Annotated in this window: 58 protein-coding genes; 26 read left to right on the forward strand and 32 right to left on the reverse strand. The window is 53.8% G+C overall.

Features of this window, described 5'->3' with window-relative positions:
- The first annotated feature begins 30 nt into the window (after positions 1-30).
- Positions 31-636 (forward strand): NAD(P)H-dependent oxidoreductase, encoded by a 606-nt coding sequence (locus tag L1D47_RS07920; RefSeq protein ID WP_239883864.1) that lies wholly within the window; start codon positions 31-33, stop codon positions 634-636.
- Between the two features lie 98 nt (positions 637-734).
- Positions 735-1,157, forward strand: coding sequence for a VOC family protein (locus tag L1D47_RS07925; protein WP_239883866.1), 423 nt, complete (start codon positions 735-737; stop codon positions 1,155-1,157).
- Between the two features lie 62 nt (positions 1,158-1,219).
- On the opposite strand, the gene L1D47_RS07930 is transcribed toward L1D47_RS07925, so the two are convergent.
- The 3 genes from L1D47_RS07930 to L1D47_RS07940 form a co-directional block, all read right to left on the reverse strand.
- Positions 1,220-1,468: a hypothetical protein gene (locus L1D47_RS07930; RefSeq protein ID WP_041510238.1), complete on the reverse strand. Its 249-nt coding sequence runs from the start codon at positions 1,466-1,468 to the stop codon at positions 1,220-1,222.
- A 5-nt stretch (positions 1,469-1,473) separates the two neighbouring features.
- The gene (locus tag L1D47_RS07935) at positions 1,474-1,842 is read right to left on the reverse strand and encodes a hypothetical protein (RefSeq protein WP_239883874.1); all 369 of its coding nucleotides are present in this window, start codon (positions 1,840-1,842) and stop codon (positions 1,474-1,476) included.
- A 164-nt stretch (positions 1,843-2,006) separates the two neighbouring features.
- The gene (locus L1D47_RS07940) at positions 2,007-2,324 is read right to left on the reverse strand and encodes a DUF1971 domain-containing protein (RefSeq protein ID WP_041510236.1); all 318 of its coding nucleotides are present in this window, start codon (positions 2,322-2,324) and stop codon (positions 2,007-2,009) included.
- A gap of 145 nt (positions 2,325-2,469) precedes the next feature.
- Between L1D47_RS07940 and L1D47_RS07945 the strand changes: the two genes are divergently transcribed.
- The 5 genes from L1D47_RS07945 (at position 2,470) to L1D47_RS07965 (ending at position 8,690) form a co-directional block, all read left to right on the forward strand.
- A complete protein-coding gene (locus L1D47_RS07945) occupies positions 2,470-2,970 on the forward strand; it encodes a YcxB family protein (RefSeq protein WP_345778760.1) in 501 nt (166 codons plus the stop codon).
- 639 nt (positions 2,971-3,609) lie between these two features.
- A complete protein-coding gene (locus tag L1D47_RS07950) occupies positions 3,610-4,284 on the forward strand; it encodes an OmpA family protein (protein ID WP_239883876.1) in 675 nt (224 codons plus the stop codon).
- A 149-nt stretch (positions 4,285-4,433) separates the two neighbouring features.
- On the forward strand, positions 4,434-7,181 hold the full coding sequence (locus tag L1D47_RS07955; RefSeq protein WP_239883878.1) for an ATP-binding protein: 2,748 nt from the start codon (positions 4,434-4,436) through the stop codon (positions 7,179-7,181).
- The gene (locus tag L1D47_RS07960) at positions 7,171-7,509 is read left to right on the forward strand and encodes an Hpt domain-containing protein (protein WP_041510233.1); all 339 of its coding nucleotides are present in this window, start codon (positions 7,171-7,173) and stop codon (positions 7,507-7,509) included. The genes L1D47_RS07955 and L1D47_RS07960 overlap by 11 nt, the downstream gene beginning before the upstream one ends.
- On the forward strand, positions 7,506-8,690 hold the full coding sequence (locus L1D47_RS07965; RefSeq protein WP_239883886.1) for a response regulator: 1,185 nt from the start codon (positions 7,506-7,508) through the stop codon (positions 8,688-8,690). Before L1D47_RS07960 ends, L1D47_RS07965 begins: the two co-directional genes overlap by 4 nt.
- Here the strand turns inward: L1D47_RS07965 and L1D47_RS07970 are convergent.
- The 5 genes from L1D47_RS07970 to L1D47_RS07990 all read right to left on the reverse strand — a co-directional run bounded on the left by L1D47_RS07970 (position 8,687) and on the right by L1D47_RS07990 (position 15,133).
- Entirely contained in the window at positions 8,687-9,253 is a 567-nt protein-coding gene (locus tag L1D47_RS07970) for an acetate uptake transporter (protein WP_239883888.1), read from the reverse strand. The genes L1D47_RS07965 and L1D47_RS07970 overlap by 4 nt on opposite strands.
- A 614-nt stretch (positions 9,254-9,867) precedes the next feature.
- Positions 9,868-10,302: a GNAT family N-acetyltransferase gene (locus L1D47_RS07975; protein WP_239883893.1), complete on the reverse strand. Its 435-nt coding sequence runs from the start codon at positions 10,300-10,302 to the stop codon at positions 9,868-9,870.
- Between the two features lie 152 nt (positions 10,303-10,454).
- Positions 10,455-11,525 carry an ACP S-malonyltransferase gene (locus L1D47_RS07980; RefSeq protein WP_239883895.1) on the reverse strand — a complete coding sequence of 357 codons (1,071 nt, stop codon included), beginning with the start codon at positions 11,523-11,525 and terminating at the stop codon, positions 10,455-10,457.
- A 14-nt stretch (positions 11,526-11,539) separates the two neighbouring features.
- Entirely contained in the window at positions 11,540-13,849 is a 2,310-nt protein-coding gene (locus L1D47_RS07985; protein ID WP_239883897.1) for an alpha-ketoacid dehydrogenase subunit alpha/beta, read from the reverse strand.
- Between the two features lie 108 nt (positions 13,850-13,957).
- Complete coding sequence (locus L1D47_RS07990) at positions 13,958-15,133, reverse strand: acyl-CoA dehydrogenase (RefSeq protein ID WP_041510229.1); 1,176 nt, start codon at positions 15,131-15,133, stop codon at positions 13,958-13,960.
- Positions 15,134-15,289: 156 nt separating this feature from the next.
- On the opposite strand from L1D47_RS07990, the gene L1D47_RS07995 reads away from it, so the two are divergent.
- From L1D47_RS07995 to L1D47_RS08015, 5 genes are all read left to right on the forward strand, one after another.
- Positions 15,290-16,126 carry a LysR family transcriptional regulator gene (locus tag L1D47_RS07995; RefSeq protein WP_041510228.1) on the forward strand — a complete coding sequence of 279 codons (837 nt, stop codon included), beginning with the start codon at positions 15,290-15,292 and terminating at the stop codon, positions 16,124-16,126.
- A 172-nt stretch (positions 16,127-16,298) separates the two neighbouring features.
- Complete coding sequence (locus tag L1D47_RS08000) at positions 16,299-17,177, forward strand: MipA/OmpV family protein (RefSeq protein WP_239883898.1); 879 nt, start codon at positions 16,299-16,301, stop codon at positions 17,175-17,177.
- 107 nt (positions 17,178-17,284) lie between these two features.
- Positions 17,285-17,593 carry a DUF3019 domain-containing protein gene (locus L1D47_RS08005; protein ID WP_239883899.1) on the forward strand — a complete coding sequence of 103 codons (309 nt, stop codon included), beginning with the start codon at positions 17,285-17,287 and terminating at the stop codon, positions 17,591-17,593.
- Positions 17,593-18,306, forward strand: a complete 714-nt coding sequence (locus L1D47_RS08010; RefSeq protein ID WP_239883900.1) for a response regulator — start codon at positions 17,593-17,595, stop codon at positions 18,304-18,306. Before L1D47_RS08005 ends, L1D47_RS08010 begins: the two co-directional genes overlap by 1 nt.
- A 10-nt stretch (positions 18,307-18,316) precedes the next feature.
- On the forward strand, positions 18,317-19,600 hold the full coding sequence (locus tag L1D47_RS08015) for an ATP-binding protein (RefSeq protein WP_239883901.1): 1,284 nt from the start codon (positions 18,317-18,319) through the stop codon (positions 19,598-19,600).
- A 26-nt stretch (positions 19,601-19,626) separates the two neighbouring features.
- Here the strand turns inward: L1D47_RS08015 and L1D47_RS08020 are convergent, their stop codons facing one another.
- Positions 19,627-19,905, reverse strand: a complete 279-nt coding sequence (locus tag L1D47_RS08020) for a DUF1289 domain-containing protein (protein WP_239883902.1) — start codon at positions 19,903-19,905, stop codon at positions 19,627-19,629.
- Positions 19,906-20,093: 188 nt separating this feature from the next.
- On the opposite strand from L1D47_RS08020, the gene L1D47_RS08025 reads away from it, so the two are divergent.
- Positions 20,094-20,633: a DUF4136 domain-containing protein gene (locus L1D47_RS08025; protein ID WP_239883903.1), complete on the forward strand. Its 540-nt coding sequence runs from the start codon at positions 20,094-20,096 to the stop codon at positions 20,631-20,633.
- 31 nt (positions 20,634-20,664) lie between these two features.
- Here the strand turns inward: L1D47_RS08025 and L1D47_RS08030 are convergent, their stop codons facing one another.
- The 3 genes from L1D47_RS08030 to L1D47_RS08040 form a co-directional block, all read right to left on the reverse strand.
- Entirely contained in the window at positions 20,665-22,134 is a 1,470-nt protein-coding gene (locus tag L1D47_RS08030; protein WP_239883911.1) for an AAA family ATPase, read from the reverse strand.
- Positions 22,135-22,401: 267 nt separating this feature from the next.
- Entirely contained in the window at positions 22,402-23,538 is a 1,137-nt protein-coding gene (locus tag L1D47_RS08035; RefSeq protein ID WP_239883913.1) for an HlyD family secretion protein, read from the reverse strand.
- A 1-nt stretch (position 23,539) separates the two neighbouring features.
- Positions 23,540-23,929 (reverse strand): DUF3302 domain-containing protein, encoded by a 390-nt coding sequence (locus L1D47_RS08040; RefSeq protein WP_041510221.1) that lies wholly within the window; start codon positions 23,927-23,929, stop codon positions 23,540-23,542.
- A gap of 267 nt (positions 23,930-24,196) precedes the next feature.
- Here L1D47_RS08040 and purT point away from each other — a divergent pair, with 267 nt between their 5' ends.
- On the forward strand, positions 24,197-25,375 hold the full coding sequence (gene purT, locus L1D47_RS08045; protein WP_239883915.1) for a formate-dependent phosphoribosylglycinamide formyltransferase: 1,179 nt from the start codon (positions 24,197-24,199) through the stop codon (positions 25,373-25,375).
- A 72-nt stretch (positions 25,376-25,447) separates the two neighbouring features.
- Here the strand turns inward: purT and L1D47_RS08050 are convergent, their stop codons facing one another.
- Genes L1D47_RS08050 through L1D47_RS08070 form a run of 5 tightly spaced genes read right to left on the reverse strand, consistent with a single transcriptional unit; the run spans position 25,448 to position 29,616 of the window.
- Entirely contained in the window at positions 25,448-26,401 is a 954-nt protein-coding gene (locus L1D47_RS08050; protein WP_239883917.1) for a D-2-hydroxyacid dehydrogenase, read from the reverse strand.
- Between the two features lie 20 nt (positions 26,402-26,421).
- Positions 26,422-27,051, reverse strand: a complete 630-nt coding sequence (locus L1D47_RS08055) for an outer membrane beta-barrel protein (protein ID WP_239883919.1) — start codon at positions 27,049-27,051, stop codon at positions 26,422-26,424.
- A gap of 25 nt (positions 27,052-27,076) precedes the next feature.
- Entirely contained in the window at positions 27,077-27,853 is a 777-nt protein-coding gene (gene djlA / locus L1D47_RS08060; RefSeq protein ID WP_041510217.1) for a co-chaperone DjlA, read from the reverse strand.
- Positions 27,854-28,579: an N-acetylmuramate alpha-1-phosphate uridylyltransferase MurU gene (gene murU / locus L1D47_RS08065; protein WP_239883920.1), complete on the reverse strand. Its 726-nt coding sequence runs from the start codon at positions 28,577-28,579 to the stop codon at positions 27,854-27,856. It abuts the gene before it with no gap.
- Positions 28,576-29,616 carry a phosphotransferase gene (locus tag L1D47_RS08070; protein WP_239883923.1) on the reverse strand — a complete coding sequence of 347 codons (1,041 nt, stop codon included), beginning with the start codon at positions 29,614-29,616 and terminating at the stop codon, positions 28,576-28,578. Before L1D47_RS08070 ends, murU begins: the two co-directional genes overlap by 4 nt.
- Before the next feature lie 156 nt (positions 29,617-29,772).
- Between L1D47_RS08070 and lptD the strand changes: the two genes are divergently transcribed.
- From lptD to L1D47_RS08105, 7 genes are all read left to right on the forward strand, one after another.
- Positions 29,773-32,094 (forward strand): LPS assembly protein LptD, encoded by a 2,322-nt coding sequence (lptD, locus tag L1D47_RS08075; protein ID WP_239883924.1) that lies wholly within the window; start codon positions 29,773-29,775, stop codon positions 32,092-32,094.
- Positions 32,095-32,220: 126 nt separating this feature from the next.
- On the forward strand, positions 32,221-33,525 hold the full coding sequence (gene surA, locus L1D47_RS08080; protein ID WP_041510214.1) for a peptidylprolyl isomerase SurA: 1,305 nt from the start codon (positions 32,221-32,223) through the stop codon (positions 33,523-33,525).
- Between the two features lie 5 nt (positions 33,526-33,530).
- Entirely contained in the window at positions 33,531-34,529 is a 999-nt protein-coding gene (gene pdxA / locus L1D47_RS08085) for a 4-hydroxythreonine-4-phosphate dehydrogenase PdxA (protein WP_239883926.1), read from the forward strand.
- Positions 34,530-34,531: 2 nt separating this feature from the next.
- Positions 34,532-35,341, forward strand: coding sequence for a 16S rRNA (adenine(1518)-N(6)/adenine(1519)-N(6))-dimethyltransferase RsmA (gene rsmA, locus L1D47_RS08090; RefSeq protein WP_239883933.1), 810 nt, complete (start codon positions 34,532-34,534; stop codon positions 35,339-35,341).
- Between the two features lie 52 nt (positions 35,342-35,393).
- On the forward strand, positions 35,394-35,774 hold the full coding sequence (apaG, locus tag L1D47_RS08095; RefSeq protein ID WP_239849728.1) for a Co2+/Mg2+ efflux protein ApaG: 381 nt from the start codon (positions 35,394-35,396) through the stop codon (positions 35,772-35,774).
- Positions 35,775-35,800: 26 nt separating this feature from the next.
- Positions 35,801-36,625: a symmetrical bis(5'-nucleosyl)-tetraphosphatase gene (locus tag L1D47_RS08100; protein ID WP_239883936.1), complete on the forward strand. Its 825-nt coding sequence runs from the start codon at positions 35,801-35,803 to the stop codon at positions 36,623-36,625.
- Between the two features lie 104 nt (positions 36,626-36,729).
- The gene (locus L1D47_RS08105; protein WP_239883938.1) at positions 36,730-38,754 is read left to right on the forward strand and encodes a methyl-accepting chemotaxis protein; all 2,025 of its coding nucleotides are present in this window, start codon (positions 36,730-36,732) and stop codon (positions 38,752-38,754) included.
- A 159-nt stretch (positions 38,755-38,913) separates the two neighbouring features.
- On the opposite strand, the gene L1D47_RS08110 is transcribed toward L1D47_RS08105, so the two are convergent.
- The 7 genes from L1D47_RS08110 to rplU all read right to left on the reverse strand — a co-directional run bounded on the left by L1D47_RS08110 (position 38,914) and on the right by rplU (position 43,141).
- Complete coding sequence (locus L1D47_RS08110; protein ID WP_041510208.1) at positions 38,914-39,306, reverse strand: DUF3718 domain-containing protein; 393 nt, start codon at positions 39,304-39,306, stop codon at positions 38,914-38,916.
- Between the two features lie 86 nt (positions 39,307-39,392).
- The gene (gene folA, locus L1D47_RS08115) at positions 39,393-39,875 is read right to left on the reverse strand and encodes a type 3 dihydrofolate reductase (RefSeq protein ID WP_239883940.1); all 483 of its coding nucleotides are present in this window, start codon (positions 39,873-39,875) and stop codon (positions 39,393-39,395) included.
- A 40-nt stretch (positions 39,876-39,915) separates the two neighbouring features.
- Positions 39,916-40,386, reverse strand: a complete 471-nt coding sequence (locus L1D47_RS08120; RefSeq protein ID WP_041510206.1) for a threonine/serine exporter family protein — start codon at positions 40,384-40,386, stop codon at positions 39,916-39,918.
- On the reverse strand, positions 40,383-41,144 hold the full coding sequence (locus L1D47_RS08125; RefSeq protein WP_041510205.1) for a threonine/serine exporter family protein: 762 nt from the start codon (positions 41,142-41,144) through the stop codon (positions 40,383-40,385). Before L1D47_RS08125 ends, L1D47_RS08120 begins: the two co-directional genes overlap by 4 nt.
- 35 nt (positions 41,145-41,179) lie before the next feature.
- A complete protein-coding gene (gene cgtA, locus L1D47_RS08130) occupies positions 41,180-42,343 on the reverse strand; it encodes an Obg family GTPase CgtA (protein ID WP_041510204.1) in 1,164 nt (387 codons plus the stop codon).
- A 216-nt stretch (positions 42,344-42,559) separates the two neighbouring features.
- Positions 42,560-42,814: a 50S ribosomal protein L27 gene (gene rpmA / locus L1D47_RS08135; protein ID WP_011864676.1), complete on the reverse strand. Its 255-nt coding sequence runs from the start codon at positions 42,812-42,814 to the stop codon at positions 42,560-42,562.
- Positions 42,815-42,829: 15 nt separating this feature from the next.
- The gene (gene rplU, locus L1D47_RS08140) at positions 42,830-43,141 is read right to left on the reverse strand and encodes a 50S ribosomal protein L21 (protein WP_011864675.1); all 312 of its coding nucleotides are present in this window, start codon (positions 43,139-43,141) and stop codon (positions 42,830-42,832) included.
- A 275-nt stretch (positions 43,142-43,416) separates the two neighbouring features.
- Here rplU and ispB point away from each other — a divergent pair, with 275 nt between their 5' ends.
- Positions 43,417-44,388 (forward strand): octaprenyl diphosphate synthase, encoded by a 972-nt coding sequence (gene ispB / locus L1D47_RS08145; RefSeq protein WP_239883941.1) that lies wholly within the window; start codon positions 43,417-43,419, stop codon positions 44,386-44,388.
- Positions 44,389-44,659: 271 nt separating this feature from the next.
- Here the strand turns inward: ispB and mdh are convergent, their stop codons facing one another.
- Positions 44,660-45,595 (reverse strand): malate dehydrogenase, encoded by a 936-nt coding sequence (mdh, locus tag L1D47_RS08150; RefSeq protein ID WP_011864673.1) that lies wholly within the window; start codon positions 45,593-45,595, stop codon positions 44,660-44,662.
- 318 nt (positions 45,596-45,913) lie between these two features.
- Here mdh and argR point away from each other — a divergent pair, with 318 nt between their 5' ends.
- Positions 45,914-46,384, forward strand: a complete 471-nt coding sequence (argR, locus tag L1D47_RS08155; RefSeq protein ID WP_041510202.1) for a transcriptional regulator ArgR — start codon at positions 45,914-45,916, stop codon at positions 46,382-46,384.
- Between the two features lie 231 nt (positions 46,385-46,615).
- On the forward strand, positions 46,616-47,074 hold the full coding sequence (locus L1D47_RS08160) for a cupin domain-containing protein (RefSeq protein ID WP_239883943.1): 459 nt from the start codon (positions 46,616-46,618) through the stop codon (positions 47,072-47,074).
- An 826-nt stretch (positions 47,075-47,900) separates the two neighbouring features.
- On the opposite strand, the gene L1D47_RS08165 is transcribed toward L1D47_RS08160, so the two are convergent.
- The 4 genes from L1D47_RS08165 to L1D47_RS08180 all read right to left on the reverse strand — a co-directional run bounded on the left by L1D47_RS08165 (position 47,901) and on the right by L1D47_RS08180 (position 52,860).
- Positions 47,901-48,845, reverse strand: coding sequence for a Dyp-type peroxidase (locus L1D47_RS08165; protein ID WP_239883945.1), 945 nt, complete (start codon positions 48,843-48,845; stop codon positions 47,901-47,903).
- Positions 48,846-49,032: 187 nt separating this feature from the next.
- Complete coding sequence (locus tag L1D47_RS08170) at positions 49,033-50,061, reverse strand: ABC transporter ATP-binding protein (RefSeq protein WP_239883948.1); 1,029 nt, start codon at positions 50,059-50,061, stop codon at positions 49,033-49,035.
- A gap of 1 nt (position 50,062) precedes the next feature.
- Positions 50,063-51,694: an iron ABC transporter permease gene (locus L1D47_RS08175; protein ID WP_239883950.1), complete on the reverse strand. Its 1,632-nt coding sequence runs from the start codon at positions 51,692-51,694 to the stop codon at positions 50,063-50,065.
- 158 nt (positions 51,695-51,852) lie between these two features.
- Positions 51,853-52,860 (reverse strand): Fe(3+) ABC transporter substrate-binding protein, encoded by a 1,008-nt coding sequence (locus L1D47_RS08180; protein ID WP_041510198.1) that lies wholly within the window; start codon positions 52,858-52,860, stop codon positions 51,853-51,855.
- Positions 52,861-53,030: 170 nt separating this feature from the next.
- Here L1D47_RS08180 and L1D47_RS08185 point away from each other — a divergent pair, with 170 nt between their 5' ends.
- Positions 53,031-53,501, forward strand: a complete 471-nt coding sequence (locus L1D47_RS08185) for a hypothetical protein (RefSeq protein WP_239883952.1) — start codon at positions 53,031-53,033, stop codon at positions 53,499-53,501.
- 42 nt (positions 53,502-53,543) lie between these two features.
- On the opposite strand, the gene L1D47_RS08190 is transcribed toward L1D47_RS08185, so the two are convergent.
- From L1D47_RS08190 to L1D47_RS08200, 3 genes are all read right to left on the reverse strand, one after another.
- Complete coding sequence (locus tag L1D47_RS08190; RefSeq protein ID WP_239883955.1) at positions 53,544-54,143, reverse strand: glutathione S-transferase N-terminal domain-containing protein; 600 nt, start codon at positions 54,141-54,143, stop codon at positions 53,544-53,546.
- A 10-nt stretch (positions 54,144-54,153) separates the two neighbouring features.
- Positions 54,154-54,894 (reverse strand): ferredoxin--NADP reductase, encoded by a 741-nt coding sequence (locus L1D47_RS08195; RefSeq protein ID WP_041510197.1) that lies wholly within the window; start codon positions 54,892-54,894, stop codon positions 54,154-54,156.
- Between the two features lie 466 nt (positions 54,895-55,360).
- The gene (locus L1D47_RS08200) at positions 55,361-55,942 is read right to left on the reverse strand and encodes a DUF5610 domain-containing protein (RefSeq protein ID WP_239883957.1); all 582 of its coding nucleotides are present in this window, start codon (positions 55,940-55,942) and stop codon (positions 55,361-55,363) included.
- Positions 55,943-56,095: 153 nt separating this feature from the next.
- Here L1D47_RS08200 and L1D47_RS08205 point away from each other — a divergent pair, with 153 nt between their 5' ends.
- On the forward strand, positions 56,096-56,632 hold the full coding sequence (locus tag L1D47_RS08205; protein WP_239883959.1) for a phosphoglycerate mutase family protein: 537 nt from the start codon (positions 56,096-56,098) through the stop codon (positions 56,630-56,632).
- The last annotated feature ends 45 nt before the right edge of the window (positions 56,633-56,677 follow it).

Below are 56,677 nucleotides of genomic sequence, written 5' to 3' on the forward strand. Positions count from 1 at the left end.
GGTTTATATAATGAAACTTCGGTTTATATAATGAAACTTCTTATCGTCAGTGCCAGCCAACGTCCCGGGTCCCAGAGCGCCAGAGTCGCCGGATATCTTAGCGAACATGCCAATCAATTCAGTGAGATACAGCATGTCGAATTGTGTCGCTACGATCTGCCCTTCTGGGACGGCGACAGAAACGGCTCCGCACTCCAGGCGAGCGACTGGCACAAGCTCGACCCTCTGGTAAAGCAGGCCGATGCATTGGTGCTGATCACCCCAGAATGGGGCGGCATGGCCTCGCCCATGCTGAAAAACTTTCTACTGCTGTGCGACAACCAGGCTACGGCCCACAAGCCCGCCCTACTGGTCGCCGTCACCAGCGGGATCAGCGGCACCTACCCTATCGCCGAGTTAAAGATGAATGCCCTGAAGAACAACAAGCTGGTACCTATCTCTGATCATCTAATCATTCGTAATGTCGAGCAGGTGTTGGGCGAAGGTGAAATCGATGCCAGAGAACAGGGACTGAGAGAGCGAATCGATTACAGCCTGCATATGCTCGGTCAATACGCCGACGCCCTCGGCGCCATACGCCTGCGCCACAGGGAACAAGCCTACCCCAAACAGCAAGAGTATCAGTACGGCATGTAGCAGGCCGCGAGCGCTAAAGCCAGCGCACCGATACCAAAGCGCTAAACCAGCGCATTTTTAATGGAATACCACCAAGCTAACAGAGAAGGAATTTAATCATGATCCAGCTAGAACATATCAATCTCGTGGTCACAGACTTAGACGCCAGTCTCAACTTCTACCAGGCCGCCTTCCCTCATTGGTCGGTGCGTGGCGGCGGGAAGGGCAGCTGGTATGGCAAGCCACGCAACTGGGTTCACTTCGGTGACGACTATCAGTATCTGGCCTTCAACGATGACGGCGAAGGGGAGAATCGCGATCTCAAGGGCCATCGGGTCAGCCTGGCGCACTTCGCCTTCACCACCCAAGATCTCGACGGCGTGATAGCCAGGCTGAGTCGAGCGGGTTTCGAGGTCGACAAGGTGGGACAGGACGATCCCTTCCGTCGCAACGTCTATTTTATCGATCCCGACGGCTATGAGGTGGAGTTTGTGCAATATTTAGCTGACCTGCCAGCACAACGCAATCGCTACGACGCCTGATCACAGCCTAGTGCTTTAGGTCTGCTGGGGATGATGGGCCGCAATATTTTGCAGCAAAAGGCCTATCCCCAGTAAACGACCAGGGTGAACAGCAGAAGATAGAAGAAAAAGCCTGCCAGGTAGACGGCGTAAAAATCATTTTTCGCCAGGCGTTTCTCCCGATGGAACAAGGCGGGCCAGTACAAGGGCTTCTGCACTCGGCCAAGGGTTAGCAGGCCAATCACCACGGCGCCCGTGGTATAAAGAACAAACGAGAGTAAGATCTCCCAGATAAACCAGATAAAGAGCTCGGTGAGACTAGCCGCTAACATGAGTATTACCCCGCCATCTTGCTAAGAAACAACGCAAAACCCGCGCCTGCGAGCAGAAAGATGATCACCATGATAGTGAGTGTCTTGGAGCGCATCATGGACTGCAGCAGGGCGAAGCCTGTGTCCATCTCGGCCAAGTCTTGCAACAAAGAGGAGCCGGTCTGTGGCGCAGTAGCTATCTTAGGCTCGGTTGCGGCAGCCTTATCTGGCGCTGCTATCGAGGCCTTATCTGTCGTTGCCATCGATGCCTGATTTTTCAAGGCCTGAGGTTTCAAGGCCAGAGGTTTCAAGGTCTGATATTTCGATCCCTGATGGTTCGAGGCCTGAGGTTTCAAGACTTGATGTTTCGAGACAGTGTTTGGGGAGGTTTTCATCGGCTTTCCTTAGCGAGAAATATCATTGGACTCTATTACTTAACCTAGGGAAAGTCAGGTTAACTTTTATTCACTTCTCGCCGGTAAAGTACCAATTTATCGCTAGCGCTGCTCGAAAAGAATTGTTGTTAGAAACAGTCGATAAGACTGCTCAAAATACATGCTTAAGCCTGATCGACCGGCCCATCGGGTTTGATGAAGAAATGAATTTCGAAACGGGTATCAGGGGTAAGGGGCTTGATACTGTGCCAGTAACCGGGATGGGAAATCGCCGTTTCGTTAGCCAACAGGCGCACCTCGCGATTGACCTCACCCTGTTTGTCTAGGTAGCCGAAAAACATCAGCTCCCCCTGGATCACATGGATCTGTTCATACACGCCGTGACGGGTAAAGTGCCGCTCACGGTAGATGGCTGGCATATCCTGCTCGCTATACACAGGGGTCTTCTTACACTTCACATATCCTTTAGGCACAAATGACATTATAAAGCTCTCTTATCGCGGCCGGTTGCCGTCTATCCGAAAGCTAAACTTAGTCTAAATTTTGCCAAAGATCTAAGACAAGCTAACGGCAAGATTGCACTTCATCCATAAGGGATTACACTGTGTCCAAAATTCAGCTATTTCAATGACCATGACAGCTTCATCTCACTCTTCGTTTTACTACAGCACACACTTTATTCTGGACAAAGCCTATTATGGCGAGTGCTTCGATGCCTCTGTGACCCAAGATGTTCCCCGCACCGCATATGCTAAGGCACTGGGTTTCCTGCTCGTCGGCCTGGCGCTGCTATTAACGGGCGTCAACGCCTACGCCTCCTGGTTTATCATCGCCCTCGGTGTGCTGGAGGCCTTGAGTATCAAGTTTAAGCGTCCCTGGTACCTCGCCCGCCAGATGATGAGTAAGGCCGCCGGCAACGAAGCCAGCCTCACCCTGGACGAGCAAGGAGTCAAAACAGAATCTCTCTATGTTAAACAACTCCTGCTGTGGGACGATATCGACACCATTCAGGAGACCACCACAGGTTTTCTGCTACTGTCTAGCGGCCAAAAACACTATCTCTCGAAACGCTTTCTCGATAAGGACAGCTGCGAGTTTGTGCGCCAAAAAGGGGCTATAAAGGGCTAAGGAAGGTGCGAACAAGTCGTCGCACAGCTCTGGCTTTGATAGCAGCGACAGTTCAAGGCATTCAACTGAGGGCATGCCGAGGCCTGCTGAAGTTGAATAACGCCGAAATGGTGTTGCTATCAAAGCCCCGCAGGGCGAGGCTTACAGCGGTATTTGCTGCGTTACAGTTCTTGCGAAGGACTAGGGCCATTCGCTGCAAACTGTGCCTTGCATCTATCCACTTTAAGCACACGCAGAGCAAGCAGCACAGCTCTGGCTTTGATAGCAGCGACAGTTCAAGGCATTCAACTGAGGGCATGCCGAGGCCTGCTGAAGTTGAATAACGCCGAAATGGTGTTGCTATCAAAGCCCCGCAGGGCGAGGCTTACAGCGGTATTTGCTGCGTTACAGTTCTTGCGAAGGACTAGGGCCATTCGCTGCAAACTGTGCCTTGCATCTATCCACTTTAAGCACACGCAGAGCAAGCACGGGACTTATTCGCACCTTCCCTAAATTTGACGCAGTTATATTAAAATTTGTATAGATTCCGATAAAAACGCCTCGCTTTGTTATTATGCAAGCAAAACGCGACAATAGCGCACATAACAACAAGCCCTAAGGACGGTCTCCGCCCCAGGGCAAACCAAATATGGAGTAACGATGATCAGTAATCAGAAACTCGTCGCGGCAATCTTGGCCGGCTCGACACTTTTTATTTCGGCTTGTCAAACAACCAACCCGTATACCAACGAGACCCAAAACGCCAAGGCGACTAACGGTGCCATCATAGGTGCCATTGCCGGTGCGGCGATCGGTGTAGCCTCTTCGAGCAAGAGCGACCGGGGTAAAGGTGCCCTTATCGGTGCAGCCTCAGGTGCGGCGGTCGGTGGTGGCATCGGCTACTACATGGATGTGCAGGAAGCCGAGCTGCGTAAACAGCTACAATCGACCGGCGTGAGCGTCACCCGTAACGGCGACAACATCATCTTGAACATGCCAAACGAAGTGACCTTCGGCGTCGATCAGTCGGTGCTAAGCAGCCGCGCCAAGAACGTGCTGGACAGCGTCGCCCTGGTGGCCAAGGAATATGACGAAACCATGCTGAATATCATGGGCTTCACCGACAGCTCGGGCAGCGAGTCATACAACCTGCGCCTGTCTCAGGTACGTGCCGCTAAAGTGGCCAACTACCTGATGTCTCGTGAAATCGAGAACCAGCGCATCAGCTCTATAGGCATGGGCGAATCTCGTCCGATCGCCGACAACTCGACGCAACAAGGCCGTGCACAAAACCGCCGTGTCGAAATCGTACTGAGCCCAATGCCAAAGGGCTAACCCGCTAGTATTTTAGCGTCCCTCGCTCTCTGCAGCCGAGGGACGCTCCTTCCAAAGCTTTCCCGCAAAAAAGATTCACAAATCCACTCCCCAAAATTGCTCACATAGGTCTAGACTTATTCTTAAGCAATAACAAGGATGTGGATGCCATGGCGCCTACAGGGAAAAGCATTGACCACTCACCATTTGCGCAGCTTATCTGCGATGAGCAGGGACTGATCATCGAGGCCAACCACGCCCTTTGCGCCTTGTTTGAGCTTAATGATGCGGCCATCATCGAGCGCCCGCTCGATCAGCTATTGACCCTTAATCAAATCGATTCAAGCACCTCACTCATTGATGCCATCGCCCATGCAGTAACAGAGGAACAATCCCTCGACGTACGCCTCCACCGCCAGTCTCAGACTCCTTGGTATCAACTGCTCCCCCACCGTCTAGAGGACAGTCGCTACCAGCTGCTGTTTGTCGCGCAGAGAGATGATCCCAATATCCAGCAGGCCTACCTCAAGCGTTTCGAGGATTTTCTCTGCTCGGCGAATATCGGCATCTGGCATTATGACTCAGCCACGGGCCTGACGCGTTTCTCAAACAGGATGAAAGAGTTGCTACAGCTGAGCCATCACAGCCCCCTAGACTGGCAGGTGCTACAGCAGATGGTCAGGGTGAAAGACCGCCATAAGTTCGATAGCTTTCTCGCCCCGTCGCCCTCGGGCAAACATAAGACTCAGTTTCGTTTTCGTATCGACTCAAAAGATATGGAGAGGGTCTATGAGCTATTCGCCGAGCATATCTTCCTGGACAATGGCCACTTTAAGCTGCTCGGCCTCATCAAAGATCAGACAGAATCCAACGCCATGCTCGACGCCCTTAACGAGGCCAACGAGTCGAAGAAGCTGGCGCTCGAGGCCGGTAACATAGGTAACTGGCGGGCACAAATAGATGAACGGGGCCGATGGTTCTGGCAGTGGGATCAAAGAGCCAACGAGATGTTTTGCCTCAACTTTGAAGATATTGGCGTATTAGAGAGGTGGGCCGAGCGGATTCACCCAGAAGACTTACCCACTGTATTGACGGCCGTCGAGGACTCCCTGGCCAACGGCACCCCCTTTCATCAGGAGTATCGCGCCATTCTGCCCAACCAGGAGACCATCTACATACTCGCTAAGGGCAAGGTGAGCCAGGGACAGAACAATCAAAACAGCCGCATCGACGGCATCTGCATCGATCAGACCCCCATCTATCAGGCCCGTCTGGCGCTGCAGGAAAGCTACAAATCGCTGGAGAGCCGGGTCAAGCAGCGCACCACAGAACTGCAACTTGCCAAGGAGCGAGCCGAAATCGCCAGCCAGGCCAAGAGTGAGTTCCTCTCTATGATCAGCCACGAGCTTCGCACGCCGATGAATGCGGTGATCGGCGCACTGGAGCTGCTGTCGCTGGCTGATAAGTCGAGCGAAGAAAGAGATCTTATCGAAACCGCCTCGACCTCGGCCAATAACCTCATCTATATCCTTAACGACATACTAGATATCAACAAGATAGAATCGGGCAAGATGCAACTTGAACAGCAAGACTTCCACCTCACCGGAGTCATCGCCGATCTGATCAAGAGTTTCTCGCCGGTAGCCAGCCGCCAGGGGTTGAGGTTCGCCGTAGAGGAAGCCCTGGATCTACCCGAATGGGTCGAAGGCGATATCGTCAAGGTACGGCAGATCCTCAGTAACCTACTCAGCAACGCGATGAAGTTCACCCACACCACAGAGGAACAGACGGGCTGTGTCTCGCTAAACATCGCCGTGAGCGAGCAGAATGATATCGTGACCCGGGTGCGTTTCACTGTGACAGACAACGGCATAGGCATAGACAAGGCGACCCAGAAACGCCTCTTTACCCCCTTCGTACAGGCGCAGCGCTCTACCACGCGTAACTACGGCGGCACGGGACTCGGACTGGCTATCTGCGGCAAACTCACCAACCTGATGGGCGGTAGCGTCAATCTCGAAAGCGAACTGGGTCAGGGCGCCCAATTCTGTGTCGAGCTTCCCTTCTGGCGCGCCCAACGCCATGAGCAGAATCAGGCGCTTTCCCAACACACCATAGGGATAGTGAACCTGGGCCAGCCTCAGAGCAAGATGGACTGGATTAAACAGTGTTTGACCGACAAGGGTGGCCGGGTCAAATGCTACCAGGCCGAGCACCTGGGTTTCGACACCCAAAGCCTGCAGCTGGTGATTATCCTCGCCACAGGCGAGCCAGACGAGCTGAGTTTTCTGGTTAATCAGGCGGCGAGCCCCAAGGGGCATAGCAACTGGCTTGTGGCCCTGCCCCAACATCAACGCAAGGCGCTAAAACAGGCCATTCCCCAGATAGACACCCTGGATATCTATCTGTTATCCAAGGCATTGCTGCTCAAGGCGGTGCAGAAACATCTCGACACCGACCTCGCCATCGATCTCGAGGAGATGGAGTTAGAGCTCTTTGACTCCTTAACTCAGGAGCCAGCGCCTCGACTCAAGGGGGATGCCGACATACTGGTCGTTGAGGATAACCCTTTAAATCAGAAGCTTATTCTTAAACAACTCGACATGCTTGGCTATCGTTGCAACCTCGCCGAAGATGGCCTCGCCGGTGTACACCTGTGGCAATCGGCGAATTACAAACTGATCCTCACCGACTGCCATATGCCCAATCTAGACGGTTATGACATGTCCAAACAGATCCGCCAGATAGAAACCAGCACCCAACGTAAGTCGGTGCCCATTGTCGCCATCACAGGTGCCGCCATGGCGACCGAACTCGACGACTGCTATCGCTCGGGCATGAACGACTTTGTCAGTAAGCCTGTGCAGCTGAGAGACCTGAAGAAGGTCATACAAAAATGGTATCGCCATGAAGAATAGTCCCCAGATCCTCAACCCTAAGATCATGCGTGATCTCATCGGCAATGATCCTACCCTCATCGCCCAGTTCAAACAGGACTTCGTCAACCAGGCCCGCTCCAGCCTGCGCGAACTCGCTACCCATTACAACAACCGCGAATTCAAGGGGCTCAAGCAGGGGGCGCACTTTCTCAAAACCTCTGCCAAGGCGATTGGTGCCGAAGAGGTTACCGACAAACTACAACAGCTGGAGTTCGCCGCCATCGAGCAAGATATGGCTCAGTGCAAGCAGCTCATCATCCAGCTCAAGAACGCCCTGCAATCCCTGATAGAGGTGATCAACTCATGACTCGAAAACCTAGCGTCGCCAGCCGTCACCCCGAAGTGATCATGCTCTATGAGAAGGAGGAGGATATCTCAGGCGCGGCTAACATCATCGCCGAACAGGTCGACGAATACCGCACTGTGCCTGTGACTAGGCTGGTGGGCGAGCAGATAAAAGAGCATAAACCCTCGGTGATCCTCTTTGCCATGAGCACGGTGAAACTCAGCATAGAGCTCTATACCAAACTCCTGAAAAACCAGCAGATCGTCCACAGGCATTACGCCATTGTGCTGTGTAAGAACAAGGAATCTGGTTTGGCCTTTCGCAGCTGCATCAAGGGGGTGTTCGACAACTACTTCGTCTATCTCCCCCTGTATGAGAAGTTTCGCCTGAAGATGATAGTCCACAATGGACTGAGGCAGAGTCAGGGGGATGACCATTACGCCGGTCTGGATGACGACCAGCTAGAACGGATAGACACTAACCTCGCCTCGCTGATCGAACTCAGCAGTCAGTGTAAGCGTCAACTACTGGATTCTGTCGACTCCTGCAAGGCCTCCATGGAGCAGTCGACCGAGCAGCTCCCCCATGGCGACGAGGGCATGGGTCACGACAAGGCACTGGTCAAATCGCTGGCGAAGCAGCATATCGAGCCCCTACTGACCCAGCTTGAGGTGGAGATCAAAGATGGTCTGGATCTCATCCTGGCGCAGCTCACCAGTCGCCACAGCGAGATCAAAGATATCAAGCAGAAGGTACAGGCAAAACAGAAAAGCAGGCTCCCGAGTCAGGCCCTGGTTTCCTCCTTGTTTGATGAGCATGACGCCAAGCCGCCCAAGAAGAAGATCTTAGTGGTGGAAGACAATCAGATATACCGCGAGATGATCGTCAAGGTGCTGGAGCAGGATGAGTATGACACAGAGCAGGCCTGCGACGGCCTGACCGCCCTCAAGATGATCAAGGGGAACGATTACTCGTTGATCCTCATGGATCTCTATATGCCCCACCTGGATGGCATCAACACCACCAAGCAACTCAAGGTCCATAACGACGGTAAGGACATTCCCGTGGTGGCGCTGACCAGCAACAACAACCGTGAGCTGATCAAGCGCTGGGCTCAGGTGGGACTGAAGGGGTACATTCTTAAGCCCTCCAATCGCACCGAGATCCTACAGGCGGTCAAGACCGCCATCGAATATGGCTAAGCTTTAGCCTCACCGATAGGCAGGATCACCCGACCATATTCCTGATTGAGCACCTGGGCCATGGCAAAGTAGATGGCGCTGGCGCCGCAGAATATCCCTTCGAATCCGGCGATCAATCCAATCGACTCGCTACCGGTAAAGTCGCGGGCCGCCAGCAGGAAAAACAGCAGGGTCAAGGAGCCAAATACCACTTGCTTGACGCGTGGATAACGCAAAGAACCGACAAACATGAAGGCGGTAAACACACCCCAAAGGCTTAGGTACCAGCCCATGAAATGACTCGGACTGGCGGCGGCAAGTCCAAGCTTAGGCAGCATAATGAGTCCCACTAAGGTCAACCAGAACAGGCCATATGAGGTAAATGCCGTGGTGCCGAAGGTGTCCCCCCGTTTAAAGCACATCATGCCCACCAGCACCTGGCCCAGACCACCGTAGAAGATCCCCATCGCCAAGATCATGGCATCGATGTCAAAGAAGCCCGCATTGTGTATGTTCAACAGCACAGTCGTCATACCAAACCCCATCAGACCCAGAGGCGCAGGATTGGCCAATTTTGTCGACATTTAATTCCCCTCGTTATCGCTCGCAGTGAATGCGCCCCCATGGCGCGGTCAAAATCGCGGCGGATTCTAGAGAAGTCTTAATGGCACTACAATGCCTGCCCGAGTGGGCAACGCGCCATAACAAAAATAGATATAAAACAATAAGATAAGAGTTATAGTCGAGTAGTGATATTAACGAGACGTAAAAATATCCCATAAATTCATTGAGATAAATATCGCCCCTGAGATAAAGTGAACATGATCACGCTAACCCACTTTTTGAGAGAGGTGTCACAAAGTTTGTTTCGGGTCATCTCAGGCGAGCGCTCTTAGGACAAGTAAAACCCCGGTAGACAGGACAAACCTCACAGTTTACGGCTTTACGTGATCGACCTATCAAAAAAATCAGCAGAAGATCTTAGTTAACCATCTGCTGATCTAGATCAGTTTTACGTCTCAGATAGCACCTGTGCCTGGGCGCTTAGAGAGCATTTAAAGCTCATGCGTAAAGCTAATGTTTAAAGCTAATGCTAAAAGCTATGATTCAAGCTCAGACCTAAAAGCCAGGCCTTAAAGACAGGCATCAAAGACAAAACTCTAAATCAGCGCTCTAAGTCAGGGCTCAAAATCAGGGCTTAGCTGCACCTGGCCATCAGGAAGGCGTTCACATAGCCGCCGTCCCGAAAGGCATAATCTTTGGCCTCGCCTTCTATTACAAAGCCATGGGACTTATAGAGCGCAACCGCGGCCTCGTTATCGGTATAGACCTCGAGTTCGATACGACGCACCGCCAGCCAGTTGGTCGCCAGATCTATCATGGCGGCCAGCAAGGCACTGCCGATCCCCTGCCCACGCGCAGACTCACACACCGCCATGCCAAAGTTGGCCACATGCTTGCGCCTGGCATTGCTGTAGACCTCCATGCCAAGCTGCCCCACTATCTGCCCATCACGCACGGCCACCAAGCTGTAACAGTTCTGTGGCAGATCCTTCAGGCGTTTCTGCCAGAAGGCCAGCGATGGGTAGGGACGCTGCAGTGTACCGGCATAACAGCTAGGCTGACCGTACAAGGCGAAAATCCCCTCTATGTCGCCATCTGTGCTGTGACGAATAGTGATCTCCGGGGCTTGGGGGAGTTGAACTGCTGCTCGGCCATAAACGTCCTATATTTCCTTATAAAAGAAGGCAATATGCCATAGGTACAATAAGCATAGCAACGCCCTTATTCTCCCGTGGCAATGGGTCGCTGCGCGGGGTTGCCCATGGCGATCAGCTTAGGCGCCAACTTCTGCGCCTCGCCGAAATCCTGCTTGCTCTGCCAGTCAAACCATTGGTTTGCGATCAGCGTCTGCGCCACGGGCCCACCTAAGGTGTTACCCGGTCCCAGCACTATCACGCAATCAGGGGCAAACTCCTTGACCGCCACGGCCATCGCCTGACTAAAGTCATAGGGCGCCACCACCTGATGGTCTAAGGTGTAACTGTGCAGTCGTGCCAAATCAGTGGAGAAAGGATTCCACACATGCCCCCTGCCATCGATCATGGGCAATCTGGGGCGATGAAACAGCGACTCGGGCAGGGCCTGCTGCCCCCGGCGCGCAATATCCATCAGCAGTGGCGAGTGAAAGGCGCCATGGTTATACAGTCGCATAGGGTAGCGCTCTTCAAGCCTTGGCAGCAGAGCCTCAGCCTGAGTCAGCCCCGCCTCGTTACCCGCCAGCACCCTATATCCCCCCAGATGAATAGAGGTATAGAGCTCACAACAGGCCTGCTCATTCACCTCGGCGATCACCCTGTCCAGCAGTTCTGTCTTGGTCTTGTCCCGGCGCCAGTTGTCATCCATCTCTGGATAGATCATCTGTCCGCCAATCAGGCCGTCACTCATCATGCTGCCCATGGTGTTGATCACCTCAATCGCGCCGCGCTCATCCAGGGCGCCGGCCAGCGCCAGGGCGATATACCAGCCCATGGAGTTACCCGTGACCGCCACGATATCGAAGCGCTCACGGTCGATATCCATAAAGTCGGCCATGGCGCAGGCATAGATTAAGGCCGAGGCATTTTCCCCCGGGGTGTGTAGCTTGAAGGAGTATTTACCCTGAGCATCGAGCTCGGCGATGGGCTTCTGCCCCAAGTCACGCCGATAGGCATCGATCGCCTCGATAAAGGCAAGCTTGTCACTATGGTACCTGGCGAGATAGCCGAGCTCCTCCTTGTTGTAGCAGCCTCTTCCCGGCGCGACCACCAGCGCTCTTAGCTTGCCTGTCGCCACCGTTTCGCCTGTCTTCATCATCTTAGCTTCCTGTGTCATAAGGCTTGTCTCACTCCTGTGCGCTGGATGGTTGCACTCCCCTCGTCGTCCTTATCCTGCTCATCAACCAACGCCTGATCACCAATCAAAGCCTGCTCACCAACCAGGGCCAGGGCGGCCTCGACTATCTGCGAGCGACCCGGCAGCGGCAGGGTCGCCGCCTCCGCCAGTGGAATAAAGCAATCCTCGGCGGTCAGCCTGGCCATCTGCGGCGCGAGATCCCCCAGGCGCTCATGCACACAGGTGACTATCGCCTCACTCACCGAACCGCTGCGGCGGCATTCATCGACGATCAGCAGGTGTTCACACTCGCTGACCGCCGCAATGATCGCCTCCTCGTTAAGCGGGATGAGGTAGCGCAGATCAATCACCCGGCAATCTATCCCCTGCTCGGCCAACTCTCGCTCGGCCTGACGGCTAAGGTAATAGCCGTTGCCATAGCTCAGGATAGCCAGTGTCTTGCCCTTGCCGTAGACACCCAGCTCACCGTAGGGCAGCGCCTTGGCCTGCTCCTGAGGACAATAGGCATGACTCCAGAGGCCGTCGCCCTCCTGGTGCAGATCCCGCGTCATGTAGAGGGCGATCGGCTCAAGGAAGATCACCAGTCGCTGCTCCTGCTCCGCCAGGCGCACGCATTCACGCAGCATCCCCATGGCATCTTCGCCATTGGAGGGACAGGCCAGGATGAGGCCAGGTATATCGCGAAACACCGCCAGGGAGTTGTCGTTATGGAAGTGGCCGCCGAAGCCCTTCTGATAACCCAGACCGGCGATACGGATCACCATGGGATTAGTAAACTGGCCGTTAGAGAAGAACGGCAGGGTCGCCGCCTCTCCGCGGATCTGATCCTCGGCGTTGTGCACATAGGCGAGGAACTGGATCTCGGGAATCGGTAGCAGGCCGTTGTGGGCCATGCCGATGGCTAGCCCCAATATGGAGGTCTCATCGAGCAGGGTATTGATCACCCGGTTAGGCCCAAAGCGCTCCACCAGGCGCGAGGTGACATGATACACCCCGCCCTTCTTGCCCACATCCTCGCCGCAGACCACTATGTTCTGCTGACGTGCCATAAACTCGGTGAGCGTCATGTTGATAAGCTTGCCCATGTGCAGCGGTTTACCCAGGGAGTTCTTGTCTGCGCTAAATAGCCGCACAAAGGCTTCTTCGGACAGATCTTGGTGTGCCTGAACCTGGTCATTTACAGGTGGGACTACTGCCGCCATCGCTGCCTTGGCACTGGTGAGCTTGGGCCGCTCGGCCGCGACCTTGGCAATGGCCGCGATACGCGCCTTGAGACTTTGGTACTGCTCGACGATTTCATCCGGGCTCATCAGCTTGGCCTCGATGATCTGCTTGGCCGTGAGCAGCAGAGGGTCCTGCGCCTCGTTATCGAAAATCTTCTGTTTGTTCAGATAGGCAATCTCGGCGTCGCTGCCGGCATGCCCCATCAGGCGAACCGTTCTGACATGCAAGAAGACGGGGCGGCGCTTGACTCTGGCATATTCGGCCGCCTGGCGGCTGACCCGGTAACAGTCCAGTAGATCCCGACCGTCACAATAGAAATACTTGATGCCGGCGCGGTCGCGAAAGTTGGCTGCGATCCAGCCGCTCGGGGTGGCGGTGGAGATGCCGATACCATTGTCTTCGCAGACAAACAGCAGCGGCAGTGGCACCTGCTGATAGGCGGCCCAGCCCGCGGCATTGATCGCCGTCTGGGCGCTGGCGTGGTTAGCCGAGGCGTCACCAAAGTTGCAGAACACCAGGCTGTCCTCGGGCAAGACGCTGTCGATATCCAGCCGCTGGGTCAGGGGAATACTCAGGGCTGCCCCCACCGCCTTAGGCAGGTGAGAGGCGATGGTGGAGGTCTGCGGCGGTATCATCAAGCGCTTACTGCCGAGCACCTTATGGCGTCCGCCCGAGATGGGATCTTCGCTGGAGGCGGCGAAGGAGAGCAGCATGTCCCACAGAGACGTCTCGCCGGGCACCTGACGCGCCCGCTCTATCATGAAGGCCGCGCTGCGATAGTGCAGAAATGCCATATCGGTCGGGCGCAGCGCCGCGGCGCAGGCGGCGTTGCCTTCGTGACCCGAGCTGCCTATGGTATAGAAGCCCTGATTGCGGGCCCGCATCTTACGGGACTCGAGATCCAGCAGCCGGCTCTTCATCTGAGACTCGAACATGCCGACAAAATCGGCATCGCTGAGCCCCAGGCGAGTGTGGCACCAGCCCTGCTCTATCTCCAGGAAATCTTGCTGTGATACACGTTCGACAAATTGCCTGTCGAGGGCAATAGCTCTATCTTCCAAGTTGATCTACCTCAATTGGGCGCAACAAGGCCTATACCACAGGCGTTCAACAGGCCGCTGCGACGAGAAGGCGGAGCGACGCCGTCGCTCCGAGCTGAAGGAGAGGAATTAACCGAAGGCCTGGATACCGGTCTGCGCACGACCCAGGATGAGCGCATGAATATCATGGGTGCCCTCGTAGGTGTTGACGGCCTCAAGGTTCATCACGTGACGAATGACATGGAACTCGTCGCTGATGCCGTTGCCGCCATGCATGTCGCGGGAGGTACGGGCGATATCCAGTGCCTTGCCGCAGGAGTTGCGCTTAATCAGTGAGATGGCCTCGACCGGCAAGGCGTCTTGATCCATCAAGCGACCGGCCTGCAGACAGGCAAATAAACCAGTGGTGATCTCTGTCTGCATGTCGGCCAACTTCTTCTGAATCAGCTGAGTGGCAGCCAGCGGACGGTTAAACTGGATACGATCTAGGCTATATTGACGCGCCGCGTGCCAGCAGAATTCGGCGGCGCCGAGCGCGCCCCAGGCGATGCCGTAGCGAGCCTTGTTGAGGCAGCCGAATGGGCCCTTGAGTCCCTCGACGTTAGGCAATAGCGCCTCTTCACCCACCTCAACATTGTCCATCACTATCTCACCCGTGATCGATGCCCTTAGACTGAACTTACCCTCAATCTTAGGCGCGCTTAGCCCCTTCATCCCCTTCTCCAGGATGAAGCCGCGGATCACCCCGTCGAGCTTGGCCCACACCACAAACACGTCGGCGATGGGCGAGTTGGTGATCCACATCTTGGCGCCGTTGATACGGTAGCCCCCCTCGATGCGCTCGGCGCGGGTCTTCATCCCACCGGGATCTGAGCCCACATCCGGCTCGGTCAGACCAAAACAGCCTACCCACTCGCCAGTGGCCAGCTTAGGCAGATACTTCTGGCGCTGCTGCTCGCTGCCATAGGTATAGATGGGGTGCATCACCAATGAAGACTGCACGCTCATAGCACTACGATAACCGCTATCGACCCGCTCGATTTCACGGGCCACCAGGCCATAACTGACATAGTTGGCATTGGCGCAACCATAGGCCTCGGGCAGAGTCGCCCCCAGGAGTCCCAGCTCGCCCAGTTCGTTCATGATCTCACGATCGAAATGCTCCTCGCGATTGGCCATCAATACCCGGGTCATCAACTTTTCTTGCGCATAGTCGTGCACCATGTCACGGATCATGCGTTCATCTTCGCTAAGCAGCGCATCGAATTGCAGTGGATCTTGCCAATCAAATTTCACTCGAGCCATGAGTCTGTTCCTTGCTGTCATTATTGTTGTGGTTGTCGCTGGTGACTAATTCATCACTTGCTAATTCGACTAGCATAGGCATAATTTATCCGTAGAAAAAATATTCTTTTTGTTTAGCTTACATAGTTATTTTCTATATCTTACGTAAGGGTAAAGATGAACCTGAGAGCCCTGAGCTACTTCGTCGCCGTCTACGATAAAGGCACCATCAGCGCCGCCGCTAAGCAGTGCTATATCGCCCAGCCGTCGATCTCCTCGGCCATCAGCCAGTTGGAAGATGAGCTCAATACCCAACTTTTCCAGCGTCACGGCCGAGGGGTCAGCCCAACAGAATCCGCCGAGCGCCTCTACCCCCTGGCCCAGCGCCTATTAAACGAGTCCAAGGCAATAGCCTCGCTCTTTAATACCCCCGAGCAGCGCCAGCCCTTTAAGCTTGGCCTGATCAACTCACTCGGGGTACAGCGCATGAGCATGCTGCTCAAAGACTTTAGTCAGGCCTGCCATGATATGGAGCTTACCCTGGTCGAGGCCAACGAACCCTGCGATGCCCGTATCATCACCACCAGCCAGCTAAAGTCCGATGAGGTATTTCAGCCCATCTGGCATGACGACTACCTGCTGGCGATCCCTTCCAACATGAGCCTGGCCTTGAAGAAAGAGATTCGCCTGCAGGATCTCAGCGGCCAGCCCTTCATCCACCGCGCCCCCTGCGAGGCCCTGGCGGATCTGCAGCAGCTGATGGATCTGGAGGGGATAAAGATGCAGATCCGCGCGCGGATCCAGACGGTAGAATATGCCGTGGGGTTAGTGGCCGCCGGCGTGGGTATCGCCCTGGTGCCCGCCCTTCCGGTACTGATGGAGCAGAACAACATCATCTATAAGGCGATTGGCGACTTGCAGCTCAGGCGCACCGTCGGCCTGGCCATGCCCAGAGAGGGGGAGCGCACCGAGCAGCAGAGGCAGTTGCAACAAGTCAGTAAACTCTATAGCTAAAAGGGATCACAGGCTCCCTATCGCTGCGCAACATTTCGCCAAAACGCAACCAACACAAGGCACCAAGCTGTATCATTTTGCATCAGGAATAGCGAAAACGCTGTGCATATATGACGTAAATGGTAATCTTTGCTCAGACTCCTGTTTGATCCGATTTAGTGTATCTATACCCATGAAAAACAAGCTGCTGACAGGCCTACTCACGACTCTGCTGTTCTCCTTTGCCATCCAGGCCGAAGAGCAGAAGGTTTGTCATATGGATGATGAATGCATCGAGGTTGGCCAGTGGCAACTCGGCCTGGCATTCGGCTATGGCGAGCGCAGTAACCCCATCCGCGACTACGACGATATCCCCATCTACCTGGCACCGACCCTGGCCTACTATGGCGACAGCTGGTTTTTCGACAATGGTAATCTGGGCTACACCCTGGCGGACGAGGAGCTGTTCAGCCTCAACCTGACCACCAGCTTCAGCAGCGACAGCGCCTACTTCTACCGTTGGGATCCGTCGAACATCTTTATCTCTGGTACCAGCCAGATCAGCTCGACACCGGCGCTTACCTCACGATTTCAAGCCTTTGGCGCCGAGCCCGAGCCTTTTTTCAACGAACTCGAAGACAGAAAATTTACACTTCTTGGCGGAGCCGAAGCGTTTATTTACACTCCGGTGGGTATAATCAACCTCGCCTTGGCCCACGACCTTTTCGATGTCCACTCCGGCATGGAGGGCAAGGTTAAATGGCTCTACAACCTGTCGCTGACCGACTGGAAATTTGAAGTCGCCGCGGTGGCCAATTGGAAGAGCGAAGAGATCATCAACTACTATTACGGCGTACGTCCAAGCGAGAATGCATATTGGAGTGAACGCTATCGTGCCGGCTCTGGCACTAATTTAGGATTAGAATTGACGACACAATACATAATGAATGAGCACTGGGAGTTGCTCTTCCTAGTGCGCTATACCGACCTGGCCGATGCGATCACCGACAGCCCGCTCGTCACCGAAAGTTACACCAACACTTACTTTATCGGCACAGCCTATAGGTTTTAAGGTTTGTGTTTTCAATGACTTTCAGGCTGATACAGGCAATTATTGCCATTATTTTACTGTGTAACATTACCTATGCCGCGGGCCAAGAGTCTACGGCCAGCTTGTCATTGTCACCCCAATTTTGCATCACGGCCGATGTCGAACAGAGCTGTGAAATTGAGTTGGTACTGAATTGGGAAACCCCCTATCCCCAGGTGGTTTGTATCATGTCGGATCATAGCGACCTGGAAAAGTGGTGCGCCGATTCCCCCAATACCCACTCGCTCACCGTGAAGGTTGAGACACAAAAAGATATTCAATTTGTCATGATAGACAAAGAAAGCCACCAAACATTGGCCGGCGTAAAATTAAAAGTTACCCCTACTTCGTCGCCTCAGGTGAGGCGTCGTTATCGCAACCCCTGGAGTCTATTCTAATGACAGAATCTCAATCGACCCATAGAGTCTTGCTCGTCGAAGACGATATTCGTCTGGCAAACCTGATTGTGGATTATTTAAAGTCGCATGGAATGCACGTGGAAGTTGAGCGTCGTGGTGACACAGTACTGACCCGACTGATCAACTACAAACCAGATATCATCTTGCTCGATATCATGCTGCCAGGGATGGATGGCCTTACTCTTTGTGAAAAACTGCCCGACTACTTTGCCGGCCCTATCCTGCTGATGAGCGCCCTGGGTTCCAACGAGGATCAGATCAAGGGATTAGAGCTGGGCGCCGACGACTATGTGGTAAAGCCAGTCGATCCTGCGCTGCTTATCGCCCGCATCAATAATTTGCTGCGCCGCACCGCCAAGCCACCGCAGGCGGAGTCTAACTGCCTCAGCTTCGGTAAACTCAGCATAGATCCCCACACTCAGGCCATTCGCCTGGGCGATCTCGAGGTGGACCTCACCAGTCATGAGTTCGAGCTTCTCTGGCTGCTGGCCTCACAAGCCGGGCAGGTACTGAGCCGTCAATATATCTATCAATACCTGCTCAACATCGATTTCGACGGCAAAGACAGGAAGATCGACGTGCGCATCTCGAGACTGCGTAAGAAGTTAGGTGACAATATCGAAACCCCATTTAGAATTAAGACGGTATGGGGTCAGGGATATCTATTCGCCCCAGAAGCCTGGAACAACTAACGGAGCTGCGTTGAAACGACTCTTCATCAGCCTATACCTGCTACTGAGCCTCAGTTTTCTCGGTATCGGCTGGACCCTGGACAGCATCTGGCAAAACAATGTCGACGACGGCGGCGCCCAAGACGCGCCGCTCATCGCCTTGGCCCAGCTAATCGGCAAGCTGCCCAAGTCCCAGCGCGAGGCGTTTCTCTCGCAGCTTAGCACCCAACAAAGCTACCCACTCAGGCTACTACCTAAGGCCCAGGTGGCCATCAACCAAGATGAATCCCTCAGCCGCGACAGCGTCTTGGTGACCGCCCCGGACGAGCAACACGAGCTGCATTTTATCGAGATCGATGACCAGGAGATCCTCATGGCAGGGCCCATAGAGATAGATCCCAGGGAGCAGCTGCGCGGCCTATTTACCCTCTTCTTCTATCTTTCCCTGGCATTGGTCGCGCTGATCTGGGTCTGGCCCCTGTCACGAGATCTCAAGACGCTGCGACTGGCGACCAAGGCATTTGGCCAGGCCAAGTGGGACACCCAGATCCAACTCTCCAACCGCTCCCAGGTACAGCCCCTGGCATCAACCTTCAACGAGATGGCCCGTCACATCAGCGCGCTGATCGAGAACCAGAAGCATCTCTCTAACGCCGTCTCCCATGAGATCAGGACCCCCCTGGCCCGGCTCAAGTTTGCCCTGGCCCTGGTGCCTCAATATTGTGCCCCCGACTCAGATCCCGAGCGGCGCCAGGAATTTCTCGACGAGATGCAGCAAGATGTCAAGGAGATGGAAACCCTGCTGCAGGAGCTACTCACCTATGCCAGCCTGGAGTCACAACAGCAGGATTTAGAGTTTGAATGCTGTGAGCTGACCCGGCTTACCCAGCAGACCATCAGCCGCCTGCAAAACCGCCACAGCGTTCCAATTTATTTTGACGAGCAGACGCCCGAGCTGAAGGTGATGGGCGAGCCTTCGCTCATCGAACGGGCGCTGCAAAACCTGATCATCAATGCCCAGCGTTTTGCCAAGAGCCATATCACCATAGCGATCAGCCAGGAAAACAAGTCGGTGCAGCTCAAGGTGATCGACGATGGCCCGGGTATCGCGGCCGTGGATCAAGAGAAGATCTTCGAACCCTTCTATCGCAGCAAGGTAGTACAGAATGGCAACAAGGGTCATGGACTGGGACTGGCCATCATCAAGCGGATCATGCACAAGCACAATGGCCGGGTGTCACTGGCAAGCGAGCCGGGCAACACAGTCTTTACCCTAAGCTGGCCCAGGGTAAACACGAGCAGACAAAGAAAATAACAGGCGGCAGAAACTAGGGCAGAGCCTTAATCGGCATCGAGGTCGATATCGAAATCCAGTGATTGGGTCGCGGCGGCGCGCTCTTCCAAGATGGCGGTCTTCTTCGCCTTTAACAGGGCCAGGCGACGACGGCGATGACGCTGTTTACATAGGCGAATCACCTCATTTTTTTGCGCATCGGAGAAGTGCAGCCAATTAAAGCGCTCCTCTCTGCTGCGCAGGCAGCCCTTGCAATAGCCCCGAGCATCTGTCTGACAGACACCAATACAGGGACTGGGGATCTCGAAAAACTCTAACTGTTCCATGGGGGCTAGCTACACCTAATTGTCTGCGACATCTTGAATAGGGGCTCACTTAAGGGGTCGCTAAATGAGCCTATAGTTAAAACATAACCTAAATCTCGGCAACTGGCTAAACTTTATTCATACACTAAAACTGAAAACTCTAGTATAAATAAGCTGATAGCATCAAATTATGATTATTAAGGAGTCTCATGAGTTCACTACGCCTGCTCATCCTAACAATCGCCGCCTTACTCGTAGGCGCCTGTGCCAGCAAACCCACCACAGATTACGATACCCAGTATGACTTCGATGCGCTTAAGCGCTTCACCCTGCAGAGTCCTGCCAATATCGGCGACCCCCTCAGCACGGCGCGGATAGACCAGGCCATAGTCGATAGCCTGACCCAGAGAGGCTACAGCCAGGTCGCCGACCAGCCCCAGTTTATGGTGACCTACGGCTTCAAGGTGGTGGACAAACCCAAGAGCTCCGGGCTCTCCATCGGCCTGGGAACCGGTAGCTGGGGGAGCTCAGGTAGTGTCGGAGTCGGCACCAGCGTCGGTGTGCCACTGGGCAGCGACAGCGCCAAGATGCAGCTCATCCAGATAGACATAGTCGACAGCGCCAGCAACAAGCTGGTCTGGCGCGGCAGCGATAAGTTTGATTACGATGACGGCGGCGAGAAAAAGGCCAGAGAAACCAGGGAAACCGTGAACAAGATTCTCTCTCAGTTCCCCCCTAAGCCCGAGTAGACTCGCACCTGATGGGCGTTGACCGTACGCACTATTGATGAGCGTTGACGGTACGCCCTTGCGCCCAGTGACGCAGCGCGGCCAGTTTTTCCCGCATCACCACAGACAGGGGGCGAGTCTTCATCAACTCGCCCAGCAAGAGCGCCTGAGACACGCTTTGCTCCGCCGCCCGCGCCGTATAACGCGCGGAGATGATCGCCTGCTCTATCTCGGCGCCAGAGAAGCCCTGGCTGGCCTGTGACAGCTTAGCCAGATCAAAATTAAGCGGGTCGAGCCGACGACGCTGCAGATGGATCAGGAAGATCGCCTGGCGCACGCTATCATCCGGCAGATCCACAAAGAAGATCTCATCCATCCTGCCCTTACGCATCAGCTCGGGTGGTAGGGCACTGATATCGTTGGCCGTAGCCACCAGAAACACCTCTGATTTTCGCTCTGCCATCCAGGTCAGCAGCGCTCCCAGGATCCGCGTAGAGGTGCCGTCGTCGCTGCTACCACTACTGAGACCCTTCTCTATCTCGTCTATCCACAATACGCAAGGCGCCATAAGATCGGCCAGCGCCAGGGCGTTACGCAGATTCTTCTCCGTCTCGCCGATATACTTGTTATACAGGGCCGACATGTCCAGGCGCAGCAAGGGACGCTGCCACATGCCCGCCACGGCCTTGGCCGCCAGGCTCTTACCACTGCCCTGTACCCCCAGCAGCAAGATTCCCTTGGGATGATCGACCCGCCCCTCCGCACTCGATACCGGACTGCGATGGGAGAGCCATTTCTTCAAGTTATGCAGGCCGGCCACCTGAGAGAAGTCGCTGGTGTCATATTCAAACTGCAACACCCCTTCCATATCCAGCAGCTTAAACTTGCCCTGGTTAATCCTGTCCACGTCCGAGTGAGTGATGGCCCCATCATCCACTATCGCCTTATGGGCCAGACGGCGGGCATCGTCGAAGGTCAGCCCCCTGAGATTCTCGGCCAGCTTAGCCACGGCGTCATCATCGACACTCTGCAACAGACCTTCACCGCGAGCCTTGTCTATCTGCTCATAGATAAGGTTTTGCAACTGCACGGTATCGGGCAGCGAGATGGAGAAATGGGCGCAGTAGCGTTTGATCTCAGGGGGGATCTCGAAGGCATGGCTGACCAGGACTATGGTATGTTTCAACGCCTCATACTCTAAGGCGATCTCCTTGAGCAGACGCACATTCTTGGGGGCATTGTCGACGAAGGGATGAAAGTCGCACAATACATAGATCCCCTGCTGACTGGTGGACTTGATCTGCCCCAGGATCTCTGTGGGATCTGTGTTGAACTTCTGAGTCCCCATCTTCACATCGGCACGCGCCAGTCCTTGGGTGATGCTCCAGGTAAACAGCGGCTGATATAGGATGCTCGATACCCTTTTTAGCAACTCGATCACCCGATACTCTTCATAGGTTTCGATCACGACGATCGGGGTATTGGAGCGAAGCACGGCGGTGAGATCGCGAATATCTTGCATAGTCATCCTTAAACAGAGCCACTAGCGGTATAAGATTAGTCGCTAGCGGTATATGAGCCGTCACTAACGGTAGAAGCATTAGTCGCTAGCAGTAGATGCATTAGCCACTAGGGCTGACCCTGGTTCGCCAACCCAAGCGCTATTGATACCCCAGTATCTCAACAAATTCAATTATTCACGCCATGAATTACCCCATAAAAAAGCCCGCAACGCGGGCTTTTTTATTAGCGGGACTCTGTTAGGGTCGCCAGACAGACAGGCTATCAGTTAATGAAATAGGTAGTTCAGCCAGCCCTGCATGCGCAGCAACACCTTACGCATCACGGCCACATGAGAGAAATGCTCGGTATAGACCGCCGCCTGACCGGACACCCCGGCGGGAAAGTTACGTTTCGCCTCGTGATCGTCCAGCTCAATCAGGACGATGGCGCGCCCCCTGGGCAGCAGTGCCATAGAGGAGACGAGCGCGCCCTGGGACTGAAACTCACCCTCGGCCATGGCTGGCAGCACCTTGGCCACCCGGCCCTTAAACACCTCACCCGGCGCGGCGTCCAAGATCATCTCGGCTTCATCTCCCTCCTTGAGGCGCAGCAGGGAGTTTTGCCAGAAGGCCCCGGCAAAATAGCGCTCCTCGTCGGGAATAAAACTCACCAGGGAGCGTAGCGGCATAGGCACGGCAATCACCCCGGGGCGCAGCGCCATCTGAGTGACTATGCCATCGGCCGGCGCCCGCACCACAGTTTGCTCGAGATCGTACATCGCCTTATCCAGTTCGGCTCGGATCCCGGCCACCTTGGTATTAACGCCATCGACATTGGATTCATAGGCGAGCCTGACCCTCAACTCTTCAGAGCGCGCCGCGGTGAGCTGCGCCTCGGTGGCCATGTAGAGCTGGCGTTTGTTATCCAGCTCCAGCTCGGTAAAGGGCGAGTTGGCGCCGCCACGCTTGCGCCCCTTCTCGTATCGCTCGAACGCCGACTTGCTTCTGTCTCTGTCGGCCGTGGCCCGCTCCACACTGGCCTGAGCCGTCTGCCAGGCCGCCTCTAGCTGAGGCACCTCGAGTTCGGCCGCCGCCAGTGCCGCGCGCTTCTGCATCACCACCGCCTCGAAGGGCTTAGGATCGATGCGAAACAGCACATCGCCCTTCTTAAGGGGCACATTGGGCTTGGCCTCGACGCTGGTCACCAGGCCACGCACCGCGGGGTTGATGGGAACCGTGGCAAACACCTGACGCGCATAGGGCGTGTAGGGGTGGTTATAGTTCATCAGCAGCACCAGGGCGCCGACGATCACTATGCCGCCGAGAATCGCCGTGGGCACAGTCCATTTATTGAGTGGGATCTTGAAGATCTTGAAGATGGCGATACAGATGGCGGTATAGGTCAGAATGAGTAATAGATCCATCTTATGACTCCTTCTCTTGCGAATCTGACTGTGTCTCGACCACATGCAAGGCCGCTTGCCCGCCCTCGACGGCGCTCAGACGCTGCTCAAGCTTGGCTATGGTTTGATTGAGCTGTTTGACCTCATCTTCCAGCGCCAGCTCTCGCTCGACCACCTTGTTGAAGCCCCAGCCTCTGTCCTCGCGATACAGGGTCGCCCAGATCCACAAGAAGGGCCAGATAGCGTGCAGGGTAAACAGGCTCACCCAACCGGCAACATGCAGGGCATCTTGCTGGGGATGATTACGCTTCTTGGCTATCTCATAAGGAATATCGTGGATCACGATCACCCCATAAAACAGGAAAACGGCGACAAAAATGATGACACCTAAAGCAAAGTAATCCAGAAACACGGCTCACTCCTTATTGTTATTGAACCTATTTAACCACAACACACCGCGCCATCGAGATTGGCGCAAACAAGTAGTTCTCGCAATTTTACTTTATCCATACTAGCCATAAATTGCTGATAATGCTTTCCTATATTCGCGTCATAATCTTGATCCAGTACACACTTGTCGGCGTAAGGGGTCTGCATATTCCTTGCTAAGAGGTAAGATAGTCGCCAAATAATCGAAGCTGGGCGCACGACCCACTCAAGATAAAAAGGTACCCACACCATGATAGGCACACCCTATTCAAAAGGCGCTAGGCGCGCCATGCTGCTAGGCTGCGGCGAACTCGGCAAAGAAGTTGCCATCGAACTACAACGCCTGGGCGTCGAGGTCATTGGCGTCGACCGCTACCCCAATGCGCCGGCCATGCAGGTCAGCCACAGGTTTCATGTGATCAACATGCTGGACGGTGAGGCTCTGCGTGCCATCATAGAGCAGGAACAGCCCCACCTAGTGATCCCCGAGATCGAGGCGATCGCCACTCAGACCCTGGTCGAGCTGGAAGCGCAAGGAGTGAATGTCGTTCCCACCGCCAAGGCAACCCAGCTCACCATGGATCGCGAAGGCATTCGCCGCCTCGCCGCCGAGACATTGGCTCTCCCCACCTCACCCTATTTCTTCTGCGACACCCAGGCCCAGTTTGAGCAGGCAGTCGCCGACATCGGCCTCCCCTGTGTCGTCAAACCTGTGATGAGCTCATCGGGCAAGGGCCAGAGCATCATACGCAGTGAGGCGGATATTGTTTCGGCCTGGCAATATGCCCAGGAAGGCGGCCGCGCAGGTGGCGGCAAGGTGATCGTCGAGGGCTTCGTCCCCTTCGACTATGAGATCACCCTGCTTACCATCAGCGCCGTCAATGGCATCCACTTCTGCGACCCCATAGGTCATCGCCAGGAAGATGGCGACTACCGCGAGTCTTGGCAGCCCCAGGCCATGTCTGATGCCGTGCTCGCCAAGGCGCAGGCGATCGGACGTAAGGTCGTCAAGGCGCTTGGCGGCTATGGTCTGTTCGGCGTCGAGCTGTTTATCAAGGGCGAGGAAGTCTACTTCTCCGAGGTGTCGCCTCGTCCACACGATACCGGCCTGGTCACCCTTATCAGCCAAGACCTGTCGGAGTTCGCCCTGCATGTGCGGGCCATCTTAGGCCTGCCGATCGCCAACATAATGCAACACGGCCCATCGGCATCGGCGGTGATCCTGGCCGAGGGCACGAGCCATAACATCAGCTACCGCGGCATGGCGCAGGCACTCGTTGAGCCAAACACTCAGCTGCGCTTGTTTGGCAAGCCAGATATCGACGGCCGTCGCCGTCTCGGCGTAGGCCTGGCCCGCGGGGAAAGCATAGATAACGCCATCAACAAGGCGCTCAAGGTTGCCGCTCAGGTCGAAGTTTTGCTGGATTAAATCCTCCGCAACTGAGAACAACAAAAAGGGCGCCAATAGGCGCCCTTTGCTTTTCCACCAGACGACCTTGGCTTAATTCACCCGATTAATCGGCTGCCCCGCCAGATAGCCCCTGAGGTTATCGACGGCAATAGTCAACAGATTCTGCCTCGCCTCCCTGGTCGCCCAGGCATTATGAGGACTGATGCTGATATTGGCCGCACTCAGCAGCGGATTGTCTGCCTCTGGCGGCTCGCTCGATAACACATCCACGCCGGCCGCGGCAATCTCGCCGCGGCTTAAGGCGTCGGCCAGAGCCTGCTCATCCACCAGGCCGCCCCTGGCCGTGTTGATCAAGATGGCGCTGGACTTCATGGCCCTTAGTCGCTCACTATTGATCAGCTGCTGGGTGTCCGGCGTCAGCGGACAGTGCAGCGAGATGATATCGGCGGCGGCAAATAACGCCTCACGCTCGCACCAGCTGACCCCTTCCGGGAGATCATGCTTAATGGATGGCGTGTTGACCAGCACCCGCATCTGAAAGGCCTTGGCAATAGCAGCCACCTGCCGACCTATATCGCCAAAGCCCACCAGTCCCAGCGTCTTGCCCTTAAGCGATTGCAGCGGTGCCAGGGTAAAACAGAAATCTGGTGCCTGAGACCAGGCTCCAGCTACCACGGCATTGTGATGATCGGACAATCTCTGGGTGTGGTGCAGGATATGGGCAAATACCATCTGCGCCACGGCGTCCGGACCATAGCCGGGCACATTGGTCACCTTGATCCCTAGCTCACTAGCCGCCTTGAGATCCACCACATTGGTACCCGTGGCGAGCACGCCGACATACTCGAGCCCAGGCAAGGCCTTAAGGCTCTCGCCGTCGAGCACTGTCTTATTGGTCAGCAACACCTGGGCCCCCTGAGCACGATCGATAAGCTCGGCCGGAGCGGTTCTGTCAAAGCAGTGAAACTCGCCCAGCGCCGCCAGCGGCTGCCAATCGAGATCGCCTGGGTTGAGGGTGTAACCATCGAGTACGACTATCTTCATGAAGACTGCTCTCTTAAGGATTAAAAAGTGTATTTAAATCCGGCATTCACCTGGCCCTGCCAGATGACATCCGCGCGGATATTCCAGATACAGCGGTTAGCATCGCAAAACAGCTCGTTGTCACTGTTGATGAAGGTGGCATAGCCGCGGCCATCGGCAAACAGGCTGAAGTTATCCCCGAGCTGGTATTCCACGCCTCCCCCTATGCCCATAGAGAAGCGTGACTCGTCGGAGAAATCCCCGGACGGACGCATCTGTGTCATGCCGACACTGACGGTAACATAGGGGCGCAGATCTCCCTTGGGAAAATAGAGCGAGCCACCGAGGTGGGCGTAATCCAGCTCAAGCTTTGCCAAGCGGTTGGGATTAAACATGCCACCAGCGTGCATATCTGTGCTCTGGTGGCTGTAGAGCAGGTAGACATCGCCAGGATCCCGGGTCTTCATCCCCAGCATGATGCCGTAATGGCTGGAGTCCTTGATGCTGATACTGCCTTGGGTGCTAGTGCCTATATCTGTGGCATCGAGTTCACTGGTGCCAAAGCTATAACCACCGAAGGGAGCGACAAAGATATCCGACTTTGCCCAGGCTGCCTGGGCCGTCATCCATGCTAAGAGTCCCGTTAATAAGATCAGCCTTATTCCCTTCATCGCCCTCTCCTTTACTTGTTTATGATTATCTCATGGCGCGGTCTTGCTTTACCCTGTCATAGGCGGCCTGAATATCCTGCGCCTTCTGTTTGGCCAGTTCCATCATCTCGGCGGGTAGTCCCTTGGCGACTAACTTGTCGGGGTGATGCTCGTTCATCAACTTACGATAAGCACGCTTTACCTGCTGATCCGAGGCCTGCTCGTTGAGGCCTAACACCTCGTAGGCATCGTTAATGGAGGTCTGCTGGCGGCCGTGGCGCTGGAAGTTCACTTCCGCCTGCCAGCGCTTGAGCAGTTCATCGAGTTGCTCGCGGCTAAAGCCCAGCTCCTTCGCCACGGTTAAGAGTATGGCATGTTCTTTGGCATCTAGCTCGGCGTCCGACAGTGCCGTCTGGATCTGGATCTCCAGAAACATCTGTAACAGTTCACGCCGCCCCATGGAGATCAGCCTGAAGGTGCGCAGTGACGCCTTGAGATCAAAATCGGCGGCCTTGCCCTGAGTAAAGGCTGCCTGAGCCTCGCGGCGGGCATCGCCGCTGAGCCGCAGCTGATCCATCAGCGCCGTCGCCAGGCGGATATCATTCTCGGTCACCTGACCTGAAGCCTTGGCCACATGGCCCATGACGGCGAAGGCGGTATTGAAAAACAGCGCCTGTCGATCGCTGCCCTTGCCCATCAATTGCTCCACCTCGCCGCGCTTCTTGTCATAGAGGTGGCCCAGCCAGAGACCTATGATGCCTCCTATGATGCGGCCAAACATGAAACCTATGGCAAAGCCAAAAAACTTACCCCAAATCTTCATCTAACAACCTTTATTGTGTTTTTGTGCCGCGCGCAATTCGGCGTCCAGTGACTGCAATCGCTCCAGGGTGCCCACGTCGCACCAGAGGTGAGAATAGTATTCGCCCCCTATCAGTCCCTGCTGCATCTTAGCTCTCAACAGCGGCGCCAGGGCGAAACGCCCACTGGGCGTATCATCGAAAAAGCGCGGATGATAAATAGCCATGCCGGAGAAGGTCAGCCTGGGCTCGCCGCCGTCATTAACCTTACCCGCGTGCAGGGCAAAATCTCCCTCTGGATGCTGCTGAGGGTTATCCACCAACCAGAGGTAGGCCTGGTGCTCGCCCATCAACTCGGCGACTCTTGCCTTATCGAGCGCCGCTTCGAGGGACAAGCCCTTCACCCTGGGCAGGCTGTCAATGTAGACATCGCCATTGAGCACAACAAAGGGCTCATCCCCAAGCAGGGGCAAGGCCTGCTTAATGCCGCCGCCTGTCTCTAACGCCTCGGTCTCAGGGCTGTAGCTGATGCTGACGCCCCAGGCGCTGCCATTGCCCAGATAGGCTTCGAGCTTATGCCCTAACCAGGCGTGGTTGATCACTATCTCTGTGATGCCTATCTTCGCCAGACGCTCTATGTGATAGACAATCAGCGGCTTGCCCGCGACCTCTGCCAGAGGTTTAGGCAGGCTATCTGTCAGCGGGCGCAGGCGCTCACCGCGACCGGCAGCGAGTATCATGGCCTTCATCGCTTCACCTCCGCATGAGTTGTCAGCTGCGACAGCTTGTCACTGGTCATGTGCGGCATCACCTCACGCCTTAACCAGGCGATGAAAGGCGCAAATTCAGGATATTGTGACCCTATCTCACTCACGTAGCTCAGGGTCAACGGAATATCTTTCAGATAACCCGGCTTGGCGTCGCGATAGTTGAGGCGGCAAAAGATACCCGCGGCTTTCAGGTGACGCTGCATCCCCATGAGGTCGAACCAGCGACGATACTGGCTAAACGCCACCTCACCGGCTATGCGGCCCAAGGCGCGCATCTGCTGATAGTGCCTATTGAGCAGGGGCTCGACCACATGATTCGGCCAACGCACGTAACAGTCCCGCAGCAGGGAGACGGCATCATAGGTGATAGGGCCGATAACCGCGTCCTGAAAATCGATCACCGCCAGCTCGCCATCGCAGAGCATCAGATTACGACTATGGTAATCCCTGTGCATGCCCACCTTGGGCTGCTGGGCAACGTTTTCGATGAGCAGACTAAAACACCCATCTATCATCTGCCGCGTCTGACTATCCAGGGTCAGCTGCAGGTGATGCTCGACCAGCCACTCGATGAAGATAGTAAGCTCCCGCAGCACGAAGGCGTCGTCATAATCGGGCAAGGGCTGCCCAGCCGCCGAGGTGATGGTTTGCAGCGCTTCAAGCAAGCCAAGGGCCTTGCCATAGTATTGCTCGACATTCTCAGGCGTCAGCACCTCGAGTAGCTGGGTATCGCCGAGATCGGAGAGCAGCAGAAAGCCCTGTGTCAGGTCGGCGGCCTTAACTTCTGGCGCCAGGATACCATGATCATGATAGGCGTTTGCGAGGGCGATAAAGGGGGCGACGGGCACCAGATCCGGCGGCGAGTCCATGGCGATAAAAGTCTGGCTTAGATACTGGGCACGATAGTAGCGGCGAAAACTGGCGTCACCCGAAATTAAGGCTAGCTGCGCCTCATCGCCTAAAGTTCGCACTATCCATGAATTAAGGGCAAGAAATCTTGGATCTGACAAGGGCACCTCATGGCTCTTAGAAGAAAATTGCTTTATTATAAAGCAAAATAGAAACAGCAATTAAGATGATTCTATCTCTTTTGCTAAGTTGCTTCCTAAGGGGGATGCAACTATTCTCACCGATAATTTGTCTAGACTAAGAAATCACAAAAACGATAAAAGATGCATATCCGTTACTTATTGGCATTGGCGCTACTCCCGCAGCTAGTCTTGGCAGACGAATCGGAAACCACTCCCGCGCCCGGTGCCCAGTGTCTGGTACTTCCGCCCGTACCTATTCCAGAACCCAGCACAGACGAACGCCCTCTGGATCTGCAGCAGATTAAGATCGTTTCCGACTCATCCAACGCCAAGATGGGTGACAAGGCCACTTTCCAGGGAGATGTGACTTTCAGCCAAGGCGGCCGTCATATCGCCGCAGACAGCGCCGTGCTGAATCAGGCTAACGAGCGCCTAGATGCTAACGGCAACCTGGTGTTCCAAGACAATATGTTTACCGTCACGGCAGACTCCCTGAGCGCCGAGATGCGCAGCAACAGTGCCCAACTTAAGGGCGCCCAATATTGGCTCCACGGCCAGCAGATCCACGGCGACGCGGAAAACCTGGAGATCACCCAGGACAACAACCTGCACCTGTCTAATACCAGCTTCACCACCTGTCCGCCGGGCGATACCTCCTGGCTGCTTGAAGCCGAGACCATCAAGATAGACAGCAGCGAAGAGTGGGGCGAGCTCTGGGACGCCAAACTGAAAATCGGCGATGTACCTGTTTTCTATCTGCCCTATATGACGATTCCCGTGTCGGAAAAACGTAAGTCGGGCTTCCTGTTCCCGTTTTTCAGCACCAGTACCACCAATGGTGTCGAGGTAGCGACTCCCTACTACTGGAACATAGCACCAGAGTATGATCTCACCTTTACCCCGCACTATATGTCGGCTCGCGGCCTGTTCCTCAAGTCTGAGTTTCGCTATCTTGCCGGCGAGGCGCAGCAGGGGCTGTTAAATGTCGAATATCTAGGCAAAGACGATCTGGTACCCAACCGCGCCGATCGTTACCTCTACCACTGGCAGCATCAAGGGGCCATCGCCGACAACTGGCGGGTACTGGCCAACTTTACCGATGTGTCAGATAACAACTACTTCAACGATCTACCCTCTGACGTGCTGCGTGCCACGGACAATCAGATCTCGCGCATAGGCGAAATCGCCTATTTCGACGATAACTGGGACATGTCGGCCAGAGTGCAGGATATCAAGGTACTGGGTGAGGAAGAATCTCCCTACCAGGTGATGCCGCAGATTGGCTTTAACTATCGCGCGCCCGGATTGTGGCAAGGCATAGACTTCAACCTCATGGGAGAAGCGAGCAACTTCCGCCACAAGGAAGATCAATATGCCACCGCCAGCCGTCTGCACTTCGAGCCAAGCGTATCCCTGCCGATCCACGGACCTGCGGGCTCGCTGACCAGTGAGCTCAAGCTGTTACAGACCAACTATTGGCAGGACACCAAGAACTACACGGGTACAGAGCCGCTGGACAGCACGGTGAGCCGTACTCTGCCCCAGGTACGTATTCACGCTCAGATCAACTTCGAGCGTTTCACCGATTACTTCGATACTAACTACCGCCAGACCCTGGAGCCACAGTTCCAGTACCTGTATGTAGGCTATGAAGATCAGTCCAACATCGGCATCTATGACACTGCGCTATTACAGGATGACTACTACGGCCTCTTCAGGGATCGCCGCTTCTCGGGTCTCGATCGTATCGCAGACGCCAACCAGATGACACTGGGTTTGACCACCCGCCTGTTTGACGATCATAACCTGGAGCGTTTCAAGTTCAGCCTGGGTCAGATCTACTACTTTGAAGACAGCGAGGTTGGCATCACAGATCCCTCCCGCCCGAACGAGATCTTCAAGCAGGAAAACACCTCCAACTCGGTGCTGGCGGCGGAACTGAATACCCAGCTGTACAGCGACTGGTTCTTGAGCGGCGCCATTCAATATGACACCAAAAACAAGAACAACAAGAAGAGTGAAGTCACGCTGGATTTCCGCCCCGGAGTCAACAAGCTGTTGCAGCTCAGCTATCGTTACGTGCCCGATTTAGTTAACAGCAACACCAACGAATCTGTTAATGTGTCGCAAACCGGCTTGCGCACGGCCTGGCCGATCAGCGACAACTGGTATATCGTGGGCAACTGGTATTACGATCTCAACGAGAATCGTAGCGTCGAGACCTACACAGGATTTCAATATGAATCTTGTTGCTGGGCGGTACGCTTAAGTTATCATTACCGCATTAAAACCAACTACGATGACAATTTAGATCCAACGTTCAACGACAGGGAGCTGTTCGAAAGCGGCTTCTACCTGAACTTTGTGATCAAGGGATTAGGTGGCTCCGGCCCGCTTGGGGTGTCGGACATGCTTAACGATGGCCTGTTTAACTATCGCAAGCCGCTCTACCTGAAAAACTAGTTTTAATATTTTAATCGGCTCCGCGCTGAACCTAGATACGGACTTGTAGTCCAATCAGAATAGTCGAATTAGATACTCGGTCGACGCCTAAGTTGACCGACCTGAATATGCCAAGGATTTTTGTGGATGAAACCCTGTAAACAACTGATTTTTGCTTTACTTACACTGGCGATGAGCCACGGCGCGATGGCCGAGAACGTTCCCCTGGATAGGGTAACGGTTCAGATCAACGAAGGCATAGTGCTGGAAAGCGAAATCGTCAACATGTTGAAGACAGTCAAAGCCAACGCAAAAGCCGCCGGCCAGTCATTACCTTCTGACAAGGCGCTACGCACTCAGGTGATCGAGCGCCTGATTGTCACCCGCCTGCAACTGCAGATGGCCGACCGCATCGGTCTGCATATCGGTGACCTGCAACTGGATCAGACCATAGAAAACATCGCCAAGGAGCAGAAGCTGACGCCTGAGATGATGCGTGAAAAGGTAGAGGCCGAGGGCATGAGCTGGAGCCAATACCGTGAGCAACTGAGGGAAGAGATCACCCTGGGCGAGATCCAGCGTATTCAGGTTCAGCGTCGTATCCAGGTGTCTCCACAGGAGATCAACAGCCTGGTAAAGCTTATCGAAGAACAAGGGATGCAGCAGGTAGAATACCAGATCGGCCATATTCTGATCGAAGTACCTAGCAACCCCAACAGCGAACAACTTGAAGCCGCCAGCAGCCGCGCCAATGCGGTGCTCAAGCGCCTGCAAAACGATGGCGACTTCAAACAGACCGCCATCGCCTCCTCTTCAGGCCCTAAGGCGCTGGAAGGCGGTATCTGGGATTACATGAACGTCAATGAGATGCCAACCCTGTTTGCCGAATTACTGGTCGGCGCCAAGACGGGCGACATCATAGGCCCTGTACGCAGCGGCGCCGGTTTCCACATCATCAAGGTGATGGATGCCCGCGGCCTGCAGACCAAAGAAATTGACGAAGTACGTTCACGTCATATACTGATCAAGCCGTCACCTATCCTGTCGGAAGAGCGTGCCAAGGCGATGCTCGACAAGTTTGCCGACCAGCTAAGAAGCGGTGAAGCAGACTTTGCCACCCTGGCGCGTCAATACAGCGAAGACCCAGGTTCGGCGGCCAAAGGCGGTGAATTAGGCTGGGCGGATCCCACCGTCTATGTGCCAGCCTTCGCACAAACACTGGGCGCACTGAAGATTAACGAGATCAGTGAGCCTTTCCGTTCTAGCCACGGCTGGCACATAGTACAGCTGGAGGAGCGACGTAAGACGGATGCGACAGATAAATTTAACACTAATCGGGCACACCAGCTCATCTTCCGCCGTAAGTTTAATGAAGAATTACAGAACTGGCTGGATGAAATGCGAGCAGAGGCTTACATTGAAGTATTCGATGCCGATTTCAATCGAGGTTAATCATATTGACGACTAAACGCATCGCCATCACACCGGGAGAACCTGCCGGTGTGGGCCCAGACTTAGTCATTCAACTTGCTCAGCGCGCTTGGCCCGCTGAGCTTGTTGTTTGTGCCGATCCCACTTTGCTGACCAGTCGCGCCAAGCAGATCGGCCTGCCGATCCAGCTGCGTCCCTTCCAGCCCAACCAGCCACCTAAGCCACAGGAAGCCGGCACACTGACCATAGTGCCCTTCCCGCTGGTCAACGACGCTGTGTGTGGCAAACTCGACGAACAGAACAGCAGCTATGTGATCGATACCCTGGCCTATGCCGGTGAGAAGAACATGAATGGCGAGTTCGACGCAGTGGTAACTGGCCCGGTGCACAAAGGAATCATCAACCAGGCGGGCATTCCCTTTAGCGGTCATACCGAATTTTTTGCCCACCAGGCCAACTGTCAGGATGTGGTGATGCTCCTCGCGGCGCCAGGCTTACAGGTGGCGCTGGTGACCACGCATATTCCGCTGGCCTATGTGTCTAAGGCAATCACCCGTGACCGTCTGCATCAGATCATCAAGATCTTGCACCAGGACCTGGTGACTAAGTTTGCCCTGGACGCTCCTAAGATCTATGTCTGTGGTCTCAATCCCCATGCGGGGGAAGATGGTCACCTGGGGCGTGAAGAGATCGATGTGATCATTCCCGCCCTCAACGAGCTGCGCGAACAGAACATGAATATCGTCGGGCCACTGCCCGCCGACACCCTGTTCCAACCTAAGTACCTGGAAGACGCCGACGTGATCCTCGCCATGTATCACGATCAGGGCCTGCCGGTATTAAAGTCACAAGGATTTGGCAGCTCGGTCAATATCACCTTAGGCCTACCCTATATCCGCACCTCGGTCGACCACGGCACGGCGCTGGAACTGGCGGGCACAGGCAAGGCAGACATCGGCAGTTTTGTCTGCGCGCTTAACAAGGCTATCGAACTAGCCACCAAGAATGAGTCACTTAAAGAGTAGTAATGAGTAATAAAGTACATTTAGGCCACACGGCGAGAAAACGCTTCGGACAAAACTTTTTGACCGACAGCAATGTGATCAATCGTATCGTCGGCGCCATCTCCCCCGACAACGACCACGTGATGGTTGAGATTGGCCCAGGCCTAGCGGCGCTTACCGAGCCTGTTGCAGAAAGCATCGACAAGCTGACCGTAGTCGAGCTGGATAAAGATCTGGTGGAACGCCTGCAGACCCACCCGTTTCTCAAGGATAAGCTGGAGATCCACCAGGGCGACGCGCTGAAGTTCGACTTCATGCAACTGGTCGAAGAAGGCAAGCAGATGAAGGTGTTTGGCAACCTGCCCTACAATATCTCCACGCCGCTGATGTTCCACCTGTTCGAATTTGCCGAGCATATCGAGAATATGCACTTCATGTTGCAAAAAGAGGTGGTACTGAGACTGTCTGCGGCCCCCGGTACCAAGGCCTATGGCCGTTTGACCGTGATGGCGCAATATTTCTGCCAGGTGATGCCAGTGCTCGAAGTGCCCCCAGGCTGCTTCACGCCGCCCCCTAAGGTTGACTCTGCCGTCGTAAGGCTAGTGCCCTACAAAGAGAAGCCCTACCCCTGCAAAGATGTGGATCTGCTAAGGCATCTGTGTACCACGGCCTTTAACATGCGCCGTAAGACACTGCGTAACAACCTCAAGCAGTTGTTAAGCGACGATGATTTCGGCACGTTAGGCATCGATGCCAGCATGCGCCCCGAGCAGATCACAGTGCAACAATATGTCGCCATGGCCAACCATCTGGCCGACAAACGCCAAGCCTAACCATGAAGGAGGCGCATAGCGCCTCCCACTCGTTAACCTTTTAGGGATCCGAATGAAACAACTCGAATCCTCAATCAGGATTGAGGTCAAAACCGACTATATCGAAGAGCAATCTTCGCCCGAAGAAGAGAGATACCTGTTCAGCTACACCATCACCATCATCAACTTAGGGGATGAACCCGTCACCCTTAAGAGCCGCATGTGGTGTATCACAGACGCCAATGGCCATGAGAGCAAGGTCGAGGGTGCCGGTGTGGTTGGCGAGACGCCCACTATCGCGCCCAATACCGCTTATCAATACACCAGCGGCACGGTATGCGAGACTCCCTTTGCCGTCATGCAGGGCTACTATGTGATGGTGACCGAGCAGGGCGAGACCTTCAAGGCCCCCATCGCACCTTTCCGTCTAGCGGCCCCCGGCCTGCTGCACTAATTCGAAACAGCGATCCGAGAACATCTATGGCGACATACTTCGTAGGCGACATTCAGGGCTGTTTCGATGAACTCCAGGCCTTACTGGCCAAGGTAGCCTTTAACCCGTCCAGAGACGAACTTTGGGTCGTCGGCGACATGGTGGCCAGGGGAACCCAATCACTGGAGACACTGCGTTACCTCAAGGGACTAGAGGGCTCGGTTAAGCCTGTTCTGGGCAATCACGACCTGCATCTCATGGCGCTGTACGGCAAGGTGAAACGGGTTAATCCCAAGGATAATCTCGACGCTTTACTCGACGCGCCAGATCTCAACCAACTCATCGATTGGCTCAGGCTGCAGCCCCTGGCTCGTGAGCACAAGAGCCATTCCATCCTGATGGCCCATGCCGGCATTCCCCCTCAGTGGGACGCCGAGACCGCCCTCAAAGCATCCTACGAGGTGCAACAGGCACTGGCAGAGGATGGCTACATAGAACACCTCATCGCCAAGATGTACACCAATTCGGTCAGTGAGTGGTCACCCGAGACTCAAGGGCTCGAGCGCCTCGTCTATACCATCAACGCCCTCACCCGAATGCGCTTTCTTTACAGCAATGGTCGATTAGACTTCGATTGCAAGCTGCCGCCAGCGAATGGCGAGAAGGAAGGCTTGATCCCTTGGTTTAAACAACCAGGACGGGCCATGAAGCACCATACATTGGTCTTTGGACATTGGGCTGCCTTAATGGGCGAGGTCGACCAACCGGGTCTCCAAGCCCTGGATACGGGATGCTGTTGGGGACACTATTTAACCCTCTGGCACCTTGAATCGAATCAAAAAATTACCCAAAATAAGTTAAAAAAGAGTTAAACTAGCCCTTAGCTTGGCCGATAAAAAAATAAGCGGATTTCACCGCCCTGCCCTGAGAATGTGTTATGTAATTAGGGATATAACAACAAAAACCGGAGTGCCCTATGAAATTGAACGTCGCCACTCGAGTCATCGGTGGATTTAGTGTCGTCACCTTACTACTTATCGTCTTAGGTGTGGTGTCCCTGGTCACCAATGACGACATCAAGAGCAGCACCCTCGTTTTGCAAGACCTGAGCCTTCCAGCCCTAAAGAGCAGCAATGGCCTGACTCAAAATCTTGCGCTACAGGAAAAACAGCTACTGGTGGCCTTCCATAGCAAGCAATCCAAAGAACTGCCTCAGGTTCGCACTCAATTCTCCAACCTAAGCAAGGGCTTTATATCCGAGCTGGATCAACTCAACCACATCATTCAGGGTCATGGCGACAACCTGGGCGGCCAGATCAAGTCCCTCAGAGCCAACTACCAGTCCTTCAACGACAACAGCCTCAAGATGATGCAGGCCAGAGAGCAGTCGCTACTGACGCAGGAGTCCTTAATCGACAACCTGGACAGCCTAGAGGTCGCGGCTGACGATACCGCCTCTCTGCTGCTGGACCTTATCGATCTAGAGGTCAGTGAAGATCCCACCGAGCGTGAAATTGCCGCCACCGCCAGCAACATAGACAACAGCTTCAGCAACCTGATCACCAGCAGCTATGACCTGGTCAATACCAAGGAGAAATCCAAGTACGAGACCATCCTCAAGGAGCTGGACTACATCATCAGCGAAGCGCAAAACAAGCTGGAATATGTGGGCCGCCACTGGGAAGGCGTCATCGACCAAGAGATGCTAGACAACATTAACACGGAGGCAGGCAAGGTCTTTACCATGCTCAACGGCCCTGACTCGATCCTCAAGCGTAAGGGCCAGCAGCTTGACTTCAACCTACAGGCAGGTGAACTGCTTAACACGGTCGAAGCAAATGCCACCGCGGTGAATCAGAGCATGGGCAGCCTGAACAAGGCGATTGAATCTACCTCACAGGCCGTTAGCGTCAAGGCGATCGACGAGGTCGACAGTGCCAGCTATAAGACACTAGCACTGGTCCTGATTGCCATAGTGGTGGCCGTGCTGGTGAGCATCGCCGTCATCCGCCCACTCAAGCATTCACTGGATAAGGTCAACAACGCCCTCAATATCCTGGCCTCAGGCAACCTGACCCATAAGCTGGACGATAGCGGCCATGACGAATTTGCCGAGCTGTCTCGCAACTGTAACCGACTGGTAGACAGCCTGCGCCCCCTGATCCAGGGGATCCTGGATCGCTCAAACCAATTAGCCGCCGCGGCCGAAGAAACCTCGGCCATTACCGCGCAAACCACCGCAGGTATCCAGGAGCAGAAGAACCAGGTCGATCAAGTGGCAACCGCCACGACACAGCTCAGCTCTAGCGCCATGCAGGTGAGCACCAGTGCCGACGAAGCATTGAATCAGATTAGGCAGGCCGATGAAGAGGCGCAACATATGCGCGCCATCGCCGATGAGAACAAGCGCACCATACTGGCGCTGGCCGATGAAGTAGCCAAAGCGAGTCAGGTGATCAACAAGGTTCACTCCGACAGCGCCTCTATCGGCTCGATTCTGGACGTTATCCGTGGCATCGCCGAACAGACTAACCTACTAGCGCTGAACGCCGCCATCGAGGCCGCCAGGGCCGGTGAGCAAGGCCGAGGCTTTGCCGTGGTGGCCGACGAGGTTCGCAGCCTAGCATCACGCACTCAAGACTCGACCCAAGAGATCCAGCAGATGATTCAGGTGCTGCAACAGGGCACCCAGGAAGCCGTTTCCGTGATGGAACTGGGCCGTGAACAGGCGAGCAGCTGTGTCGAGAAGACAGAGCAGGCCAACGTCGCCCTGGAGAGCATCAGCAATGCGGTCCACTATGCCCATGACTCGGGCACCCATATTGCCAATGCCGCCCAGGAACAGAACCTGGTGAGCCAGCAGGTATCTGAGAAGCTTGAGCATATCGCGGCTATCTCCGAAGAAACGGCCACGGGTGCCGATCAAACGGCGCAGTCGAGCCATCAGGTTGCCCAGCTCGCAGAAGAGTTACAGGCCTCGGTGGGCGAGTTTAAGGTGTAACGGCCTAGCGCCCTATAGGTTTATCTATCGCGGTTTATCTATCGCGGTTTATCTACTGTGGTTTATGCACCATAGTTTAAGAGCCGCCTTCAAATAGACACAAAAAAACCGGACTTAATGTCCGGTTTTTTAATGCCCAGCTAAAAGCGCTTTAATAGATTAGTTACCCGCGAGGCGATCCTTGACTGCAGCAGTAATAGGACTGCCGCCGTGACCATTACCCTCGGCCCACTCAACCACGGTCAAACCATCGGCTTCCTTCACGCTCAACTCTTCGGTGGACAGACGCTTAGTCATAAACTCACCCACGTCGTTGGCGCCGCTCTTCATGGCAAAACGCAGCAGGCTGTCACCGTTACAGCTCACCCCTTGATACACGTTACGTAGCTTAACGCGCGCTTCCTTCAATTTCTTACGTAAACGGTTTTTATCATCGGCCTGAACATAGTTGCAGATGTTGGCAACGAGTTGATCGTTGGCTTGAACCGGTGCAGGAACAGTATAAACAGAGGCTGCAATTACCACAGCTAACGTAGTCGGTAAAAAACGCATCGGGTACTCCTATAATATTTATTATTTTTTTCAATAAACTATCGTCAAAGCGCTAGTCTAAAGACAACTCGGGGTAACACCATAAGTTAACATTTTTTTACCAAATTGATAAAGCGATATTCCAAACCTTTATCATTTGTGTGAGATTCACTATCGAGGATCTGCCAACTGCCATCGTCCCACTCAGGGAAATGGGTATCCCCCTCGACATCGAGATTGATCTCGGTCAGATACAAGCAATCCGCTTGAGGTAAGAGCTCGGCATACAGCTGACCGCCGCCGATCACCACCAACTCCTCACAGTCTTGCACCAACTCCTTGGCCTGCTCAAAAGAGGTCACACAGGTCACCCCCTCGATAACCAGATCCGCCTGGCGGCTCACCACCAGGTTGTGACGACCCGGCAAGGGCCTGCCGATGGATTCGAAGGTCTTGCGGCCCATGACCACAGGCTTGCCTAGGGTCATCTGTTTAAAGTGGCGTAAGTCTTCAGGCAGATGCCAAGGCATCTGATTATCTTTGCCGATAACCCGGTTATTTGCCATCGCGGCAATCATCGCTATTTTCATGGGCTCTCCAACGGTCTTATGCCGTTTCTAGGGTTAAGAATTAGATCACTGGGCGGGTACGAAAATAGAGCAGACTAGGCATGGCGAGTCCGACAGATAACGCCCCTAATATAAAGATGGTCTTCAAGCCATTGCTGATCACCTCGGCGGTCAGCTCAGGGCTTACCTCTGACTGGGCAGACAGCTGCACCAGGGCGATCACTGTGTTGTAGGCATAGGTGCCCGGGATCATAGGAATGATCGCCGCTACGGCGTACATCAGAGGCGGTGCCAGATGCTTCTTCGCAAAGCCTATGGTCAACACGCCCACCAAGGCGGCCGCGGCAAAGGTGCACCACTCGATCGGCATGCCGAAATGCAACAGCAGAGTACGCAGGCTGTGACCCAAGGCGCCGGCGAGGGCGCAGTATGGCAAGAAACGTCTGGGGACATTGAAAACCATGGCGAATCCCACGGCCGGAACCGCCGAGAAAGCGGCGTCATTGAGCAGCTTAAGCAGGAGCTCCATCATAGGAAGAGTCCTCCCAGTTGCATGGCGATGGTGATCCCTATGACGGATGAGACGGTCAACAGGGTGGCATGCCCCCAACGGGAGATCCCCACGTTAAGATGGCCTTTTACCATATCCGAAATGGCGTTAATCATGGGAAAGCCCGGCACTAACATCAGCACGCTGGCCGCCATAGGCAGCTTAGGCGTATCGGTCAGCTGCAGGTGGTAGCCCATCTGTGCTACCAATGTGGTGATAAAGGCGGTCACGGCAAAGTTAACCAGCAGATTAAAATGATGCTTGGCTATCGCCAGACGCACAGACATACCGACCGAGGAGGCTAATATGGTGATCAACACCGCCATGGTATCGCCGCCAAACAGATGACAGAAACTGCCACAGGAGAGGCCTATCATGGGCACCAGATAGCGCTTGGGATAACTCTTAGGCTGAATCCTAGAGACACGCTTGCGTACCTCATTGAGGCCGTAGATCCCCTTCTCGGTCAGCAGGCAGATACGCTGAAGCTCGCAGATGACAGTCATGTTGATGCCATGTTCACGAATGCGCCGGGTAGTGGTAATACAGCGACCGTGGACCAGGCTGGTCAGCACCAGGGAGTTAGAGGAGATAGAGATCTCGACGCTGGCGAGACCTAATGCCTTACCCAGGCGCTGGCTGATCTCTTCGACGAGGTCAGACTCAGCACCATAGGCTAGCAAGAGTTGAGCAACCCGGACAACTTGCCGGGTAATATCATTTTGAGTATCGGCGTACACTATTCTCTCAGAATGAAAGGGGTAGCTTAATAAACTTACCTTTGATAGATGATTTCGACATCATAGTCATCATCATCGAAGTCATCGTCGAAGTCATCATCATAGTCTTCGTTGACCACTTCCTGGGTCTTCTGATGATAGTTGTCCCACTTGAACTCGACCTCGGCATCGGGATCTTCCTCGACCTCAGCAGGCAGCGAATCGATAAAGTCCATCAGCTTGAGTGCAAGCTCCTGGGTGCCTTCACGGTTGTAGGCCGAAATACAGTAGACCTCGCCCTGCCAATCCAGCTCTTTGACGATGCGATCGACACGTTCTTGCAGCTCCTCTTCGAGCAGCAGATCTGTCTTGTTAAACACCAACCAACGCGGCTTACTGGCCAGCAGAGGTGAATGCTTCTCCAGCTCACCCACGATGGCGCGGGCACTGTCGACAGGATCTGTGCCGTCGATAGGCTCGATATCTAAGATATGCAGCAGCACGCGGCAACGCTCGAGGTGCTTGAGGAAGCGAATCCCCAGGCCGGCCCCTTCGGCTGCGCCTTCGATCAGACCCGGAATATCGGCAATCACGAAGCTCTGACCATGTCTTGGCGTCACCACACCCAGGTTAGGTACCAGGGTGGTAAAAGGATAATCGGCCACCTTCGGCTTGGCGCGAGAAACGGAGCGAATGAAAGTCGACTTACCGGCGTTTGGCATACCCAGCAGACCCACGTCCGCCAACAGCATCAGCTCGAGTCTCAGGCTGCGCACCTCACCCGGTGTACCCAGTGTCTTCTGACGCGGTGCACGGTTGGTACTGCTCTTAAAGCGGGTATTCCCCAGGCCGTGGAAACCGCCCTTGGCGACCAACAGCTTCTGACCATGGGTCTTAAGATCGCCCAAGGCTTCCTGGGTTTCTTCATCGACGGCACGAGTCCCTACGGGCACCTTAAGAATAAGGTCTTTACCGCCATGACCGGTACAGTCACGACCACGGCCATTCTCGCCGCGCTCGGCAAAATGAAAGCGCTCGAAACGGTAATCGATCAGGGTGTTGAGGTTTTCATCGGCCTGCAGATAGACACTGCCGCCATCACCACCGTCACCGCCATCCGGGCCGCCATCAGGCACATACTTCTCGCGTCGAAAACTAACGCATCCACTACCGCCATCACCAGCTTCGACTCTGATCACGGCTTCATCGACAAACTTCATACCAACTCCAGGCGCCAAACAATAGACCGATTATACTGCCTATCGAAACTTACCGCCAAAAAACAATGATGCAACTACCCCAGCTCAAAAGTGGCAGAGGCAATATTGGACTGGTGCTGGAGCGATATACAGGCTCATTCACCAGTAATGATTCTTCATAAACAATAAAGCCCCACCAGAGGCAGGGCTTTAGAAACTAGCTTGGGTAGCTAAGTATTAAGCTTCGATGCTAATGAACTTGCGGTTCTTAGGACCTTTAACTTCGAACTTAACTTTACCGTCAGTTAGTGCAAATAGAGTATGGTCACGACCGATACCTACGTTAACACCTGCGTGGAACTTAGTACCACGTTGACGAACGATGATGTTACCAGCTAGAACTGATTCACCACCGAAACGCTTAACACCAAGACGTTTGCTTTCTGAATCGCGGCCGTTACGAGTAGAACCGCCAGCTTTTTTATGTGCCATTAGTTAGACCCCTTATTAAGCGTTGATAGCTGTAATTTTAACTTCGGTGAACCACTGACGGTGGCCCATCTTCTTGTCGTGGTGCTTACGACGACGGAACTTAACGATAGTTACCTTCTCGCCACGGCCATGGCTGATAACCTCAGCAACAACCTTACCACCTTCAACTAAAGGTGCACCAACGTGTACAGTTTCACCATCGGCAACCAAAAGAACTTGGTCGAATTCGATAGTTTCGCCTGTAGCAACTTCTAATTTTTCTAGACGTACAGTATGGCCTTCAGCAACACGGTGTTGCTTACCACCACTTTGAAAAACAGCGTACATAGCTATTTTACTCCGATATTTCTAGCACGCAGACCCTTTATGTTTGGCTGGGTGCTATAAAAGCTTTAATGACAATGGTCGCGGAGTTTACGCTAAGTTCGCCTGGCTGACAAGTCCTAATTCACTTTGATCAAAAAAAGATCGGAATTACTCGCACAATACTCTTCTGCTACTGTCAGGCGAGGCTTTTTTAGGTAGAATCTAATAATTATAACATTTTCGCCTTAATTTGGGCTGTCTGAATTACCTTACAACCCTCAAAGTAGAGCCATTATATGGATTTGAATGCCATTCGTCAGCTGGCAGACGCTGATATGAAAGCCGTCGACCAACTTATCTATAAGCAGTTGGAATCGGATGTCGCCCTTATTAATCAACTCGGATTCTACATCATCAACGGCGGCGGTAAACGCATGCGCCCGCTACTGTCTATTCTGGCCGCCCGCGCCATCGCCTATGAAGGTGAAGCGCATGTCAAGTTGGCGGCAATCGTCGAATTTATTCATACCGCCTCCTTGCTACACGACGATGTCGTCGACGAGTCCATGCTTAGACGTGGCCGCGAGACGGCTAACGCCCTCTTTGGTAACAGTGCCAGCGTACTGGTAGGTGACTTCCTCTATACCCGCTCATTCCAGATGATGACTGAGCTGAAGAACATGCTGGTGCTGGAAGTACTGGCCGACACCACCAACGTGCTCGCCGAAGGTGAGGTCCTACAGCTGATGAACTGTAACGACCCGGACACCAGTGAAGAGAGCTATATGCGCGTCATCTACTGCAAGACAGCCAAGCTATTTGAAGCCGCCACCCGTCTGGCAGGGGTGCTGGCCGATAGTAGCATAGAGGTTCAGACCGCCCTGGCCGACTATGGTAAGTACCTTGGTACCGCCTTCCAGCTGACCGATGACCTGCTGGACTATACAGCCGATACAGAGGCGCTGGGCAAGAATATAGGTGACGATCTCGCCGAGGGTAAACCCACCCTGCCGCTGATCTACGCCATCGCCAACGGTAACGAGGTAGAGCGTCAGCTGATCCGCGATGCCATTGAGAAGGGCGACGGCACAGAACATATCGACACCATATTAAAGGCCCTGGATCAATGTGGTGCCCTCAGCTACACAGAGAAACGGGCTCTGGAAGAAGCAGAGAAGGCCATACGCGCGTTAGATCCGCTTGCCGATAGCGACTATAAGCAGGCCCTGATATCGCTGGCGAAAATCGCCGTGGCGCGTAATCACTAACGAACTAGTTAGTCGATTTGTAATGACGAGTTATACCAATCACAGTAAGTATGTGATCAGAAATAGCGCAGGAAAAACGCTTAAGAACAAAGCAGAATTTTTAGATAAGTAGTTATTCTACAATTAAAAATTGCTAATACAGTTATCGAGCGTTTTAACAAGCTAGCATGATCAATTATCTATTACGATTGGTATTAAACATTACCCATAAAAAATGGAGCCGATTGGCTCCATTTTTTTATTCAGGACTAAACCTTACTCACACAGTGCCTTACTTAACAAAGTCTACACCCAGTGTGATATCGGCTTTCAGCGTGTCTAGCATAGCGTCGCGTGCGTTGGCTTCGAACTCGCTAACCTCACCATAGGCAAGTACCTGCTCGATACCGTTCTTACCCAGTAGTACAGGCTGTGCAAAGAAGTCGGCATGCTCGCTGCCACCGTCAACATAGGCACATTCAACAACGTTAGCTTCACCCTGTAGGCCACGAACCAGTGACAGACCGAAACGACATGCCGCCTGACCCATAGACAGAGTCGCGCTACCGCCACCCGCCTTAGCTTCAACCACTTCGGTACCCGCGTTCTGGATACGAGTTGTCAGAGCCGCCACTTCTTCATCAGAGAAGCTTACGCCTTCGATTTGAGACAGTAATGGCAGGATGGTCACGCCACTGTGCCCACCAATAACATTGACCTTAACGTCGGCAACATTCAAGCCCTTCGCTTCGGCAACGAAAGTTTCAGAGCGGATCACATCAAGAGTGGTCACACCGAACAGACGGTTCTTGTCATATACACCGGCTGCCTTCAATACTTCGGCAGCGATGGCCACAGTGGTGTTAACTGGGTTAGTGATGATACCGATCAGTGCCTTAGGGCAAGTTGCGGCACACTTCTCAACCAGGTTTCTCACGATACCCGCGTTGATGTTGAATAGATCTGAACGATCCATGCCTGGCTTACGCGCAACACCAGCAGAGATAAGTACCACGTCGGCACCTTCCAGTGCTGGCGTTGGATCTTCACCCGCAAAACCCTTTACTTCTACCGCAGTAGGGATGTGGCTTAGGTCAACAGCAACACCTGGGGTTACTGGCGCGATATCATAAAGGGATAGTTTTGAACCAGCAGGCAATTGAGTTTTGAGTAGTAGGGCAAGAGCCTGGCCAATACCACCGGCGGCACCAAGTACAGCAACTTTCATAGTTATCTCCGTTAATTCTTGGATATTATGTGATATAGATCTAGATTTACCGATGGCGCAACATTACTGGAATCACGGTAAAAATTCAATTATCCCTTAGTCGTGTGACCAGATAATTTCGAATTGCCCCAGTCAGCTGCCATTTACAACAGATATAAGGTATACTGCCCGGCCTTGCCCGCGATGCTACGTCACAAGACCGCCACAAAACCCATCCCACAAACCTGAATTTTTATTCACGCAATCCGAATAACGCTTGACTAATGGCGCAAAAATATTCAAAATAAGCCAGTTTTTTGAATATAAGAATAATTCGATATGCAAGCCAATAAAAATCAAGACGAACTTGTAAAGACCTTTAAGGCTATCTTGAAAGAGGAGCGTTTTGGCTCCCAGAGCGAGATAGTCAATGCCCTGCAAGCTGAGGGCTTCAACAACATTAACCAATCCAAAGTCTCTCGTATGCTGAGCAAGTTTGGCGCGGTGCGCACCCGCAACGCCAAGCAAGAGATGGTCTACTGCCTGCCCGCCGAACTTGGGGTCCCGACGGCTGGCAGCCCGCTGAAGAACCTAGTACTGGACGTCGACCATAACCAATCTATGATAGTGGTCAGAACCAGCCCAGGCGCGGCGCAGCTGATCGCCAGACTGCTGGACTCTATCGGCAAGCCCGAAGGTATACTGGGCACCATCGCCGGTGACGATACTATCTTTATCTGCCCTTCCAACATTCAGGAAGTGGACAAGACACTTGAGACGGTCAAGTCGCTGTTTAACTATGCCGACTAAATCCACCGATTAAGTCCGCCGGCTCGTTATTCGCCGATTAATCCACGCTCGAGCTTGGCCCAAGTCATACTCCTCGGCGAAAACCTCGGGAATAGATATAGAGACACCCTTTGCGCTGTTAACGCCAAAGGGTGTCTTTTTTTATTTACGCTCAAATTGAATACTGTATATACGATAGGATACACTGATGCCAAACCATCCCCTCTGTCACCCGATGGTTAAGGACCTGAGATGAATAACAATAAGATAATCAATATCGACAACCTTTGCTGGGAATCTTGGCAACACTCAGACCAATACGCCAGTCATCAGAAGCATATCGGCGATGCCGCCGGTTGCCAGCAGATAGGTGTCACCATGGAACGACTGGAACCCGGTAAACTCTCCTCCGTCGCCCACTATCATACCAAGGAAGAGGAGCACTTCTACGCGCTGCAAGGCGAAGCCACCCTGTATATCGACGGCGAGCCGCATCCCTTTAAACAGGGCGACTATATCTGTTTTACCGCCAACTCAGGTATTTCCCATACCTTAAAAAACGAGTCAGATGCTGACTTTCTGTTTATGGTGTTGGGCAATCGTGATCCCCACGATGTGGTGGTGTATCCAGAGCATAATAAGGTACAGGTGCGCTCCATCGACGAGGTGTATGCCAAGCGGCCGACCAACTATTGGGACCCAGACCGCTAATCCGCTTGTAAGCGAGCATAAAAAAACACACCTTAGGGTGTGTTTTTTGTTGGGTTAGTAGCTAGGGTCTGTTTATCTTTCGCGTTCATTTTTACAGTATTCTGTATCGCTTTTATACAAGGCAGAGCGATTGTAATGTGGTGTGCTACATCAATGAGCGATAACGCAGTAGAAAAATGATACAGACGCTGCCCGCAGGGTTCGTCTTGAACACGTTCAACTCTTTATTACTCGGCTTTTATATAGAATAACTATACTTCAAGCCTCATACCACGCTTTGAACATGCTCAGTTAGGGAAGGTGCGAACAAGTCGTCGCACAGCTCTGGCTTTGATAGCAGCGACAGTTCAAGGCATTCAACTGAGGGCATGCCGAGGCCTGCTGAAGTTGAATAACGCCGAAATGGTGTTGCTATCAAAGCCCCGCAGGGCGAGGCTTACAGCGGTATTTGCTGCGTTACAGTTCTTGCGAAGGACTAGGGCCATTCGCTGCAAACTGTGCCTAGCATCTATCCACTTTAAGCACACGCAGAGCAAGCAGCACAGCTCTGGCTTTGATAGCAGCGACAGTTCAAGGCATTCAACTGAGGGCATGCCGAGGCCTGCTGAAGTTGAATAACGCCGAAATGGTGTTGCTATCAAAGCCCCGCAGGGCGAGGCTTACAGCGGTATTTGCTGCGTTACAGTTCTTGCGAAGGACTAGGGCCATTCGCTGCAAACTGTGCCTAGCATCTATCCACTTTAAGCACACGCAGAGCAAGCACGGGACTTATTCGCACCTTCCTTAGAACAAAATTTGTTCTCAAAAGGTCAACAGGCCCTAGGTCCTAGCTCTCGATATCGGCTTCGCGCTCCATAAAATCCAGCGAAGGGGCAAAGAATGCCGATCCGGTCAGCGCCTGAGTAAAGTGCATCAGGTGATCGTGATTTCCCTCGCTGTCACCATGGATCATGCTGTGTAGCATCTTCTCGAAATTCACCGAGTTGCGACAGACGGAAATAAACATCAGCCCCTGCTCTTTCATCGAACCGTAAGGCATACTCTGACGCAGGATCTCCATCGACTTGCCGTCGGCATCTTTCAGGTTAACCCGCTTGATATGACTGGTAAGCGGCTTGTCCTCGGAGGCATACTCGATATTGTCTATCTTAGTGCGGCCTATGATATCTTCCTGCTTCTTCTGTGGCAGGCGATTCCACTTGCTGAGGTTATGGGCGAACTTCTGCACATGGATATAGCTGCCGCCTCGGAAGTATTCATCTTCTTCTCCCACCAGAGCCACATCCTGGCGATGACGTCCCTTGGGGTTCTCAGTGCCGTCGACAAATCCGGTCAGATCTCGGGTATCCATAAACTGGAATCCTCGCTCCTCGTCCACCAACTCGACGAGATCTTCAAACATCTGACACACCTCGTTAGCCACCAGATGCAGGATGTCGTAGCGATCGCAGCGCAGATGTACGAAGAGATCATACTCATGGGCCGGGGCATCGCGATTGTCGGCATGCATGGCCGGGAAAGGCTTGAGCTCTGAAGGTCTGCGCTCGCCATAGAGGCTATCCCAATAGTTAGCACCTATGGCCACGAAGCCGTTGAAGGCACTGTCGGCATACTGGTCGGCCAGTTCATAGATATACTGAGCGACATTGGCGACGCAGGGGCGCAGCTGAGACTCGACGCCATCATTGGCGTTGAACATCAGATACACACTATGTAAATTTCCTTCGGCACACACACCCAGCTGTTCACGTGGCATAACCAGATTATCCATAAATAAACCTACCCTTCGTCAGTCTCAATTTCGGCGCTATTATCCGAAACTTTAGCGATAATTAGTATTACACAACCCACAAACCGTTAAAGCGAAACGTCATTTAATGGCTAGATTAACTTTTTTTTAAGTTGGCAACCATAGCAAGACGTAAATGCGCTTCACAAAAGTGTTACATCAGCCCAGTTTAGAACAATACCGCCGGATGAGGCGTCACCGACAAGGCAACATTCTGCCCCTCTGTGAAATGATGCAAAGGCGATCGCACCGCCAATACCTCCTCGCCAATCAAGATACTGTAGTGGCAGAGGTTACCGAGGAAGCGCCGCGCTATGATGGTGCCCTCCCCTCGCTCATCCTCTGCTATCTGCAGCTGCTCTGGGCGCAGCAAGAGCTCTCCGCGATAGCCTTTGGCCTTGTCCAAGTCACTGCTGCTTTGCACCTCGCCCAGCAAGGTATCTAGCCTATTACGCGCACTCACCTCACAGCTGAGATAATTCACCTGACCGAGAAATTCCGCCACATACTTGTCGGCTGGCAAGGCATAGAGGGCCTCGGCATCACCATATTGCGCGATAGCCCCCTCTTTAAACAGCGCCAGCTTGTCGGCAAAGACGAAGGCCTCATCCTTACTATGGGTCACGAACACAGCACTGACCCCGCGCTGTTTTAAGATCTCGCGGATCTCCACCATCATCTCACCGCGCACCTTAGCATCGATATTGGAAAAGGGCTCATCGAGTAGCAGCAGCTCCGGCTCATAGGCGAGTGCCCGGGCAGTCGACACCCGCTGTTGCTGACCACCGGAGAGCTCGTGGGGATAACGCCCACCTAGGCCTTCCAGCTTAACCAGCGCCAGCATCTCACTGAGCCGCGACTGCCTATCAGACTTACTCAACCCTTTGACACCAAAAAGTATGTTCTCGGCTACGGTCAGGTGAGGAAACAGGGCGTAATCTTGAAAGATCATGCCGACCTCACGCTGCTCGCTGGGCACAAAAACATCCGGACCAGACAATAGTCGGCCATTGATACTGATGCGTCCCTGAGAGATAGGCTGTAATCCGGCTATCGCCTTGAGTAGCGTGGTCTTGCCACAGCCACTGGGCCCGAGCAGGGCGGCTATTTCCCCCTGATGCAACACGAGATCTAAGCCTTTCAGTATCGCCTGGCCCTGATAATCGCTATGCACTTGTTCTATGGTAAGAGTCGACATTTTAGTTACCTTGCTCCAGAGAGCGATTGAGATAGATGAGTGGAACCAGGCCTACCAAGACGATCACTATGGCCCCCAGGGCCCCCTGCTCAAGCTGCTCATCTGAGACAAACTGATAGACATAGGTGGCAAGATTTTCAAAGCCGACGGGCCTGAGTAGTAATGCCGCCGGTAGCTCCTTCATACACTCGATAAACACCAGCAGGATGGCGGCAAAGATACCGCTACGCAGCAATGGCAGGTGGATCCGTGTGAGTATGCTCCCAGGCCTCATCCCCATGGTCACAGACGCCATATCCAGCGAGGGGCTGATCTGTTTATAACTGTTTTCTATGCTGCCGATGGCAATGGCTGCAAAGCGTATGGCGAAGGCAAAAATTAACACAAACAGGGTACCGCTGAAGATAAGTCCCGGCCCATTCAGCTCAAAATAGCCATAGAGATCATTTACCGCAAAATCCAGGTAGCTGAGGGGCACTAAGACACCGATAGCCAGCACTGTGCCAGGCAGGGCATATCCGGTAGAGGCCAGGCGCGAGGGCAACATGTCGATTTTCCTTGGGCTACAGCGCCGGACAAACATCAACAGCAAGGCAAACATCACGGTGATCAGGCTAACCACCAGGGCGATCGTCAGACTGTTCAAACTGTATTGCCAGAAGTCCTGATTCCAACTCACCTCAAAGTAATCCCAGGCGTACCCCAGCAATACCCATACGGGAAGGCCGAAGGCCAATAAGAGCAGCACCGCGCAATAACCACTGGCCAGCCACGCCTTACTCCCCGATAGCGCGTATCTTTCATGGGAGGTGATTGGTGTCTGTTTCTGAAACAGCTGCTGCTTACGCCGGGCAAAACGCTCGGCGCCGATCAGACAGAAGACCACCAACAGGATGATGGCAGACAACTTAGCGGCCGCCGCCAGACTGCCGTAGCCCAGCCAGGTATCGTAGACCGCCGTCGTTAGCGTGGGCACGGCAAAGTAGCTGACGGTGGCAAAATCGGCAGCCGTCTCCATCGCCACAAGAGCCGCTCCCACCGCCAAGGCCGGCCTCGCCATAGGCAGGTTAAGGCGCCAAAAACTGCGCCAGGGGCCGGCCCCCATCACTCGGGAGGCATGCAGCAGGCTAGGCGACTGCTCCATAAATGCGGTGCGCGCCAGAAGATAGATATAGGGAAACAATACCAGCGCCAGCATCACAGACGCGCCGCCTAAGGTGCGCACATCGGGAAAGTAGTAATCCATGGGCGACTGCCAGCCATTGACCTGCCTCAGCCAGCCCTGCACAGGCCCGGCATAGTCCAGCAGATCCGTATAGACATAGGCCACCACATAGGCGGGCATGGCTAAGGGCAACAGCAGCGCCCACTGAAACCAGTTGCGCCCAGGAAAATCACAGCGGGCCACACACCAGGCGGCAGGCACGGCGATCAGCAAGGCCCCCAGGCTGACAAACAACATCAAGGCCAAGGTGTTGAAAATATAGGTAGGCAACACAGTTTGCATCAGGTGACCGAACACGGCTTGGTCCGGCACCAGCGCCTGTATGCAGATGGCCCCCAAGGGTAAGGCAAAGCAGATGGCGGTCAGATAACTCAGGGTGGACCAAGATTTGGGGAAGCCTAAAATCATAGAAAATCTCAATAGATCGAGTCAGGACATTATCGGTGACCAACTTAAATCTAAGCTTAAACGCAAACGATTATTAGTTGAATGATGACCCATCTGGCATAAAAACAAGATAGCCTTCCCGAGGGAAGGCTATCAACTGGTGAGTATCCGAGCTCGATTTAGAGATCAAACTTCACCTGGTCGAGCAACTTCACCGCCGCGCCGTGAAATTCCGCCAGCTTGTGGATAGGCAGCTCATCGGCCTTGTAGTCTCCCCAGGATGCCACCAGCTTTGACGGCTTTACGTCCAACTTAACCGGGTATTCCATGTTGAGTTCGGCGTAGGTCTGCTGCGCCTGTTGACCCGAGAGATATTCCATCAGCTTGATAGCGTTCTCGCGCTCTGGGGCATACTTAGCCAAGGCCATACCAGAGACATTGATGTGAGCGCCGCGATTTTTCTGATTCGGGAAGTTGATGTTAACCGCCTCGGCCCAAGGTACCTGCTTGGGGTCTTGCAGCATCTTACCCAGGTAGTAGCTGTTACCTATGGCGATGTCGCATAAGCCTTCCTTGACTGCCTTCACCTGCGCCCTGTCATTGCCCTGAGGCTTGCGAGCAAGATTTGCCTTAACGCCTTCTAGCCAGGTCTTGGTATCCGCCTCGCCATGATGGGCGATCATCGACGCGACCAGAGAGATGTTGTAGGGATGCTTGCCACTACGGGTACAGATCTTACCCTTAAACTTAGGATCCGCCAGATCTTCATAATCGATATCCAGCGGGCCGAGTCGCTCTTTAGAGGAATAGATGTTTCTCACACGCTTGGTGAGGGCAAACCAATCGCCATCGGGCGAACGAAGATTGGCAGGAATGTTCTGCTGCAAGGTCTCGCTGTCGACCGAGGCCACAAGCCCCTTGTCAGCCAGCTCCATCAAACGGGAAAAATCTGAGGTGAGCACAAGGTCCGCCGGTGACAGACGCCCCTCTCGGGCGATGCGTTCGGCGATGCCCTGCTTGGCAAACACCAGATTAACCTTGATCCCTGTCTCCTTGGTAAAGTCAGCCAGAATAGGATCGATAAGGAAAGCCTGTCGATAGGAATAAACCGTGATGCTATCGGCCGCATTGGCCATTGAAGTGACACAAGCAAAACCCAAAACAGCCAAACGTTTCATGAATCTCATGCAGATACTCCGCGCTAAAGTTAATGATAATAATTATCAATTGCGACAAGGGTAATCAATCTGGCATGAAACGGCAAGCCAGATTGGTCAAAATTTGCGAGGCCGCTCATTTTGACCAAAAATGCCTCGCTGACTAGACTCAAAGGACTCGGCCAATAAAAGGATCTTATATGCTACTGGAAATTCTCGCGCTGATGCTTGCCGTCATTCTGCTTCTGTTCCTCTTTAAACATAGATTTACTCGGGGACGAGTCCGCCGAGCCCGCAGAGCCGCCATGACTCAGGCAAGTCCCGGCACCAGTACGATCAGCGAAGAAGTTCCCCATACTCCAATCCATGCTCAGAGCACTAGTCACCCTTATCACTGCGTCGAGATTGTCAACGACAAAGGTGTGTGTGACAGCGCGAAGAAACTAAAAGATAAACGTTTTCTCTCCAAAGACGCGCCGACACTCCCCCTCCCTGACTGCAACGAGGCCGAGTGTCACTGTCGATATCTACATCATGAAGACAGAAGAGGACAAACCGAGGACAGGCGGGTCGACTTTGGCGTGACCAGCGAGCTCTATGGCGTTTTCGGCGAGCCCAATCGACGCAATCAACCGGCAAAGGGACGGCGCCTTACCGATACCCGCCACTAGAGGCAGAGCCCCAAATGCAAACGGCCTGATGCTAGGCAAAGGCTAGGTGCGGGGACGCGTGGTTAACATGGCCGCGCTCATAGAGAAAGTCTGTAGCCATCTGGCCGTGGCGGGCGCCACCTTACGCCAATCCAGGTCAGGATGTCGAAAATCCATATACTCTAACAGGCAGGCGAGACAAATCTGCTGCAACGACAACTTGCTGTGCCCAGAAATGGCCATCAGCTCTATCTGTGCCAGCCCCCTGAGTAAGGCTTGCTCGAATCTCGCCGTCCAGAACGGGCTACGCAATCCTTCATCGTCCCGCATCTGCTCCTGCCTTAATGCCACCGCACTGTCGAGCAACCCCTTGATCAGGGAGTATTGAGTCTCGCCATACCAAGAATCACCAGGCTGACCAAACAGCTCACCACCACAATATTCATGGTCTAGGTAGCGCAGGATCACCTCGCTGTCATACAAGGCGCCGCCATCGTTTAACAACAAACAGGGGATCTTGGCCAGGGGGTTGGCATCTAGCAGTAGCTCGGTATTGTCCAATGGGTTCACCGCTACCGGCTCGATCCCCCTGATGGCAAACTGTGCGATGACGACACGCACGGTTCTTGCGTAGGGTGATGCGTCAGAAAACAGTAATTGCATCTCGCTTCCTCTACCAATATTTCTCGACGGTGATCTGTCCTGGCGCGCGGCGAAGATTTTTAGCTAGGCCACGGGACTGTAACAGGGTATTGAGTTCTTTTATCATCTCGGGATGACCACAGATCATCACCTGTGAATCTTGTGCGCTTAGGCTGAGGCCAACCTGCTGCTCTATCACGCCGCTCTCTACCCCTTGGGTGATGCGGCAACTCAGCGCCCCTTCCACCGGCTCTCGGGTCACTGAAGTGACCAAGGTAAACTGCTCAGGGTATTGCGCCTCGAACGATTTAAGCTCCTGAAAATAGGCGAGATCGTCTTGATACCTCACCCCATATACTAAGATCACCCGCTCAAACCTCTGCCAGGGCTCGGCGGTTCTCATCATGGAGATAAAGGGGCCCACAGCTGTGCCCGTGGCAAAAAACCACAGATGTTTGCCCTGCTCAGGGAGCTCATCCAGCGTCATGAAACCCGCCGCCTTGGTAGAGATATCGACGCTATCCCCCGGCCCTAAGGCCTGGAGCTTAGGCGAAAGCAGCCCGTCGTCAACACTCACTGCCAGCACCTCGAGCAGCGGCGCATCGGGCGCATTGACCAAAGAATAGGCCCGGGCGACACGTTTATCGTCGATATGCAACGACAACTTGATAAATTGCCCAGCAATAAACTCGCCGATATCCGCCGACAGCTTCAAGGTAAATAACTGATCGCTCCAGTCAATCCGCTCTACAACCTTTGCCTCTCCCCACATATCGCCACCTCTGCTGGCATCAATCGACACTGATACTCCCATGATTCATAGATTTTCTATCCGAGTCAAGACAACAAAAAAACCCTTATATGAAGGGGTTTATCCTAGGGCTTGTTGATCTTTCAAGTTTAATTTTTGTTCAATCTAAACGCGTTTTGCGCGAGGCGAGAGCCATGAAGCATAGTTACTCTATGTGAATGGCGAACAACAAAGAAATCGTCTGGAACGATTTCTAACAGCGTCGCTGACCGCCTGCGGTGAAAGGCAGGAAGCCTTTCATAAAGTGCAGCGCGCGTTTAGATGAACCCGTTGGGCAGCGTTTGTAGGCCATTTCTACGGTGTTATCGCCAGTTTGTGTAGAAGACTACACGACACAGGCTCTGCCTTGTATAAATCACCTTCAAACTGCTGCAAAAACAAACGGCAAAGATCAACAGGCCCTAGACAAATGGTATCGAAAGAGACGCTATTCTTGCTCAGGCTCCTGATTGAAACTGTCTCTGAATGCCTGCAGCCCTTCCTGTACCAGGCCGTAGGTCTTGTCGACCCCAGCCTCAATGTCCCCTTCAAGCACCTTGAGCCCAGAGAGGATATCTTTGGCCTCATCGAAACCTTGGTCTATCGCCCCGCTGATAATGTCCATGAAGGAGCTCAACTGTTCATCGAACGACATGCCACTGTTTTGCTCCTGGTGTATGGCAAAAAACTGAGTGGCAAAGCTGACGATGCGCTCGGCCGTCGCCTCTGGCGAGGTATCGACCCCTTGAGCCACAGCCGTCTCAATGGCGTGCTCCCCCATAGTGGGCGCCAGCTCCTCATTGATCGCCTCGATTGCCGCCTTGTAGAGCAGCTGCATGGGCTCATTGCCTGCGCTCAGGTTCACATCTTGCTGCGCTTCCAGGATCGCCGTATTCATCAACTGTTTACTGGCCGCCAGGGCCGTCTTGTTCTTAGCCACTTCGGAGACTTGCTGACCATGGTTAGTCGTCGAATCTGTCTTGTTATGCGCCGCCGCAGATACGGCTCCGCCGTGATTTTGAATCTCCATAATCGCCTCACTCACCAAATTAAATTAACCCTCAGCTTTAATTATCGTCCATTTTATAAACAACTTTAGCCCTAAGGCTCAATTAATCTGTCATCGGCATACTCAGCGAAATAGGATATGCTAGCCAACTCATTAAGACAGATAGGGATGCTTATGTTACGACTCATCAGCTTTGGGCTTCTGGCCCTATTAGGTTACCTGCCTATAGCCCAGGCCAATGCGGCGATTACCAGTAAGACTGTGATTCTGGTACGTCATGGGGAAAAGGCCACTCAAGGTCGCGACCCTAGCCTGAATGACGCGGGCAAGTTAAGGGCACAAGCCTTGGTAGAGAGCCTGGCCGATACCCCACTCACCCTGGCCATATCGACACAATTTAAGCGCACTCAGGAAACTTTGGCGCCGCTTATCGCCGCGAAAGGGATTCCACTGATCGTTATCGACGCGGGCAGGGAGATGGACAAGCATATAGCGGCTATCGTCGATAGCGTCATGGCGCAGGAAGGCAATGTGGTCATTGCGGGGCATTCCAATACCGTACCACTGATCATCAAGGCACTGAGAGGACCAGAGATACCTCAATTGGGAGAGGATGAATATGACAATTTATTTATCCTTTCCCTGCACCAAGATGGCCCAAGTAGTCTGATAAAAACCCAATATGGTGCAAGTTCAAGCAATACCCAATAAGGATTAGACATTAGTCTAGATAGCGCTAGCTTTATAGACTAAACT

The organism is Shewanella sp. Isolate7 (assembly GCF_022398425.1).
Taxonomy (GTDB): Bacteria; Pseudomonadota; Gammaproteobacteria; order Enterobacterales; family Shewanellaceae; genus Shewanella.

Excerpts from the sequence above, each read along its gene's own strand:
- L1D47_RS07920 (WP_239883864.1), top strand. The coding sequence starts at position 31 with ATGAAACTTCTTATCGTCAGTGCCAGCCAACGTCCCGGGTCCCAGAGC.
- L1D47_RS07925 (WP_239883866.1), top strand. The coding sequence starts at position 735 with ATGATCCAGCTAGAACATATCAATCTCGTGGTCACAGACTTAGACGCC.
- L1D47_RS07930 (WP_041510238.1), bottom strand. The coding sequence starts at position 1,468 with ATGTTAGCGGCTAGTCTCACCGAGCTCTTTATCTGGTTTATCTGGGAG.
- L1D47_RS07935 (WP_239883874.1), bottom strand. The coding sequence starts at position 1,842 with ATGAAAACCTCCCCAAACACTGTCTCGAAACATCAAGTCTTGAAACCT.
- L1D47_RS07940 (WP_041510236.1), bottom strand. The coding sequence starts at position 2,324 with ATGTCATTTGTGCCTAAAGGATATGTGAAGTGTAAGAAGACCCCTGTG.
- L1D47_RS07945 (WP_345778760.1), top strand. The coding sequence starts at position 2,470 with ATGACCATGACAGCTTCATCTCACTCTTCGTTTTACTACAGCACACAC.
- L1D47_RS07950 (WP_239883876.1), top strand. The coding sequence starts at position 3,610 with ATGATCAGTAATCAGAAACTCGTCGCGGCAATCTTGGCCGGCTCGACA.
- L1D47_RS07955 (WP_239883878.1), top strand. The coding sequence starts at position 4,434 with ATGGCGCCTACAGGGAAAAGCATTGACCACTCACCATTTGCGCAGCTT.
- L1D47_RS07960 (WP_041510233.1), top strand. The coding sequence starts at position 7,171 with ATGAAGAATAGTCCCCAGATCCTCAACCCTAAGATCATGCGTGATCTC.
- L1D47_RS07965 (WP_239883886.1), top strand. The coding sequence starts at position 7,506 with ATGACTCGAAAACCTAGCGTCGCCAGCCGTCACCCCGAAGTGATCATG.
- L1D47_RS07970 (WP_239883888.1), bottom strand. The coding sequence starts at position 9,253 with ATGTCGACAAAATTGGCCAATCCTGCGCCTCTGGGTCTGATGGGGTTT.
- L1D47_RS07980 (WP_239883895.1), bottom strand. The coding sequence starts at position 11,525 with ATGATGAAGACAGGCGAAACGGTGGCGACAGGCAAGCTAAGAGCGCTG.
- L1D47_RS07990 (WP_041510229.1), bottom strand. The coding sequence starts at position 15,133 with ATGGCTCGAGTGAAATTTGATTGGCAAGATCCACTGCAATTCGATGCG.
- L1D47_RS07995 (WP_041510228.1), top strand. The coding sequence starts at position 15,290 with ATGAACCTGAGAGCCCTGAGCTACTTCGTCGCCGTCTACGATAAAGGC.
- L1D47_RS08000 (WP_239883898.1), top strand. The coding sequence starts at position 16,299 with ATGAAAAACAAGCTGCTGACAGGCCTACTCACGACTCTGCTGTTCTCC.
- L1D47_RS08010 (WP_239883900.1), top strand. The coding sequence starts at position 17,593 with ATGACAGAATCTCAATCGACCCATAGAGTCTTGCTCGTCGAAGACGAT.
- L1D47_RS08020 (WP_239883902.1), bottom strand. The coding sequence starts at position 19,905 with ATGGAACAGTTAGAGTTTTTCGAGATCCCCAGTCCCTGTATTGGTGTC.
- L1D47_RS08025 (WP_239883903.1), top strand. The coding sequence starts at position 20,094 with ATGAGTTCACTACGCCTGCTCATCCTAACAATCGCCGCCTTACTCGTA.
- L1D47_RS08030 (WP_239883911.1), bottom strand. The coding sequence starts at position 22,134 with ATGCAAGATATTCGCGATCTCACCGCCGTGCTTCGCTCCAATACCCCG.
- L1D47_RS08035 (WP_239883913.1), bottom strand. The coding sequence starts at position 23,538 with ATGGATCTATTACTCATTCTGACCTATACCGCCATCTGTATCGCCATC.
- purT (WP_239883915.1), top strand. The coding sequence starts at position 24,197 with ATGATAGGCACACCCTATTCAAAAGGCGCTAGGCGCGCCATGCTGCTA.
- L1D47_RS08050 (WP_239883917.1), bottom strand. The coding sequence starts at position 26,401 with ATGAAGATAGTCGTACTCGATGGTTACACCCTCAACCCAGGCGATCTC.
- L1D47_RS08055 (WP_239883919.1), bottom strand. The coding sequence starts at position 27,051 with ATGAAGGGAATAAGGCTGATCTTATTAACGGGACTCTTAGCATGGATG.
- djlA (WP_041510217.1), bottom strand. The coding sequence starts at position 27,853 with ATGAAGATTTGGGGTAAGTTTTTTGGCTTTGCCATAGGTTTCATGTTT.
- murU (WP_239883920.1), bottom strand. The coding sequence starts at position 28,579 with ATGAAGGCCATGATACTCGCTGCCGGTCGCGGTGAGCGCCTGCGCCCG.
- lptD (WP_239883924.1), top strand. The coding sequence starts at position 29,773 with ATGCATATCCGTTACTTATTGGCATTGGCGCTACTCCCGCAGCTAGTC.
- surA (WP_041510214.1), top strand. The coding sequence starts at position 32,221 with ATGAAACCCTGTAAACAACTGATTTTTGCTTTACTTACACTGGCGATG.
- rsmA (WP_239883933.1), top strand. The coding sequence starts at position 34,532 with ATGAGTAATAAAGTACATTTAGGCCACACGGCGAGAAAACGCTTCGGA.
- apaG (WP_239849728.1), top strand. The coding sequence starts at position 35,394 with ATGAAACAACTCGAATCCTCAATCAGGATTGAGGTCAAAACCGACTAT.
- L1D47_RS08100 (WP_239883936.1), top strand. The coding sequence starts at position 35,801 with ATGGCGACATACTTCGTAGGCGACATTCAGGGCTGTTTCGATGAACTC.
- L1D47_RS08105 (WP_239883938.1), top strand. The coding sequence starts at position 36,730 with ATGAAATTGAACGTCGCCACTCGAGTCATCGGTGGATTTAGTGTCGTC.
- L1D47_RS08110 (WP_041510208.1), bottom strand. The coding sequence starts at position 39,306 with ATGCGTTTTTTACCGACTACGTTAGCTGTGGTAATTGCAGCCTCTGTT.
- folA (WP_239883940.1), bottom strand. The coding sequence starts at position 39,875 with ATGAAAATAGCGATGATTGCCGCGATGGCAAATAACCGGGTTATCGGC.
- L1D47_RS08120 (WP_041510206.1), bottom strand. The coding sequence starts at position 40,386 with ATGATGGAGCTCCTGCTTAAGCTGCTCAATGACGCCGCTTTCTCGGCG.
- cgtA (WP_041510204.1), bottom strand. The coding sequence starts at position 42,343 with ATGAAGTTTGTCGATGAAGCCGTGATCAGAGTCGAAGCTGGTGATGGC.
- rpmA (WP_011864676.1), bottom strand. The coding sequence starts at position 42,814 with ATGGCACATAAAAAAGCTGGCGGTTCTACTCGTAACGGCCGCGATTCA.
- rplU (WP_011864675.1), bottom strand. The coding sequence starts at position 43,141 with ATGTACGCTGTTTTTCAAAGTGGTGGTAAGCAACACCGTGTTGCTGAA.
- ispB (WP_239883941.1), top strand. The coding sequence starts at position 43,417 with ATGGATTTGAATGCCATTCGTCAGCTGGCAGACGCTGATATGAAAGCC.
- mdh (WP_011864673.1), bottom strand. The coding sequence starts at position 45,595 with ATGAAAGTTGCTGTACTTGGTGCCGCCGGTGGTATTGGCCAGGCTCTT.
- argR (WP_041510202.1), top strand. The coding sequence starts at position 45,914 with ATGCAAGCCAATAAAAATCAAGACGAACTTGTAAAGACCTTTAAGGCT.
- L1D47_RS08160 (WP_239883943.1), top strand. The coding sequence starts at position 46,616 with ATGAATAACAATAAGATAATCAATATCGACAACCTTTGCTGGGAATCT.
- L1D47_RS08165 (WP_239883945.1), bottom strand. The coding sequence starts at position 48,845 with ATGGATAATCTGGTTATGCCACGTGAACAGCTGGGTGTGTGTGCCGAA.
- L1D47_RS08170 (WP_239883948.1), bottom strand. The coding sequence starts at position 50,061 with ATGTCGACTCTTACCATAGAACAAGTGCATAGCGATTATCAGGGCCAG.
- L1D47_RS08175 (WP_239883950.1), bottom strand. The coding sequence starts at position 51,694 with ATGATTTTAGGCTTCCCCAAATCTTGGTCCACCCTGAGTTATCTGACC.
- L1D47_RS08180 (WP_041510198.1), bottom strand. The coding sequence starts at position 52,860 with ATGAGATTCATGAAACGTTTGGCTGTTTTGGGTTTTGCTTGTGTCACT.
- L1D47_RS08185 (WP_239883952.1), top strand. The coding sequence starts at position 53,031 with ATGCTACTGGAAATTCTCGCGCTGATGCTTGCCGTCATTCTGCTTCTG.
- L1D47_RS08190 (WP_239883955.1), bottom strand. The coding sequence starts at position 54,143 with ATGCAATTACTGTTTTCTGACGCATCACCCTACGCAAGAACCGTGCGT.
- L1D47_RS08195 (WP_041510197.1), bottom strand. The coding sequence starts at position 54,894 with ATGTGGGGAGAGGCAAAGGTTGTAGAGCGGATTGACTGGAGCGATCAG.
- L1D47_RS08200 (WP_239883957.1), bottom strand. The coding sequence starts at position 55,942 with ATGGAGATTCAAAATCACGGCGGAGCCGTATCTGCGGCGGCGCATAAC.
- L1D47_RS08205 (WP_239883959.1), top strand. The coding sequence starts at position 56,096 with ATGTTACGACTCATCAGCTTTGGGCTTCTGGCCCTATTAGGTTACCTG.